Genomic DNA, 48,255 nt, shown 5'->3' with positions numbered 1-48,255 from the left:
GAGTAGGACGTCGCCAAGCAACTAAAAACACAAGTCTTTTGACTTGTGTTTTTTTGTATTGTTAAACAGTGCATAAAAGAAGTAATGGTAATACAAACACGTTGCCCAAGAGTAAATCATATTATATAAGAGATGGATGTATATTTTTCTGTAAATTGTTAAGGAATAGAGGTATCAAATATGTTTATTTAAATACAGGGAGGGAAGGTTATGAAATTACAAAGTGAAATTTGCATTGTTTGTGAGACAGAAAGAGAAGAAGGTATATATGTTTATAATAATTTGATATGTCATGAATGTGAAAAAGATATGGTGAATACTGAGACAGATGATCCAAAATATATACATTATTTAAAACAACTTCGAAAGTTAGAAGTATCATATTTATAAATAGGCATCTGCCTATTATTTTTTTTGTCTTAATATCTGTATAATAGATACAGAATGAATAATAAGGAAGAGATAGATATGAATCAAAAGCGTATGCCTTTATATGAGGCGTTAATAGAGTTTAAAGAAAGAGAACCACTGTCCTTTCATGTTCCAGGTCATAAGAATGGTGTAAACTTCCCTCAGGAAGCTACAGGAGGGTTTAAGGACATATTATCGATAGATGTAACGGAGTTAACAGGATTAGATGATTTACATAGTCCGTTTGAATGTATAGATGAAGCACAGCGATTATTAGCTGAAGTATATGGTGTGCAAAAAAGTTATTTTTTAATTAATGGTTCAACAGTTGGAAATTTAGCGATGATTTTGTCTTGCTGCGGCGAACATGATATTGTCCTCGTGCAAAGAAATTGTCATAAATCAATTATTAATGCTTTGAAATTAGCAGGGGCTAACCCGGTCTTTTTAAATCCATGGATTGATGAAGTACATAACGTACCAGTAGGTGTTCATGATGAAGCTATCAAGGAGGCAATTACAAAGTATCCGAATGCTAAAGCACTTATTTTAACACATCCTAATTACTATGGTATGGGGATTGATTTAGAGGCAAGTATTGCTTACGCACATGAACATAAAATTCCTGTTCTAGTAGATGAAGCACATGGGGCACATTTTTGTATAGGGGATCCATTCCCAAAGTCAGCATTAGCTTATGGTGCGGATATTGTGGTTCATTCCGCACATAAAACATTACCTGCAATGACAATGGGATCTTATTTACATATAAATAGCCGTTTGGTGAGTAAAGAAAAAGTGTCTTCCTATTTAAGTATGCTACAATCTAGTAGCCCATCGTATCCAATTATGGCATCCCTTGATATAGCCCGTTTTGCAATAGCGGTTATAAAGGAAAAAGGTCATGATGATATTGTTGAGTTTTTACGCCGATTTAAAGAAGAATTGCGATCAATCCCACAAATAGCTATTTTACAATATCCGTTGCAAGATGAATTAAAGGTTACGGTGCAAACTCGCTGTCAGTTATCGGGGTATGAATTACAGTCTGTATTTGAAAAGGTCGGTATATATACGGAAATGGCAGATCCATATAACGTCCTATTTATATTACCGTTACAATTGAATGAGGGGTATATGAAAGCTATAGAGATAATTCGAGTAGCTTTGCAGCAATATAAGGTAAAAGACAAGACAGCATCAATTCGTTATACTTATAAAGGGGAGATTTCCCCTTTACCGTATACGTATAAACAATTAGAGGGATACGAAACGAAGTTAGTATCTATAGAAGAAGCCGTTGGTATGATAGCTGCAGAAATGGTGATTCCGTATCCACCTGGAATTCCATTGATCATGTATGGAGAGAGAATTACTCAAGAACATACAAAGCAAATTACTCATTTAGAGAAAACAGGGGCTCGTTTTCAAGGTAGTACGAAATATATGAACGTGTATGATATAGAAAGTAGGTTTTAGGATGAAGGGATTATTTGTAACAATTGAAGGGCCAGAAGGTTCGGGTAAAACAACATTAATTAAAAGTTTATTACCATATTTTGAGCAAAAGGAACAAAAGGTAATGGCGACCAGGGAACCGGGTGGTATTGCAATTTCTGAAGATATTAGAACAATTTTACATAAACAAGAATATACGATGATGGAAGCACGTACAGAGGCGCTTCTGTATGCTGCTGCACGTAGACAACATTTAGTGGAAAAAGTTATGCCAGCACTTGAGGAAAACTATCTTGTACTATGTGATCGTTTTATAGATAGCTCTTTAGCGTATCAAGGATATGCAAGAGGCTTAGGTATGGATAAAGTATTTGAAATTAATCGTTTTGCAACGGAAGATTGTATGCCTAGTTTAACAATTTATTTAGACATTGAGCCAGAGGTTGGATTAGCACGAATTGAAAAGGATGCAGGACGCGAAGTAAATCGACTAGATATGGAAGACATCGCTTTCCATAAACGCGTGCGTGAAGGGTATTTACAAGTTGTAGAGCGCTTCTCTGATCGTATTGTAGTAGTAGATGCTGATCAACCAATGGAAAAACTTATAGAAGAAGTTATTCAGATTGTAGAAGATAAATTGTTATAATAGAAGGAAAGAATGAAATAAGTGAGGTATGCATTATGATAAAGACGTGGGAGCAGCTTTCTGCTATACAGCCCATCGGTGTCAAAATGTTGATGAATAGCATTGCAAAAGAGCGTATATCCCACGCTTACTTGTTAGAGGGGGGGAAAGGGACTGGGAAGTTCGCAACAGCAATTCAAATGGCAAAAAGTTTTCTCTGCTTACAAAGAAATGGTGTAGAGCCTTGTCATGTATGTACGAATTGTCGCCGAATTGATTCAGGTAACCACCCAAACTTACATATTGTAAAACCCGATGGATTATCTATTAAAAAACAGCAAATCCAAGATTTACAAGAAGAGTTTTCAAAAACAGGATTAGAAGCAAATAAAAAAGTATATATTATTGAGCATGCAGATCGTATGACAGCAAATGCAGCGAATACACTCTTAAAGTTTTTAGAAGAACCAAGTAGTGATACAACAGCCATTTTACTTACTGAACAAAGTCATCAGATTTTAAATACAATCTTATCTCGTTGTCAAGTTGTTACATTTAGGCCGTTACCTACAGAATCCTTAATTAAGAGATTAGAGGAAGAAGGTATTACAGTTTCTTTATCTACACTGGCTGCACAGCTTACAAATAGTTTTGAAGAAGCTTTATTAATGTGTAATGATGAATGGTTTGCACAAGCGAGAGCTTTAGTGATAAAATTATGTGAAGCGCTCGAAAAAGATAAGGCCTCTATTTTTTTTGTACAAGAAAAATGGGGGAAGCACTTTGGAGAGAAAGAACAATTACAGCAAGGCTTAGATATGTTGCTCCTTATTTATAAGGATTTATTATATGTTCAACTTGGAGAAGAAGATCGTCTTGTTTTTCATGAGCAGAAAGAGATGTTTGAATCCTTTTCTTATGCTCAGAAGCGCATTGTATCAGCTCTCTTTCATATATTAGAGGCAAAAAATAGAATCAACGCTAATGTAAATGCGCAGCTTGTGTTCGAACAGTTAGTGTTGCGGTTGCAGGAGGGATGACCGTTTTGTATGATGTAGTAGGTGTTCGCTTTAAGAAGGCCGGGAAGGTATATTACTTTGATCCAAATCAGTTCGATATCTCAGAAAATGAGTTCGTAATTGTAGAAACGGTAAGGGGTATTGAATACGGAAAAGTAGTTATTACCAAAAAGCAAGTTGATGAAAACGACGTTGTATTACCGCTTAAAAAGGTTATTCGTATTGCAAATGAAAATGATCGTACCCTTGTTGAAGAGAATAGGCATGCTGCGAAAGAAGCATATCAAGTTTGTCAACAAAAGGTAGGAGAACATAATCTTGATATGAAGCTTGTAGATGTAGAGTATACGTTCGATCGTAATAAGATTATTTTTTACTTTACTGCGGATGGTCGGATTGATTTCCGGGAACTAGTGAAAGACTTAGCGGCAATTTTTAGGACAAGAATTGAGCTGAGACAGATCGGTGTTCGTGACGAAGCAAAAATGCTTGGTGGTATTGGTCCATGTGGTCGTATGCTTTGTTGTTCTACTTTTTTAGGAGATTTTGAACCTGTATCCATTAAAATGGCAAAGGATCAAAATTTATCATTAAATCCTGCAAAAATCTCTGGTTTATGTGGTCGCTTAATGTGTTGCTTAAAATATGAGAATGATGAATATGAGGCAGCAAAGGAACAACTTCCTGATTTAGATCAACGTATACAAACCCCGCATGGTACTGGCCGTGTTATCGGATTAAATATTTTAGAAAGATTAATTCAAGTGGAACTAGTAGACAAGGAACGGATAGTAGAATATACGTTAGATGAATTAATTAATAAAGGGGTCGTTTCGAGTCAAACCACAGATTAATGAGGTGGGTGCTTGTGGAGAAAAAGGATATTTTTGCATCGGTTTCTAGTATGGAAGAGCAAATTGGACATTTATACAAACAGTTGGGAGAATTAAAACAACATCTTGCAGAATTATTGGAAGAAAACCAACATATAAAAATGGAAAATGAAAATTTGCGACATCGTTTTGAAGAAGTGCAGAATAAGGAAAAACAAAAAACTCAAAAACGCAAAGAAATGAAGCCAAAAACAGATATCGGTGAGGGCTACGATAACTTAGCGAGACTGTATCAGGAAGGTTTTCATATTTGCAATCTACATTATGGAAGTGTACGTAAAGAGGGAGATTGTTTATTCTGTCTGTCATTTTTAAATAAAAAGTGAGATTACCTTTCCAATATAATTGGAAAGGTAATTTTTTATACATGAGAGTAGAATGAAATTTATTTTTACATTAATAGAGGATGAAATAGGGTAGGTTAAGTGTAAGAAAGGGAGCAATATATGAATTTATATGAAGATGAGCGTTTAGATTACTTATTAGCACAAGATATGAAGATTGTACAAAGCCCATCAGTATTTAATTTCTCTTTAGATGCTGTGTTACTTGCAGATTTTGCTTGGGTACCAATTCAAAAAGGTAATTTACTTGATTTGTGTACGGGGAATGCGGTTGTACCTCTTTTATTGAGTACAAGGACAAAAGGGACAATTACAGGTGTAGAGATTCAAGAGCGCTTATATGATATGGGAATAAGAAGCGTTCAATACAATAATTTAGAAGAAAGAATTCATTTAATCCATGGAGATTTGAAAGATATGCCGGAGAAACTTGGGCGCCATCAATATGATGTTGTAACGTGTAATCCTCCTTATTTTCAAACACCGCAAACTTCTGAGAAAAACATGAATGAACATTTAGCGATAGCTCGTCACGAAATTATGTGTACATTAGAAGATGTTGTATATGCAAGTAGCCAGTTGGTAAAACAGGGTGGGAAAGTTGTATTTGTACATCGTCCAGGTCGTTTTCTCGATATCGTTACATTGATGCGTAAATACAAAATTGAACCGAAACGTGTGCGATTTGTTTATCCTAAGGCTGGTAAAGAAGCGAATACATTGTTAATTGAAGGAATTAAGGATGGAAATGCAGATTTAAAAATTTTGCCACCTCTTTTTGTATATGAAGAGAATAACGAATATACAGAGGAGATTCGTTCAATTTTATATGGAGACGAATAAGCATTGTTTTTATGTGGTGGAGTGTTCTGATGGAAGTTATTATGCTGGATATACAAATCATATAGAAAAGCGGATTCAGACTCATAATAATGGAAAAGGTGCTAGATATACACGTGCTAGACTTCCGGTTGTTTTAAAATATGTAGAGGGTCATGAGGATAAACGAACGGCTATGCAAGCTGAATATCATTTTAAGCAGTTAACGAGGAAACAAAAAGAAGAATACATGCAAAAAGGAGAACGCTATGTGGCAGCAAAAAAGCTTTCAGCAAAATGAAAAGGGAGTTTTATATTTAGTACCAACTCCAATCGGAAATTTAGAGGATATGACATTTCGTGCAATCCGAATTTTAAAAGAAGCAGATATTATTGCTGCTGAAGATACAAGACAAACGAAGAAGCTTTGTAATTATTTTGAAATTGAAACACCAGTTATGAGTTATCACGAGCATAACAAAGAAGTAAGTGGACGAAAAATTTTGGGTAAGTTAGAAGATGGTAAGACTGTAGCCATTGTGAGCGATGCGGGTATGCCGTGTATTTCTGACCCTGGTTACGATATTGTTGTAGAAGCTGTAGCGGAACAATATCATGTTATCCCGCTTCCTGGAGCGAATGCGGCTCTTACAGCATTAATTGCATCAGGACTTGAAACAAAGCAGTTTTATTTCTATGGATTTTTGCAAAGAAATAAAAAGGAAAGAAGAATGGAATTAGAGAAGATTCGTTACGTACAAACTACAATGATGTTTTATGAAGCACCTCATCGTCTAGATGATACTTTAATCTCAATGCAAGAAGTTTTAGGAAATAGGGAAATCGTATTATGTCGCGAGCTAACGAAAAAATTTGAAGAATTTATTCGTGGAACAATTGAGGAAGCGATTGAGTGGACGAAGCAAAATGAAGTCCGTGGTGAGTTTTGTATTTTAGTAGCTGGTTCAACGGAAGAACCTGCTCCGGAAGAACAATGGTGGGAATCTGTTTCAGTATATGATCATATTGAACATTATATAAATGAAAAAGGCATGAATTCAAAAGAAGCGATTAAAACAGTCGCTAAAGATCGAGATTTGTCGAAAAGGGATGTATATCAAATCTATCATGTCGATAAAAAATAAGCTTCTCATAATTGAGAAGCTTATTTTGCTGTTTCGATATAATCTTGAAGTTCGTTTAAAACTTGCTCAGCGCCTTCTTTGCTTAAGATAATTTTACCTTCAGCTAAAGATAGGTTACCATCAGATACTTCACCAGTTACTTGGCAAGTCATGTTTGGTTTATATTTTTTTAAGATGATTTTCTCGTCATCAACGTAGATTTCAAGAGCATCCTTTTCTGCAATACCTAAAGTACGGCGTAATTCGATTGGAATTACCACACGACCTAATTCATCAACTTTACGAACGATACCAGTAGATTTCATAATTCTTTTCCTCCTAAATAAATAGTTTATAAGTTACGAGTCTATTTTTTTGATTCGTCATTTTTCGACAAAATACCCTATGGACATATGATACCAATCATTTACATTTCCGTCAATTCTTAAATTCTATATTTTTTAAAAAGATTTATAGATTTCTTACTTCTTATATATAATAGAATGTGGGTAATTACTATAATTATTTCGTTTTATTTTCTGAAAAATATATATATTTCAGAGAAGGGTTGTATAATTTTTAAAAATATGAGTAATAGATGATAAAGATATCGAGCATTAACTCGTTTTTATATGTGAGTTTTTGATATACTGTTTATAAATACATATGAGGTCATCCGGGAGGTCCAAAACAATGACAGAGGAAAATAAGTCCTTTTATATTACTACCCCAATTTATTATCCAAGTGGAAAGTTACACATTGGACATGCTTATACGACAGTAGCAGGAGATGCAATGGCACGATATAAGCGTATGCAAGGATACAATGTTCATTATTTAACAGGAACTGATGAGCATGGACAGAAGATCCAAAAGAAAGCAGAAGAACTAAATGTTACACCACAAGCATATGTGGACAACATTGTATCAGGGATTAAAGAACTTTGGGAGAAGATGGATATCTCTTATGACGATTTTATTCGTACAACTGAAGATCGTCATAAAGATGTCGTTGAGAAAATCTTCAAGCAGCTAGTAGATCAAGGTGATATTTATCTTGATGAATATGAAGGTTGGTATTCTGTACAAGATGAAACATTCTATACAGCGCATCAATTAGTAGATCCAATTATGGAAGGCGACAAAGTAGTTGGTGGAAAAAGCCCAGATAGTGGTCATGATGTAGAGCTTGTTCGCGAAGAGTCTTATTTCTTTAGAATGGGTAAATATGTAGACCGACTATTAAAGTTCTATGAAGAGAATCCTCATTTCATTCAACCAGAGTCTCGTAAAAATGAAATGATTAATAATTTTATTAAGCCAGGATTAGAAGATTTGGCTGTTTCTCGTACTTCATTTGACTGGGGAGTTCGTGTTCCAGGGAACCCAAAACACGTTATTTATGTGTGGGTAGATGCTTTGTCTAATTACATTACTGCATTAGGATATGGAACAGAAAATGAAGAGAAATATAAAAAATTCTGGCCAGCAGATGTTCATTTAGTTGGAAAAGAAATCGTTCGTTTCCATACAATTTATTGGCCAATTATTTTAATGGCTTTAGATTTACCACTTCCGAAGAAAGTCTTTGCTCATGGCTGGATTTTAATGAAGGATGGAAAAATGAGTAAGTCAAAAGGAAACGTAGTAGATCCAGTTACACTAATTGATCGTTACGGATTAGATGCATTACGTTACTACTTACTTCGCGAAGTTCCATTTGGATCTGATGGCGTATTCACACCAGAGGGATTTGTTGAACGAATTAACTTTGATTTAGCGAATGACTTAGGAAACTTATTAAATCGTACAGTAGCTATGATTGATAAATACTTTAACGGGGAAATCCCTGCATTTAAAGCGAATGTAACTGAGTTCGATGAAACGCTAGTTACATTTGCGAAGGATACATTGAAAAAAGTAGAAGAGGCAATGGAGAATATGGAGTTCTCTGTAGCACTAAGTTCTATTTGGCAGTTAGTTAGCCGTACGAATAAATATATTGATGAAACACAGCCGTGGGTATTAGCGAAGGATGAGAATGATCGTGAAAAACTTGCGTCTGTAATGGCGCACTTAGCAGAGATACTTCGTCAAACGGGTATTATGCTTATGCCATTCCTAACAGTAGCACCAAGTAAGATGTTTGCTCAACTTGGACTTACTGAAGAGGCACATAAATCTTGGGAAAGCCTATCTACAATTGGCTGTATTCCAGCTGGAACAAAAGTAGAAAAAGGAAACCCAATTTTCCCTCGTTTGGAAATGGAAGTAGAAGTAGAGTATATTAAAGAAAAAATGCAAGCCTCTGCTCCTAAAGTAGAAGAGAAAAAAGAAGAAGAACCGAAGGCAGAAGAAATTACAATTGATGATTTCTTTAAAGTAGAATTACGAGTAGCTGAAGTAATATCGGCTGAACCTGTGAAAAAAGCAGATAAGTTGTTAAAAATTCAGCTTGATTTAGGAGCAGAAAAGCGTCAAGTTGTTTCGGGAATTGCAAAATTCTACTCACCAGAAGATCTAAAAGGCAAAAAGGTAATTTGTGTAACAAACTTAAAACCTGTAAAATTACGTGGTGAATTATCGCAAGGTATGATTTTAGCAGGTGAAGAAAATGGCGTATTGTCATTAGCAACAATCGACCAAAATTTACCGAATGGTACAAAAATCAAGTAATTGAGACAAGAAAAGAGATGTTTCACGTGTAACATGTGTGAAGCATCTTTTTTCTTTTTAAATTCCCTTTTTTTGCATTAAAATTGTAGTATTGTTATCGTTAAGTTAGAAAAGGCTTAATTTTTTTCTAGGATAGAATTGATTTCAATATAAAAGGAGTTATGTATTATGTTGTTTGATACACATTCACATTTAAATGCAGAGCAGTTTGAAGAAGATTTACAAGAAGTTATTGCAAGGATGAAAGAAGCGGGAGTTACATATACAGTTGTTGTTGGATTCGATGAAGTAACAATAAAAAAAGCGATTGAACTAGCTGAAGCCTATGATTTTATTTACGCTGCGGTTGGATGGCATCCCGTTGATGCAATCGACATGACAGAAGAACATTTAGCTTGGTTAGAAGAACTTGCTTCTCATCCTAAAGTAGTTGCACTTGGAGAAATGGGCCTAGATTATCACTGGGATAAGTCTCCAAAAGAAACACAGAAGGAAGTATTCCGTAAACAAATTGCATTAGCCAAAAAGGTAAAATTGCCGATTATTATACATAACCGCGATGCAACGCAAGATATTGTTGATATTCTAGAGGAAGAGAATGCAGCCGAAGTGGGAGGCATTATGCATTGTTTTAGCGGTAGTGTAGAAGTAGCACAGCGATGTGTCGATATGAACTTTTTAATTTCATTAGGTGGGCCTGTTACATTTAAAAATGCGAAGAAACCGAAAGAAGTTGCTATGGAGATTCCATTAGAAAAATTATTGATAGAGACAGATTGTCCATATTTAACACCACATCCATTTCGAGGGAAACGAAATGAACCTAGTTATGTAAAACTAGTAGCAGAAGAAATTGCGAATTTAAAAGGAATTTCTTATGACGAGGTAGCACAAATAACAACAAAGAATGCAAAAGCTTTATTTGGTGTCGAATAAAAAGAGTGGGGGAGTCCCATTCTTTTTTTATTTTTTAGAAGAGAGACAGTAGAAATGCTAAGAGCCCATTATTTACTTATAACATAAGTGTAGAAATATTGCGGATAAATTAGGATGGAGATAGAAGTGTTACAATAAGAATAGTGAACAAAGATTTTTCTCTTCTACTTTTTAAAATGTACGATTAGGAAAATAATAATGGAAAAGTCGTCATTTTTTTGTTTTACTAAGTAGAGACGAAACGAGTGTGGAGGCAAGCATGAAAATTAAAGAGATTATCGTTGTAGAAGGTAAAGATGATACAGTTGCGATTAAACGTGCTGTTGATGCGGATACAATCGAAACGAACGGTTCAGCAATCGGTGATCATGTTATTGAGCAAGTTAAATTAGCGCTGCAAAAACGAGGCGTTATTATTTTCACAGATCCGGATTATCCTGGAGAGCGTATTCGAAAAATTATTTCTGATAAGGTTCCTGGATGTAAACATGCTTTTTTACCGAAGGAAGAAGCACTTGCTAAAAGGAAAAAAGGTGTCGGAATTGAGCATGCTTCTAATGAGTCAATTCGCCGTGCTTTAGAGAATATACATGAAGAAATGGAAGCTTATACAAGTGAAATTAGTTGGAGCGATCTAGTCGATGCAGGCTTAGTGGGCGGAGAAATGGCAAAGAGTCGCAGAGAAAGAATGGGTAAGCTATTAAAGATTGGTTATACAAACGCAAAACAGTTACATAAACGTTTACAAATGTTTCAAGTTTCAAAAGAATCGTTTGCAGAAGCTTATAAACAAGTAATACAGGAGGAAAAGAAATGAAAGATATCGCAACGCCAAATCGTACAAAAGACATTGTTGAAAAGTATGGATTTTCATTCAAAAAAAGCTTAGGACAAAATTTTTTAATTGATACGAATGTATTAAATCGTATCGTTGATCACGCGGAAATTGGTTCGGAAAGTGGTGCAATTGAAATTGGACCAGGTATCGGTGCGTTAACAGAACAATTAGCGAAGCGTGCTAAAAAAGTAGTGGCTTTTGAAATTGATCAGAGATTATTACCGATTTTAGATGAGACGTTAGCTCCATATAGCAACGTTACAGTTATAAATAAAGATGTACTAAAAGCAGATGTACATGAAGTGTTTAGTGAGCAATTCGAAGAAGGACAAGATGTAATGGTAGTAGCTAACTTACCATACTATATTACAACGCCAATTTTATTTAAATTGCTTGAAGAAAAATTACCGGTTCGTGGATTTGTTGTTATGATGCAAAAAGAAGTTGGAGATCGTTTAGCTGCTAAACCTGGAACGAAAGAATATGGTTCTTTATCAATTGCCATTCAGTATTATACAGAGGTAGAAACAGTTATGACTGTACCGCGTACAGTGTTTGTACCACAACCAAATGTTGATTCTGCGATTATCCGTCTTCTAAAGCGTCCTAAACCAGTTGTAGAAGTGAAAGATGAAACATTCTTCTTTGAAGTAGTACGAGCGAGTTTTGCACAGCGTCGTAAAACGTTAATGAATAATTTATCAAATAATTTAAATGGTTTCCCGAAAGATAAAGAGTTGTTAGACCGAATTTTAACAGAAGTAGGAATTGATCCGAAGCGAAGAGGCGAAACGCTATCTATCGAAGAGTTTGCAACATTAAGTAATGCATTAGTTCTTCATAAATTATCATAAGAATATGAAAGGGACAGTTCAACTTGAGCTGTCCCTTTTGTCACCTTTCCTTTCCTAAATTCATACTTTAAAAGCAGGTAAGATGGCCTAACGAGTTTGGAGGTAGGAGAATGGCTTTACATGTTGGAGAATTAGTGGAACGATATTCTCATAATAGGGATATTCTTTTTCGTGTTATAGAAATAAAAGGCGAGATCGCGATATTGTTTGGGGAAGAAATTAGACTTGTGGCGGATGCGCCACTTGCAGATTTAATTAGTATAGATCAACGAGAACATAAAAAAAGAGTGAAGCGTGAAAAAGAAACAATGGAGCGTACGTACCGTTTATTTCAACAAGATTATGTATTAATGAAACAAAGACATGAACACACTTCAACAGGTGGATATACAAGTGAAGTGAATTATTTTCAAATGCCAGGGCGTGTATTGCATATAGATGGAGATCCTTTATATTTGCGCAAGTGTTTAGATTTATATAATAAAATAGGCGTTCCTGTACAAGGTATTCATTGTAAGGAAACGGAGATGCATGAAAAGGTAGTAGACTTAATCGATCATTTTCGTCCAGATATTTTAGTTATTACAGGACATGATGCATATACAAAGTCAAAAGGAGTCATGGGAGATTTAGCAGCATATAGACATTCTAGACATTTTGTACAGGCTGTTCGAGAAGTGCGAAAAAAATATCCATCATTAGATCAACTCGTTATTTTTGCTGGAGCTTGTCAATCACACTTTGAGGCGCTGATTCGAGCAGGTGCTAATTTTGCTAGTTCGCCATCTAGAATTAATATTCATGCTCTAGATCCTGTATATGTAGTTGGCAAAGTTAGTTTCACTTCATTTATGGAAAGAGTCAATGTATGGGATGTTGTGCGTAATACAATTACTGGTGAAAAAGGACTAGGCGGAATTGAAACGAGAGGGATTTTACGAACTGGATTACCCTTTCAACATTATGATGAATGAGCAAGGTACATACGTATCTTGCTTTTTTATGTGGAAATGATGTAAATGAGTTTGGATAAAAAGTTTCAAGAACGTGCAGACTATACAATGATACTTGTACAATATAGTATTTCTTCTATCTATTCAAACGCATGATGTTTTTATAATGATATTGTCTGTAAATTGCGGTTAATAATTGGGATAGATATGTCGTGTTTTAAGTGTTCAATCTAAATTACAGCGAGGTGTAGCAAGGGATATGTCAAAACGTTTAGATGATATTAAAAACGAATTAGATCACCATCTTGGACAGCGACTTATGTTAAAGGCGAATAGTGGAAGAAGAAAAACTGTAGAGCAATCGGGTGTGCTTGCAGAAACATATCGTTCTGTGTTTGTTGTACAGTTAGACCAACAAGAAGATGCATTGCAACGTGTATCTTATAGTTATGCAGATGTTTTAACAGAGACAGTAGAGTTAACATTTTACGATGAACCTCATAATGAAGCATTTTATAATTAACATGTTAGTTGTTACATATATTCCCACAAATGAAAATCTATATTATTTTGCATACTAATTATACCGTAGCAAAATAAGGAGGGACTCTGCATTGAGTAGACGAAGAGGAGTCATGTCAAATCAATTTAAAGAAGAGCTTGCAAAAGAGCTTGGCTTTTATGATGTTGTTCAGAAAGAAGGATGGGGCGGAATTCGTGCGAAAGATGCTGGTAATATGGTGAAACGTGCTATAGAAATTGCGGAACAGCAATTAATGAAACGAAACCAGTAGTTGTAAGATACTTTCTATGCTACGGTAGCCGAGGAGAGATTCCTCGGCTTTTTGCACGCTAAAAGGTGCCATCATTCGATATAAGTAGTTTCATTCTGAATGCTTTTCGTTATAATTAGGGAAGTGTCATCGTCTTACTATAAATTTATGGTAAAATAAACGATAAAAGATTGAGTACATAGAGTGGGTGAATAGATTGAAGCTACTAGTGAAAGCGCCAGCAAAGATTAATCTGTCGTTAGATGTACTGGGAAAAAGACAAGACGGATATCATGAAGTGAAAATGATTATGACAACAATTGATTTAGCAGATCGTTTAGAGCTAACGGAATTAGCAGAAGACCGTATTGAAATTTTGTCCCATAATCGGTATGTCCCAGACGACCAACGCAACTTAGCTTATCAAGCAGCGAAATTATTAAAAGAGAAGTTTAATGTAAAAAAAGGTGTATCTATTACTATTGAAAAAACGATTCCAGTAGCCGCTGGATTAGCAGGTGGAAGTAGTGATGCAGCAGCGACATTACGTGGCCTTAATAAGTTATGGAATTTAGGAATTACAATCGATGAGTTAGCGGAGCTTGGCGCAGAAATTGGGTCAGATGTGTCGTTTTGTGTATACGGCGGAACTGCGATCGCCACTGGAAGAGGAGAAAAAATTGAACACATAAAGACTCCACCTTCTTGTTGGGTTATTTTAGCAAAGCCTCACATTGGTGTATCGACTGCTGACGTATATGGAAATTTAAAATTGAATTGTGTTACACATCCAAATGTAGATAAAATGGTTGAAGTCATTAATGGCGGGGACTATAAAGGAATTTGTGATACTGTTGGTAACGTTTTAGAAGATGTGACATTTGCGATGCATCCTGAAGTTGCGCGTATTAAGGCACAGATGAAACGATTCGGTGCGGATGCTGTATTAATGAGTGGAAGTGGCCCAACTGTATTTGGTCTTGTACACCATGATTCGCGAATGCATCGTATATATAACGGATTAAAGGGATTTTGTGAACAAGTATATGCAGTACGTTTATTAGGAGAGCGAGAAACGCTTGAATAAAGACGTATAATACGTTATGATTTGTTTAGAATATTCGTGATTTGAGGTGAGAGTATGAAAATTAGACGAAGTACAAGATTGGTCGATATGACTTATTACTTGCTACAAAATCCTCGTCAGCTAGTTTCTCTCACTTTTTTTGCTGAAAGGTATCAATCGGCTAAATCATCCATTAGTGAAGATTTAGTTATTATTAAGCAAACGTTTGAACAACAAGGGGTCGGCACATTGCAAACGATACCAGGAGCAGCAGGAGGAGTGAAATATATTCCCTATATAAGTGAAGAAGAGGCAAATCTGATTATTAATGAGCTTTGTAGCTTATTTGAAAATCCAGATCGTATTTTGCCTGGCGGTTACTTATATATGACGGATCTTTTAAGTAATCCTCGCCAGATTAATGGTGCGGGTCGTTTATTTGCTTCCGTTTTTGCTAGACAACCAATTGATGCGGTTATGACCGTAGCGACAAAAGGAATTCCACTTGCTTATGCAGTGGCGAATTACTTAGATGTACCGGTGGTAATTGCGAGAAAAGATAATAAGGTAACAGAAGGACCCACTGTTAGTATTAACTATGTATCAGGTTCCTCTAAGCGAATCCAAACGATGACTTTAGCAAAGCGTAGCCTTCCAGAAGGATCTAATGTTTTAATTATTGATGATTTCATGAAAGCTGGCGGAACCATTCAAGGTATGATGAGCATGCTAGAAGAGTTTAAAGCTAACGTTGTTGGAATTGGTGTATTAGTAGAATCTACGGATATCGAAGAAAGACTTATTAATAACTTTGTATCATTAATTCGTCTGTCAGAAGTTGATGTGAAAGAAAAAGCGATTCAAGTGGAGAAGGGGAATTATTCGCTTGCGCCATTTAAAGAAGGAATTGTAGAGGCTGAGTAAAAAGGGTAAAGCAGATAGCTTTATCTTTTTTTATTCTATTTATAAATTATAAAATAGGTGGACAAACTGCTTTTCGTGCACTATTTTTAAAGAGTAAAAATAAATAATAAAAGGGTGAAAAGTATGAAAGTTGTTCAAACAAGCAAAGCGCCACAAGCAATCGGACCATATTCACAAGGGATTATTGTAAATAATATGTTCTATAGTTCGGGACAAATCCCGTTAACAGCAAGTGGAGAACTTGTAACGGGGGATGTAACAGTACAAACAGAGCAAGTATTTGAAAATTTACAAGCAGTATTAGCAGAAGCTGGTGCTTCATTTGATACAGTGGTAAAAACAACAGTATTCTTAAAGGATATGGATGATTTTAATGCGGTTAATGAAGTATATGGTTCTTATTTCTCTACTCATAAACCAGCGCGTTCTTGTGTACAAGTAGCAAAATTACCGAAAGATGTTTCTGTTGAAATCGAAGTAATCGCCCTAGTTAAGTAACACTTTGTAAGCGATAACCTCTACTAATCTCTATATTCAACTACAATAAAAATTTTTATCTTAAAAATTTTTAAAAAATTAAAGGGAAAATAGAAATTTTGTGGAATTTATACAAATATATCGCTTATTTAGAAAAGGGTGGTGAACACAAGATGGAAGTGACTGACGTAAGATTACGCCGCGTAAACACAGAAGGCCGCATGAGAGCAATTGCCTCTATTACTCTAGACCATGAATTTGTTGTTCATGATATTCGTGTAATTGATGGTAATAATGGATTATTTGTAGCAATGCCAAGTAAACGTACTCCAGATGGAGAATTCCGTGACATTGCACATCCAATTAATTCTAATACACGCTCTAAAATTCAAGATGCGGTTTTAACAGAGTATCATCGTTTAGGCGAGTTAGAAGAGGTTGAGTTTGAAGAAGCAGGCGCTTCGTAAAATTCGAATGAAAAGGGCTTTTGAGAGAAAGCCTTATAATTTTGTAGCAAACTCCTGTAAGCATTTACAGGAGTTTGTTTTTTTGTGGTTATATATATTTCTCATTTGGAAAATTCTAAATTTATTAAAATGAAGAGAAAAACTTCTAATTTTTTCAAAATCATTTTAAATAGTATAGCTTATTTCTTGAAAAAGATACTAAAGAGTAAAACATCGTATAAGAATTATGGTAAAATTTAATAGTTATAATGTGTTTCTTGAAATATATGATGATTTAGGATAATATCGTTAATGGATAAATAGGTTGCGATGGAGGGTCTATATGTCAAACAGATTTGCAGTGATTCTAGCTGCGGGTAAAGGCACACGTATGAAGTCCAAGCTATACAAAGTGCTACATCCTGTATGTGGAAAACCAATGGTACAACATGTAGTCGATCAAGTATCTCAATTAGGGATGCAGAAACTTGTAACAGTCGTTGGACATGGTGCTGAAATGGTACAAGAACAGCTAGGAAACGTAAGTGAGTTTGCATTACAAGCAGAACAACTTGGTACAGCACATGCTGTCGATCAAGCTGCAAATGTACTTGCAAATGAAGAAGGAACAACTTTAGTTATTTGTGGTGATACACCTCTAATAACTGCTGAAACGATGGAAGCATTGCTTCAGCAACACGAGGAAGCGGGAGCAATGGCAACGGTACTAACAGCGTACATAGAAGAGCCTGCTGGATATGGCCGTATCGTTCGTAATGAGAATGGTCATGTTGAAAAGATTGTTGAGCATAAGGATGCAAATGAAAAAGAATTAGCTATTAAAGAAATTAATACGGGTACGTATTGTTTTGATAATAAAGCTCTATTTGCTTCACTTTCTAAAGTTTCAAATGATAATGTACAGGGCGAATATTACCTTCCGGACGTTATTGAAATTTTAAAAAATGAAGGTCATATTGTATCAGCTTATCAAACAGAGCACTTCGATGAAACGTTAGGTGTTAACGACAGAGTCGCTCTATCGCAAGCGGAAATTATTATGAAAAACCGTATTAACCGAAAGAACATGGTAAATGGTGTTACAATTATTGATCCAAGTAACACATACATTTCTGCTGATGCGATTATTGGCAGTGATACAGTTCTTCACCCAGGAACAATTATTGAGGGTAACACTGTAATTGGTTCTGATTGTGAAATTGGACCACATACAGTAATTCGCGACAGTGAAATTGGAGAGCGTACGGTAATTCGTCAATCTACTGTACATGACAGCAAACTTGGTACAGAAGTATCAGTTGGTCCATTTGCACATATTCGCCCAGATTCAGTTATTGGAGATGAAGTGCGCGTTGGAAACTTCGTAGAAATCAAAAAAACTGTTTTTGGTAATAGAAGTAAAGCTTCACACTTAAGCTATATCGGGGATGCACAAATTGGAGAAGACGTGAATCTTGGTTGTGGTTCAATTACGGTGAACTACGACGGAAAGAATAAATTTAAAACTGTGATTGGTAATGGGGTATTTATTGGATGTAATTCAAATCTTGTTGCTCCTGTAACAGTTGAAGATGGTGCTTATGTGGCAGCAGGCTCTACAATTACAGAGAATGTTCCATCAAAAGCATTATCAGTAGCACGTGCACGTCAAGTTAACAAAGAAGACTATGTTGATCAATTGCTGAATAAGAAAAAATCATAATGTGGAGGGTTAATCTAGATGTCGACTCAATATCTAAATTCTAATTTGAAAGTATTCTCTTTAAACTCTAATAAGGAACTTGCTGAGCAAATCGCAAAGCATATTGGAGTAGGACTAGGAAAATGTTCTGTTGATCGTTTTAGTGATGGAGAAGTTCAAATTAACATTGAAGAAAGTATTCGTGGTTGCGATGTATTCATTATTCAATCTACAAGCTTCCCAGTAAACGAACATATCATGGAATTACTTATTATGATTGATGCATTAAAACGTGCATCTGCAAAAACAATTAATATTGTTATTCCTTACTATGGTTATGCGCGTCAAGACCGTAAAGCGCGTTCTCGTGAACCAATTACATCGAAACTTGTAGCAAACTTGCTTGAAACAGCAGGTGCAACTCGTGTAATCACTCTAGATTTACATGCTCCACAAATTCAAGGATTCTTTGATATCCCAATCGACCACTTAATGGGTGTACCGATTCTTTCAGATTACTTTGAAACAAAAGGTCTTAAAGATATCGTAATCGTATCTCCTGATCACGGTGGCGTAACTCGTGCTAGAAAAATGGCAGACCGCCTAAAAGCGCCAATCGCTATTATTGATAAGCGTCGTCCTCGTCCGAATGTATCGGAAGTAATGAACATTATCGGTAACATCGAAGGCAAAACAGCAATTTTAATTGATGACATCATTGATACAGCTGGTACAATTACATTAGCGGCAAACGCTCTTGTTGAGAACGGTGCTTCTGAAGTATATGCTTGCTGTACACACCCAGTATTATCTGGCCCGGCAATTGAGCGTATTCAAAATTCGAATATTAAAGAGTTAGTTGTAACGAACTCTATCGTATTACCAGAAGAAAAGAAAATTGATAAAGTACATGAACTTTCAGTTGCTCCATTAATCGGAGAAGCAATCATTCGTGTATACGAAGAAGAATCAGTAAGTGTATTATTCAATTAATTGGATAGAATGAGACGTAACCAAGATTGGTTACGTCTTTTCGTATCGAAAAAAGAAAGTAGTGGTACAAAGAATGAAATTAATAGTAGGACTTGGGAACCCAGGTAGAGAATATGAATTAACAAGGCATAATATTGGGTTTATGGCGATTGATGAACTTGCCAAGCGTTGGAATATTTCTTTGAATGAACAAAAATTCAAAGGGCTATTTGGTGCAGGCTTTGTTAATGGGGAAAAGGTAATCTTATTAAAGCCACTTACATATATGAATTTATCTGGGGAAAGTATCCGTCCACTCATGGATTATTATAAAATTGATGTCGAGGACTTCATCGTCATGTATGATGATTTAGATATTCCTGTAGGTAAATTACGCCTTCGCATGAAAGGAAGTGCAGGTGGACATAATGGTGTGAAATCAACAATTTCACATTTAGGAACACAAGAATTTCAACGCATCCGCATGGGAATCGATCGTCCGAAAAATGGGATGAAAGTAGTGGATTATGTATTAGGACGTTTTACGTCTGAAGAACTTCCTGGTGTCAATCAATCCATTGAAAAGACAGCAGATGCATGTGAAGAGTGGTTAAATAAACCATTTCTCCAAATCATGAATACTTTTAATAGTTAAGCGTATAATCTGGAATATTTTATTTTGCTTTAACCCATACTAGTAGTAACTGGATATTTAGGAGGCTAGTATGGAAGGGTATTATTACTGCAGACATTGCGAGAGTAATGTAGGCTCCGTTACCGTAGAAAAAGTATATAGCGACGTTTTGCTTCAACTAACAGAGCAAGAAGTAGTGGATATGATTCATTTTCATGAGAATGGAAATATATATATAAAAACGATTTGTGAATCGTGTCAAGAAACGCTCGCATCTTATCCTGAGTATTATGAATATGAAAAATTTCTGCAATAAAATGTTGTCGCTTTGGCATGTCCAAAGCATTTTTCTGTTTTCTTTTTCCAAAATATTTGCATAAAATATAGTAACTTGCTCTTTATGTTGAGAGGAGTTTTGATAATGATAGGTTTATTAGAGCAGTTTTATAAAAATGAAGAGATACAATCGGTTATTAATGGGCTAGAAGATGGGTTGAAAGAGCAACTTATATCGGGTATGGCAACATCTTCTCGTTCATTATTAATGGCAGCTTTATATAAAAAAACAAAAAAATCGCAACTAATTGTGACGCACAATTTATACCAAGCACAAAAAGTACATGAAGATTTAGTGGCTTTACTTGGTGAAAAAGATGTGTGGTTATACCCCGTAAATGAATTGATAGCATCGGAAATCGGTGTTGCAAGTCCAGAATTGAAGGCGCAGCGTATTGAAGTGTTAAATCGCTTGGCGGCGGGAGAGAATGGGATTATTGTAGCGCCAGTTGCAGGGCTACGTAGATTTTTACCAATAAAAGAATTATGGAAGCAAAGGCAAATTGAAATCAATCTAGGGCAAGAGATTGATTTAGATGCACTTTTGCATACTTTACATCATATTGGCTACGAGCGTAAGTCAATGGTAGAAGCTCCAGGAGAGTTCAGTTTACGCGGGGGAATATTAGATATTTACCCATTAACGGAAGAATTACCATTTCGTATTGAATTCTTCGATACAGAAGTCGATTCTATTCGATTGTTTGATGTGGATGAACAGCGCTCTCAAGATAAAAAGGAAAGTGTTAAGTTCGGTCCAGCAACAGAGTTTTTATTTTCACAGGAAGAATTGAAATCGGGAATTAAGCATCTTGAAGAAGGTTTGACTAAGACGATGCAAAAGCTTTCCGATGATAAATTAAAGACTACAGTACTTGAGACGGTAAGTCATGAAATTGAGATGTTGAAAAACGGGCAAAGTATAGAACAAATGTTTAAATATTTATCTATTTTCTATAAAGAACCTGCTAGTCTGATAGATTATTTACCAGAAGATGGTGTTGTGATTTTAGATGAAATTTCCCGTATTCAAGAAACGGCATCACATCTCGAAACAGAAGAAGCGGAATGGTATATATCACTTCTTGGTGAAGGAACAATTATTCAGGACTTATCTTTCTCCCACTCATTTGAGGAGTTTCTTCATCATAAAAAAAGAAGTTTTGTATATTTAACGTTATTCTTGCGCCATATAGCACATACACATCCACAAAATATTGTGAATGTGACATGTAAAACAATGCAAGATTTCCACGGACAGATGCAGTTGTTAAAAACTGAAATTGATAGATGGAATGAAGGGCATTTTACGACCGTTGTGCTCGGAACAGATGATGAACGTGTAAAAAAACTACAACATATTTTAAGTGATTATGATATTGAGGCAGACATTGTAGAGGCGACAGATATTTTATTGCCTGGAAGGTTACAAATTGCTGTGGGTGATTTACATGCAGGGTTTGAAATGCCGATGCAAAAGCTTGTTGTTATTACTGAAAAGGAGCTTTTTCATAAGAAGGTTAAAAAATCACAACGTAAGCAAAAGTTATCTAACGCTGAACGTATTAAAAGTTATTCGGAATTAAAAGTTGGAGACTATGTAGTTCATGTAAATCATGGTATAGGTAAATTTTTAGGTATTGAGACATTAGAGATTAATGGTGTTCATAAAGATTATTTAAATATTAAATATCAAGGTAATGATAAGTTATATGTTCCGATTGAACAAATTGATCAAGTGCAAAAATATGTAGGATCTGAAGGTAAGGATCCGAAAGTTTATAAATTAGGCGGGAATGATTGGAAGAAGGTTAAAACGAAAGTTGAAAAATCTGTACAAGACATTGCAGATGACCTAATTAAATTGTATGCCGAGCGCGAAGCTTCAAAAGGTTATGCATATACACCAGATACGGCAGAACAACAAGAATTTGAATCTTCTTTCCCATATCAAGAGACAGAGGATCAATTACGTTCTATTGACGAAATTAAGAAAGATATGGAACGTGGACGTCCGATGGATAGGCTTCTTTGTGGTGACGTAGGGTATGGAAAGACTGAAGTAGCCATTCGTGCGGCATTTAAAGCAATTATGGATGAAAAACAAGTTGCGATTTTAGTACCGACAACCATTCTTGCACAACAACACTATGAAACAATTCGAGAGCGTTTTCAAGATTACCCGATTAATATAGGGTTGCTAAGTAGATTCCGTACGCGGAAACAACAAAATGAAACGATTAAGGGTTTAAAAGATGGAACGGTAGATATTGTAATCGGAACACATCGTATTTTATCCAAAGATGTTACTTATAAAGATTTAGGACTTCTTATTATTGATGAGGAACAAAGATTCGGTGTTACGCATAAAGAAAAAATTAAACAATTGAAAGCAAATGTTGACGTTTTAACGTTAACGGCAACTCCGATTCCACGTACACTTCATATGTCTATGCTTGGTGTGCGTGATTTATCTGTAATTGAGACACCGCCAGAGAATAGGTTCCCAGTACAAACATATGTAGTGGAGTATAATCCAGCATTAATGCGAGAAGCGATAGAGCGAGAGCTTGCAAGAGGAGGTCAAATTTACTTCTTATATAACCGTGTGGAGGATATTGAAAGAAAAGCAGATGAAATTTCGATGTTAGTTCCAGACGCTCGTGTAACATACGCACACGGGAAAATGAATGAAAGTGAATTAGAGTCTGTTATGCTATCGTTTTTAGAGGGGCAGCATGATGTTCTTGTAAGTACAACAATTATTGAGACGGGTGTAGATATTCCGAATGTAAATACATTAATTGTATTTGATGCAGATCGTATGGGATTATCACAGTTGTATCAGCTTCGTGGTCGTGTTGGACGTTCTAATCGCGTCGCGTATGCATACTTTGCATACAAACGCGATAAAGTGTTATCGGAAGTTGCAGAGAGGCGTCTGCAGGCAATTAAAGAGTTTACAGAGCTTGGATCTGGTTTCAAAATTGCGATGAGAGATTTATCAATTCGTGGTGCAGGTAACTTGTTAGGAGCAGAACAACATGGATTTATTGATTCTGTCGGATTTGATCTATATTCTCAAATGCTAAAAGATGCAATTGAACAGCGCAGGGGAACAGACGGAGTTGAAAATACAGTTAATGTTGAAATTGATTTAGAAGTAGATGCATATTTACCAGATGCTTATATTTCAGATAGTAAACAAAAAATTATGATGTATAAACAATTTAGAGGTGTTTCTGCAATTGAGGATATTGAAGAGCTGCAGGAAGAGATGATAGATAGATTTGGTGATTATCCACAAGAAGTTGGTTATTTATTACAAATCGCAAATATTAAAGTGTTAGCAATGAAAGAACAAATTGAGTTAATTAAGCAAAATAAATTTGAAGTAACGTTCCTGTTTTCTGAACAAGCAAGCCAAAATATCGATGGTGGGAAATTATTTATGCTAGGGAATAGTTTTGGTCGTATGATTGGTCTTGGTATGGAAGGGTCACAATTGAAAATTGTTATGAAAACGAATGGATTAGAGACATCGAAATGGTTAACAATTGCTGAAAATTTATTAAAAGGCTTACCAGATGTAAAAAAAGAAGTAATAAATGCCTAATTTAAGATAAAAAATACAATTCGACGTGCATAGAAGAACTAATGTGTAAAATACTATGTTTAACAGTTGGTGATTTTTACATGAACAGGTAAATTCACCACTTTTGATCATCAGTAGAAAGTGAGGCAGCATTAGAATGAAAGCAACTGGAATCGTACGTCGAATTGATGATTTAGGCAGGGTAGTAATCCCGAAGGAAATTCGTAGAACTTTACGTATTCGAGAAGGAGACCCACTAGAAATATTTGTTGATCGCGATGGAGAAGTGATTTTGAAAAAATATTCTCCAATTAGTGAGCTAGGTAATTTTGCAAAAGAATATACGGAAGCTTTATACGATAGCTTAGGACATAATGTGCTTGTATGTGATCGTGATTCTATTATCGCAGTAGCAGGCATATCTAAAAAAGAATACTTAAATAAAAGTGTTGGCGATTTAATCGAGAAGACAATGGAAGAGCGTAAGTCTGTAATTATGACAGATGAAAGCGAAATTTCAATTATTGATGGAGTAACAGAAAAAGTGAGCTCCTATACAATTGGCCCGATTGTTGCGAATGGGGATCCAATTGGAGCTGTTGTTATCTTCTCTAAAGAGGCCATTATAAGTGAAGTAGAGCATAAGTCAGTAAATACAGCTGCAAGCTTTTTAGCGAAACAAATGGAGCAGTAGTGAAGTGTAATTTCTATAAGTAGCAATCTTTCCTAATTATGATATTTCTATTTGAGAAATTAACTATTTGGAGATATAAGTATATTGAACGAAGGTAGCGCTTTGCTACCTTTTTTCGTTGAACATTTTCAATGTTGCACGAACATATTATTACTCGTGGAGGCAAGGGAGCCTGTTCTTTTCTTTATGATATAATACGAGGGGTGAGAATAGAAAAAGGAGTTTTCTTGTATGGAAGCGAAGAAGTATCAAGCCTTTTGGCGTGGGGCTATTATATTAACAATCGCAAGTTTTGTTACGAAAGTATTAAGCGCTTTTTACCGTATTCCATATCAAAATATAGCGGGTGATATTGGTTTTTATATTTACCAACAAATTTATCCGTTTTATGGATTTTGTTTAATTTTAGCTACTTATGGGTTTCCCATTATTATTTCAAAAATGGTCGCAGAAAGATTAGAACAAGGAAAACAAAAAGAAGCGGAAGAAATTATTTGTGTATCTTTTTGGTTTTTATTAGGAATTGGATTTGTGGGGTTTTTCACATTGTTCTTCGGTGCCGAAACAATTGCATCGGCTATGGGCGATATACATTTAGATAAATTATTACGTGTTATTTCGTTTTCATTCCTACTAATGCCATTTTTATCTGTAGCGAGAGGATATTTTCAAGGATTCAATAATATGATGCCGACGGCTGTTTCGCAAGTAATTGAACAAACGATTCGTGTTTCTATTATTGTGTTTTTATCACTATTCCTTATTGCTCATGGATTTGATTTATATACAGTTGGTGCGGGTGCTATGTTAGGTTCAATTGCAGGTGGGCTTATTGGGATTATCGTACTTTTACTTTATATGCGTCATGATTTCCGGTCTATTTTCTTTAAAAGTTGGAAGAGAGTTGGAGATAAAAAAAGGATTATTAGAATCCTTTTTTGGCAGGGATTAGCGATTTGTGTTAGTAATTTAGTCCTTATTTTTATACAAATGGCGGATTCTATTTCCTTTTATACCTTGCTTATTCGCGCGGGGGAGCAAGTTGAAAATGCAAAGGTACTAAAAGGCGTTTATGATAGAAGTATCCCGCTTATGCAATTGGGTACTGTTGTGACAACTTCTTTCTCATTGTCACTTATACCTATTATTACAGCGGCGAAAGAAAGAGGAGATTTTTCCTTTATTCAAGAAAAGGTAAAGTTAGCAATGAAAATAACATTCGTTATTGGATTTGCAGCTGCTATTGGATTAACTTGTATTATTCAACCTACAAATATTATGTTGTTTGAAAATAGTGATGGATCAGATGTGTTATCGATTTTATCTTTATCTATTTTATTTAGTTCATTGTCAATTACAACTGCTTCTATCTTGCAAGGGTTGGGACAAACATTAAAACCAGCAATATTCGTTGTATTTGGAGGTTGTTTGAAGCTAGCTTTAAACTATATATTAATGCCGTATTTTGGTGTAAAGGGAGCTGCAATTGCAACTTTAGTTGCGCTTATTGTAATTGCCTTGCTAAATAGTGTGTTACTTATGCGAGCTGTATCAGATCCGCTTATTGATAAGCGGAACATGTTAGGTGTAGTTATTAGTGGTATTGGTATGGGGTTTGTATTAATAAGCTTTATGCGTGTGTTGCGAATGTCTGGATTAGTAATTGATACAGGACATAGAGGAATTGCGACGCTTGAAGCGCTGTTAGGTGTAGCTATCGGCGGATTAGCATATATGTTTTTAATTTTAAAATTACGTGTATTTACAAAAGAAGAATTAGGAACCGTTATGAAACAAGAGAAAAAAGAAGGTTCATTGAAGAAGAGTGGATAGAGGTGACTGGTTGTGAGTGGAATTATTACTATTTTAGGATTAGGTGCTGGTGAGTTAGATCAGTTAACGATGGGTGTATATCGAAAGATAAAAGAAGCGGACCATATGTTTGTTAGAACGAAGGAACATCCAGTTATAGAAGAATTGGAGAAAGAAGGCATAAAATATACTGCTTTTGACGATGTATACGAAGCGCATGATACATTTGAAATCGTATATGAAACAATCGCGAATACGTTGTTAGAACAAGCTAAAGGTACAGAAATTATTTATGCCGTTCCTGGTCATCCGCTTGTAGCAGAAAGAACAGTTCAGCTACTTTTAGAAAAAGGAGAGGTAGCAAATATTGAAGTGCGACTTGAAGGTGGACAAAGTTTCCTTGATCCGATGTTTGCGAGCCTAAAAATTGATCCGATTGAAGGATTTCAATTAATTGATGCTACATCATTTGAAAGAGGGCAATTAGAATTACGTCAACATTTAATCTTTTGCCAAGTGTATGATGCGTTTGTTGCTTCAGATGTGAAACTACCGTTAATGGAGATGTTGCCAGATGATTACGAAGTGTATATCGTAACAGCTGCAGGAACTTCATTTGAGCAAGTAAAAAAAGTGCCATTATACATGTTAGATCATGAAACGGAATTAAATAATTTAACGAGTGTATATGTACCGCCAGTTAAGGAACGTGCATCCTTGTATCAGCAGTTTGATGTGCTTAGAGCAATTATTGCTGATCTTCGTGGACCGAATGGTTGCCCGTGGGATAAAAAGCAAACTCATCAATCTTTAAAGAAATACTTAATTGAAGAAGCATATGAGGTGCTAGAAGCCATTGATGAAGAGGATGATGATCATTTAGTAGAAGAACTGGGTGATATATTATTACAAGTTATGCTTCATGCCCAAATTGGAGAGGATGAAGGTTGGTTCTCTATAGACGATATTATCCGAACTTTATCTGAGAAAATGGTTCGTCGTCACCCACATGTGTTTGGGAATACGGATGTAAATAATGCTGATGAAGTAATTGCGAATTGGGAAGAGATTAAAAAACAAGAAAAGGGATTCGTGAAAGAATCTGTTTTAACGGGTATTCCAAAAAGCTTACCGCAGCTAATGCGTGCTTATGAAATTCAGAAGAAAGCTGGAAAGGTTGGATTTGATTGGGTTGATGTGCAGCCAATGATAGAGAAAGCCTTAGAAGAATGGCAAGAATTCCAGCAAGAAGTTGTAAACATGGATGAGGAAAAGATGCTAGGTGAATTTGGTGATTTACTATTTGCATTTGTTAATATAGCTCGTCATTATAAAATAGATCCAGAAGAAGCGTTGCATTCAACTAATGAGAAATTTACCGGTCGTTTTTTATACATGGAAGCAAAAGTAGCAGAAATGAATAAAGAAATGCAAGATTTATCATTAGAACAGTTAGATGTTTTATGGGAAGAGGCCAAACAAACAGAGCGTTAATAGGGGGACTTGATATGCGTTTAGATAAGTTTTTGAAAGTGTCACGTTTAATTAAAAGAAGAACATTAGCAAAAGAAGTATCTGATCAAGGAAGAATATCCATTAATGGTCAAGTGGCAAAAGCGAGTTCAGATGTAAAGGTAGATGATGAATTAACAATTCGTTTTGGTCAAAAAATAGTAACTGTGAAAGTAAATGAATTGAAAGAAACGACTAAAAAAGAAGATGCAGCAAACATGTATAGTATAGTTCGCGAAGAAAAAGTAAAAGCGGAAGAAGGCTTGTTCTAAAATGGGTCACCCCTTCATACATTATTATTAGCTAGTATAAAGCTATGGGGGGATTTTCGTGAATAATGGTTACTCACCTATGTCTTCTAATCAACAAAATGTTTCTGTAGAGCATGATATTATCATGCGTGGCAGGCGTGTAATCGATATTACCGGTGTAAAGCAAGTGGAGAGTTTTGATAGCGAAGAGTTTTTACTGGAGACTGTAATGGGTTTTTTAACAATTCGTGGTCAAAATTTACAGATGAAGAATTTAGATGTAGAAAAGGGTGTTGTATCGATTAAAGGGAAAATTCATGAGATGCTGTATATTGATGAGAACCAAGGGGAGAAAACTAAAGGTTTCTTTAGTAAGTTGTTTAAATGAGCCTAACAATTCAGTTGTATACAATGCTTTCAATGATTGGAATGGGTGCTTGGATTGGTGCATCTTTAGATACGTATCAACGATTCTTAAAACGCCAAGAGCGTAAACGTTGGCTTGTATTTATACATGATATACTATTTTGGATTGTCCAAGCCTTATTCGTTTTTTATGTATTGCTGCTCGTGAATGAAGCTGAATTACGTATATATGTATTTTTGGCATTATTATGCGGTTTTGCGGCATATCAAAGTTTATTGAAAGCATTATACATGAAGATGTTAAATTTTCTCATCCATATTTTTGTGCAAACAATACAATTTTTTGTTCGAATTATACAGCTACTCATGATAAAACCTGTTATTATTATAGCGCAGCTATTTATTGCATTTATATTATTCTTATTTCGTGTACTGCTTTCAATTGGACGTGTGTTATGGAAAATGGCGATTTGGATATTACTTTTCATGTGGAAAGTTTTTTTCTGGCCTGTTCGATTTATTGCTTCACTCATATGGAAACTTCTCCCTAATCGTGTTAAACTTTTTATAACGAAGCATGTAGGGTTCCTGCAATATATAGCAAAGTTGAAGGGACATACCTTCCAATTATGGGAGCGTATAAAAAAGAAGTTAGGGGGACCTCGGAAATGAGGGAACTGAGACAAAGAACAATCGAAAAACAGAGTCCAAATCCTGTTAAAGAACATATAATACAAACGGATGAGAACAGGAAGCGACTTTATCGCCGTTTAGCGGTTTTTCTTGTCTTTGCTTTTACAATTATTGCGAGTATTAGTGTAACGTTTTATCAACAAAACAGTTCCATTAAAGCAAAAGAGGCAAAAGTTAAGGACATGAAAAAAGAACTGGATTCATTAACGAAAAAGGAAAAAAGTCTAAAAGACGAAGTTCAAAAGTTAAATGATGAAGAGTATGTTTTAAAGATTGCTAGAAGGGATTATTTCTTCTCCGGAAAAGGGGAGATAATTTTTCCTGTTTCTAAGTAGAGTATGTCTTATTGACACTATATTTTAGGATTATATATAATAAAGTAAAATTTGACTTTTTAACCACTAAGGAGGAGCATTTTTTTTATGTCAATCGAGGTAGGCAGCAAGTTACAGGGTAAAGTAACAGGTATTACAAATTTTGGCGCTTTTGTGGAGCTGCCAGAAGGCTTAACGGGTCTTGTTCATATTAGTGAAGTTGCTGATAATTATGTGAAAGATATTAACGATCACTTAAAAGTGGGCGACCAAGTAGAAGTAAAAGTTATTAATGTTGAAAAAGATGGAAAGATTGGTCTATCTATTAAAAAAGCGAAAGAACGCGAAAAAACAGAAGGAGATCGTCCACGTGGTGAATACCAACAACGCGGTGGTGATCAACAACGTTCTGGACGTCCACAACGTAATAATCGTTCTTTCAACAGAGATAACCGCGGTGGCGGTAACGACCGAGCTCCAAAAGAAACATTTGAGCAAAAGATGGCACGCTTTTTAAAAGATAGTGAAGATCGTTTAACTTCTTTAAAGCGTAACACAGAATCTAAACGTGGTGGCCGTGGCGCACGTCGCGGATAATAAGTCCGTTTAATTCTTAGCATATAGAGAGGTACCCAGAGTGATTACTCGGGTACTTTTTTATGTGAGAGAATATATTTTAAAAAAGTTTTTGAGATGTGTTGACTTTAAAACATATCTGATGTAAGATACTAATTGTCCGTTAAATACGACGACATGGCGGTGTAGCTCAGCTGGCTAGAGCGTACGGTTCATACCCGTGAGGTCGGGGGTTCGATCCCCTCCGCCGCTATATTTAATTTAACGGCCCGTTGGTCAAGTGGTTAAGACACCGCCCTTTCACGGCGGTAACACGGGTTCGAATCCCGTACGGGTCATCTAAAAAGATCATGCAAATTGCATGATCTTTTTTTGTTAAGTAAATTAAGACATACAACACTTCTACAAAATCACCCTATATTTTCTGAATATTCCATCGACTGCAAATAGATAAATTAAATACTGTGTATATATGTAGACTTATTTCGAATAAAACGTCGAACGATTATAAAAGTGAAAACTGTTGTTTTGACAAAAATCCCAATAATCATCTTTTATAATTACAGTAATTAAACTATGCAGGTGGTGTTAAAAATATGCCTAAAGCAGGAAGGAATACTATGAATACAAGTGCATTGGCGATGAATGAAAGTCAGCTTGGAACAATGAAGTGGACAAGTAAGTTGCGAATGAAATTTGAACAAGTTTTCTTTAGATGGGGATTCATAATTGTTGTTATTGGTTTTCTTTTGGGACGAGCATATATATTAACGAACATCTTACCTTTTGCATTGCCGTTTTTTGCTGCTGTTTATGTTATGAAGCGAGATAAAATGCCGCTCGCATTTTTAGCTCTGATGGGAGGAGCACTTTCAGTTTCGATAGATAATTTATTTTTTACTTTTGCATCTATTTTTACTTTCTTCATTTTTAATATCTTCTTTAGTCGATTTACACGTAAAACTGTTGGACTTGTACCATTCCAAGTATTTATCTCCGCATTAACCGCACATTTAGTTGTTGTATATTTTGCACAACAGACCGTCACCATGTATGACTTACTCGTTAGTACGATCGAAGCAGGACTTAGTTTCGTATTAACGATGATATTTCTGCAAAGTGTTCCACTCTTGGTGGAAAGGAAAGGGAAACAACAAGCGTTAGAAACAGAAGAAATTGTTTGTTTAATTATATTACTAGCATCTGTCTTAACAGGTACAACAGATTGGTTCGTTTATGATGCTTCTATTCAACATATTTTCACTAGATACTTAGTATTAGTATTTGCATTTATTGCTGGTGCGGCTACAGGGTCCACGGTGGGAGTCGTCACTGGATTGATATTAAGTTTAGCGAATGTGTCTAGTTTGTCTCAACTTAGCCTCCTTGCCTTTTCAGGATTGCTTGGGGGATTGTTGAAAGAAGGAAAGCGTATAGGAGTTAGTTTAGGATTATTAATTGGTACAAGTTTAATTACGTTATATGTAGACAAGCAAACAAGTATTGTAACAACCTTAATTGAATCTGGTGTGGCAATTGTGTTCTTTTTATTAACACCGAAACTTGTTATGGATCGTATTGCTAAATTTATGCCAGGTACACAAGAACACTCACAAGATCAACAACAATATTTACGAAGAATGCGCGATGTTACAGCGAATAAAATCAATCAATTTGCTAATGTATTTGCTGCTTTGTCTAATAGTTTTTCTGTATATGGGTACGTGGAAGAGGAAGATAAAGAAACAGAAGCGGATTTATTTTTAAGTACAATTACTGCAAAAACATGCCAAACGTGCTTTAAGAAGGATCAATGTTGGGTAGTTAATTTTGATAAAACGTACGATTATATGAAACAAATAATGAATGAGACAGAAGAAGGAACGCTGCAGCATAATCGGAAGTTAGTTCGTGAATGGGACAAGCATTGTGTGAGAGGGAAGAAAGTAACGGATTTAGTAGCGGGTGAACTAGATCACTTCTATGAGGGGCAGAAATTAAGAAAACAAATGAAGGAAAATCGTAGAATTGTAGCCGAGCAATTACTAGGTGTATCAAAAGTAATGGAAGACTTCGCTAAGGAGATACAACGAGAAAGAGAGAACCATCAAGCACAGGAGGAGCAGATTTTACAAGCATTTCGTGATTTTGGTGTCGAAGTGGAGCATGTTGATATTTATTGTTTAGACAGAGGAAGTATTGATATTGAAATGTTGATTCCAGCTGCATCTAATGAGCATGGAGAATGTGAGAAGTTGGTTGCGCCGATGCTTTCGGATATTTTAAAAGAAAATATCGTTGTTAAGCATGAAGAGAAATCCTCTTATCCAAATGGTCACAGTTTAATATCATTTGGTTCAGCGAAGACCTATTCTCTTGATACAGGATTGGCTACGGCTGCAAAAGGTGGTGGGTTCGTTTCAGGTGATTCCTACGCGATGATGGATTTAAGTGTTGGAAAATATGCACTTGCGATTAGTGATGGTATGGGAAATGGGCAAAGGGCTCATATGGAGAGTAGGGAAACGGTAAAATTATTACAAAAGATACTTCAATCAGGTATTGATGAGGAAATAGCGATTAAGTCCATCAATTCAATTCTTTCTTTAAGAACGACAGAGGAGATGTATACCACGCTTGACTTGGCTATGGTAGATTTACGGGATGCGAGTGCGAAGTTTTTAAAGGTTGGATCGACGCCGAGTTTTGTTAAACGCGGCAATAGTATTTTGAAAATTGAGGCAAGTAATTTACCGATAGGAATTATTGAAGATGTTGAAGTTGATGTGGTTGGTGAGCAATTAAAAACGGGCGACATTCTTATTATGATGAGCGATGGCATTTTTGAGGGAGCGCAACATGTGGAGAATCACGAGTTATGGATAAAACGTAAAATTAAAGAACTACAAACAGAGGATCCACAAGAAATAGCTGATATTATTATGGAAGAAGTAATTAGGTCTGGTGATGGCTATATAAATGATGATATGACTATTGTTGTGGCGAAAGTAAAGAAAAATATGCCGAAGTGGGCTACGATTCCGATAGTGGGAATGCAGGCGCAATAAAATAATCAAAAAAACCTAGGTATTTACCTAGGTTTTTTTGATTAAAAAGGTAATGTAATTACTTTGTTGAATCTACAGGAGGAATGTAAGATAAAAATGTGAGTTTTGTACATCTTTTTTTTGCACAATGTTTGTAAAAGTTGTACCATTATATACAGGGTAACTAATGTTGCTGTTCTTGTTTAATGAAAGGTGATTGCGAAGTTGAAAGATGCATTTGTTGGAAAAGTAGATGACTTTGTAAAGCAGCATGATGTATTAAAGAAACATTCAACAATTGTTGTAGGGGTTTCTGGCGGTCCTGACTCTTTAGCTCTTCTATATTATTTGTTAGAAAAAAGGGCAGAAAAGCAACTCGAAATTGTAGTAGCACATGTGGATCATATGTTTAGAGGTAATGAATCTCATGAGGACCTACAGTTTGTACAGGGTCTTTGCAAAGAGCTGGGAGTTATTTGTGAGACGATAAGGATTAATGTGTCACAATATCAACAGCAATATGGAATGAATGCACAAGTTGCTGCTAGAGAATGCAGATATGCATTTTTGGAAACAATAATGAAGAAATATGATGCGAGATATGTAGCTCTTGGTCACCATGGAGATGATCAAGTAGAGACAATTTTAATGCGCCTTGTACGAGGGAGTACTCCGAAAGGATACGCAGGAATTGCAGTGAAGCGTCCTTTTCATAATGGATATTTAATTAGGCCGTTACTTGGAGTAACTAAGGAAGAGATTGTTGATTACTGTAATAAGTTAAAAGTTATTCCACGTATAGATCCGAGTAATAAAAAGGAAGTATATACAAGGAATCGATTACGTAAATATGTCCTTCCTTATTTGAAAGAGGAAAATCCACAAGTGCATGAGAAATTCCAAAAATTTAGCGTGCAAATGCAAGAGGATGAGGCTTATTTGCAGGAATTAGCTTTTGAGAAAATGAATAAAGTAATTACAAAAAAAAGCGATAAACAAATTAGCTTATCAATTCCTGCCTTTGAATCCATGTCTATGCCTTTACAAAGGAGAGGGATTCAACTAATATTAAACTATCTTTATGAATATAAGGTTCCATCTTCGCTTTCTTCTATACATATTGACAAGGTGATTGAATTTTTTAAGCGGATACAACCTTCAGGTTCATTGGATTTTCCAGGTGGCTTGAAAATTATTCGTACATACGAAGAATGTAGCTTTGGATTTAAACAAGAAATTGTTTCTCCTTTTTTGCAAGATTTATCAGTACCCGGGACAATTATATTACCGAACGGAGATAAATTTGTAACAGAGGTGAGCGAGGATATACCAAGTAACATGAATGAAACAGTGTTTGTTGCTAAGTATAATGATATATCGTATCCACTTCGTATTCGTTCTAGGGAAAATGGAGATCGCATGTCAATACAAGGTATGGATGGTACAAAAAAGATAAAAGCTATTTTTATCGAATCGAAAGTACCGAAAGAAAAAAGAGAAGAATGGCCGATCGTTTGTGACGCAAGTGAAAATATTATTTGGGTACCCTTGTTGAAACGATCTGCATTTGCTATTTCGAAAGAGGTAGCAAAGAAGGATAAATATATTATTATTCACTACAAAAGCAAGGAGTCTTCCGGGAGGATAATGAAATGATGAATCAAGATATCGAAAAAGTATTAATTTCTGAGGAACAAATACAGGAAAAGGTGCTCGAATTAGGTGCAGTTATTGCAGAGGATTACAAAAATACAGTACCGCTTGCAATTGGTGTACTAAAGGGTGCAATGCCATTTATGGCAGATTTATTAAAGAGAACAGATACATATCTTGAAATGGATTTTATGGCTGTATCTAGCTACGGTCACTCTACTGTTTCAACAGGCGAAGTGAAAATCTTAAAAGATCTTGATACTTCTGTAGAAGGTCGCGATATTTTAATCGTTGAAGATATTATTGATAGCGGTCTTACACTAAGCTATTTAGTAGACCTGTTTAAATATCGTAAAGCGAAATCTGTAAAAATTGTTACATTATTAGATAAACCAACAGGTCGTAAGGTTGATCTGAAAGCGGATTATGTTGGATTTACTGTCCCTCATGAATTCGTTGTAGGGTATGGATTAGATTATAAAGAGCAATACCGTAATCTTCCGTATGTGGGAGTATTAAAACCAAGTGTTTACTCAAATTAATTAAATACAGGCGTTACAATTGTATAGGAAAGTTTTTCTATGTTACGATTTACTATAGTGTTTATGCCGTGAGAGGAGGTTAGGAATGAATCGTATCTTCCGTAATACCATCTTTTATTTACTGATATTCTTAGTAGTAATTGGGATCGTAAGCTATTTTAATGGTTCGACGCAAAAAACGACATCAGTTAGCTACGATAAATTCATTACTAAACTTGAAAAAGGTGAAGTGCGCAATGTGCAACTTCAACCAAAAAATGGTGTATTTGAAGTAAAAGGACAATTCAATACTTCTAACCAAGGAGAACAATTTGTTACTTATGCACCAAATACTGAGGAATTACAAAAGAAAATTAATGATAAAGCGCAAGGGGCCGAGGTTAAGTATCAACCAGCAGAAGAAACAAGTGCTTGGGTAACATTCTTTACTTCTATCATTCCGTTTGTCATTATCTTCATTTTATTCTTCTTCTTATTAAATCAAGCTCAGGGCGGCGGTAGCCGTGTTATGAACTTCGGGAAAAGTAAGGCGAAGCTATACAATGATGAAAAGAAAAAAATTCGTTTCAGAGATGTTGCTGGAGCGGATGAAGAGAAACAAGAACTTGTTGAGGTAGTTGAATTCTTGAAAGACCCTCGTAAGTTCGCTGAAGTTGGTGCCCGTATTCCGAAGGGTGTTCTATTAGTGGGACCTCCAGGTACAGGTAAAACTTTACTAGCACGTGCTGTTGCAGGTGAAGCAGGCGTTCCGTTCTTCTCTATTAGTGGTTCTGACTTCGTAGAGATGTTCGTCGGTGTCGGTGCATCCCGTGTACGTGATCTATTTGAAAATGCAAAGAAAAATGCTCCTTGTATCATTTTCATTGATGAAATTGATGCAGTAGGACGTCAACGTGGCGCAGGTCTTGGCGGTGGTCATGATGAGCGTGAACAAACGTTGAACCAATTGCTTGTTGAAATGGATGGATTCGGTGCAAACGAAGGTATTATTATCATCGCTGCGACAAACCGTCCTGATATTCTTGATCCAGCATTATTACGTCCAGGTCGTTTTGACCGTCAAATTACAGTAGATCGTCCAGATGTAAATGGTCGTGAAGCTGTACTTAAAGTACACGCTCGTAATAAACCGCTTGATGAGAATGTCAACTTAAGAGCAATTGCAACTCGTACACCAGGATTCTCTGGTGCCGATCTTGAAAACTTATTAAATGAAGCTGCTCTAGTAGCTGCACGTCAAGATAAGAAGAAAATTGATATGAGCGACATCGATGAAGCGACGGATCGTGTTATTGCAGGTCCTGCTAAGAAAAGTCGTGTTATCTCTGAAAAAGAACGTAATATCGTTGCATTCCATGAAGCTGGCCATACTGTAATTGGTGTTGTCCTTGATGAAGCCGATATCGTTCATAAAGTAACAATTGTCCCTCGTGGTCAAGCTGGTGGATATGCAGTAATGCTTCCGAAAGAAGATCGTTACTTCATGACAAAACCAGAGTTACTTGATAAAATCACTGGTTTACTTGGTGGTCGAGTAGCTGAGGAGATTGTATTTGGTGAAGTAAGTACAGGTGCTCACAACGACTTCCAACGTGCGACTGGGATTGCAAGACGTATGGTTACGGAATTCGGTATGAGTGATAAGCTTGGACCTATGCAATTCGGTAGCTCACAAGGTGGTCAGGTATTCTTAGGAAGAGACTTCCACTCAGAGCAAAACTACAGTGATGCAATTGCACATGAAATCGATGTGGAAATGCAAACTATTATGAAAGACTGTTACGCTCGTGCGAAACAAATTCTTACTGAAAAACGTGATAAGCTAGATATTATTGCGAAAACGTTACTTGAAGTAGAAACGTTAGATGCAGAGCAAATTAATCATTTATATGATTATGGCAGATTACCAGAGCGTCCAACATCTTCAGATGATGTGAAAGTAAACATCAACATGAAGAAAGATGATGAAGACGCAGACGTAGAAGATAAGTAAGAGATAAAGGAGTGACAATAGTCACTCCTTTTTTATTTGTGGAATGAATGTAAGTGGCAAAAGAATTTAAATAAAACTATTATTAAAAATTGAAATAGAGAGTAATCTTTTTGTACAATGATGAGTATAGAAAAACTGATTATATAAGTATGTGTGATATGATGTTTTTATAAGTTTTATACATACTGCACAAATATAGATTAAATAAGATAAGTGGTGAGAATATGATTTTTGTATTGGATGTAGGGAACACAAATGCGGTACTAGGTGTGTTTGAAGAGGGGAAACTTCGTCAGCATTGGCGCATGGAAACAGATCGTCATAAAACAGAAGATGAGTATGGGATGCTTGTAAAGCAGTTACTTGAGCATGAGGGTCTTTCTTTTGAAGATGTGAAAGGTATTATTGTGTCTTCAGTCGTACCGCCAATTATGTTCGCTTTAGAGCGTATGTGTGAAAAGTATTTTAAAATTAAACCGCTTGTAGTAGGGCCTGGGATAAAAACTGGCTTGAATATTAAATATGAAAATCCACGTGAAGTAGGCGCGGACCGAATTGTAAATGCAGTAGCAGGAATCCACTTATATGGAAGTCCACTTATTATTGTTGATTTTGGTACGGCTACTACATATTGTTATATTAACGAAGAGAAGCATTATATGGGTGGCGTTATTACGCCGGGAATTATGATTTCGGCAGAGGCGTTATATAGTAGAGCAGCAAAGCTTCCTCGTATTGAAATTACAAAACCGAGTAGTGTTATCGGGAAGAATACAGTAAGTGCGATGCAATCAGGTATTCTTTATGGGTACGTTGGACAAGTGGAAGGTATTGTTAAGCGTATGAAAGAAGAAGCTAAACAAGAACCGAAAGTTATTGCAACGGGTGGATTAGCAAAATTAATTTCAGAGGAATCAAATGTAATTGATATTGTAGATCCATTTTTAACGTTAAAAGGTTTGTATATGTTATATGAACGTAATGCAAATTTACAATATGAGAAAGGTGAATAAATAAGTATGAAAGATTATTTAGTAAAAGCGTTAGCGTTTGATGGAGAAGTGCGTGCGTATGGTGTACGTACGACAAACACAGTAAGTGAGGCGCAAAAACGTCACGATACATGGAGAACAGCTTCAGCGGCACTTGGTCGTTCTTTAACTGCGGGTACAATGATGGGTGCTATGCTAAAAGGCGAGCAGAAGCTAACGATTAAAGTAGAGGGTAACGGTCCGATTGGTCCTATCTTAGTAGATGCCCATGCAAATGGAGATGTACGTGGTTATGTAACGAATCCACATGTTGATTTTGAAGGGACAGAACAAGGGAAATTACGTGTATATCAAGCGGTAGGTACAGAAGGATTTGTAACGGTAATTAAAGATATCGGTATGCGTGAGCCGTTTATCGGTCAATCTCCTATCGTTTCAGGAGAACTAGGGGAAGACTTCACATATTATTTCGCAGTTTCTGAGCAGACGCCTTCTTCTGTGGGTGTCGGTGTTCTTGTAAATGGAGATGACAGCGTATTGGCGGCGGGTGGATTTATCCTTCAAATTATGCCGGGCGCACAGGAAGAAACAATTTCATTCATTGAAGATCGTTTACAAAAAATCCCTCCTGTATCAACATTGATCGAACAAGGTCTTTCTCCAGAAGAGCTACTATATGCAGTCCTTGGAGAAGATAAAGTAAAAGTATTAGAAACTATGGATGTTCAATTTAATTGCACGTGCTCACGCGAACGTATTGAGAGTGTGTTAATTAGTTTAGGTAAAACAGAGTTAGAGCAAATTCGTGAAGAAGAAGAAGAGACGGAAGTTCACTGTCACTTCTGTAATGAACGATATAAATTCGCTAAAGAAGATATTACAAGCCTGATTGAGAGTCTGTAATAAAGAAGTTTAGGCGGAGAAGCAGCTGCCCAAATAGATTGACAAACAGGGAATTTTCTGACAAAATCTAAATATAGATAAAACCAATAAAAATACTCGGTGTTAGGAGTGACAGGAATGCGAGTGGCACAATCAGTTTCAGAATTAATCGGGAAAACGCCGATCGTTAAGTTGAACCGCATCGTAGAATCAGACAGCGCAGATGTATACTTAAAATTAGAATTTATGAATCCGGGGAGCAGTGTTAAAGATCGTATCGCGTTAGCTATGATTGAAGATGCTGAAAATAAAGGATTATTAAAAGAGGGCGATACAATCATTGAGCCGACAAGTGGTAACACAGGTATTGGCTTAGCGATGGTAGCGGCTGCTAAAGGATATAAGGCAATTTTAGTAATGCCAGAAACAATGAGTATTGAGCGTCGTAATTTATTACGCGCTTACGGTGCCGAATTAGTATTGACTCCAGGACCTGAAGGAATGGGTGGAGCAATTCGTAAGGCAACTGAATTAGCAAAAGAACATGGATACTTTATACCACAACAGTTCCAAAATCAAGCGAATCCAGAAATCCACCGTTTAACAACAGGTCCAGAAATTGTTGAACAGATGGGTGATCAATTAGATGCGTTTATCGCGGGTATTGGTACAGGTGGAACAATTACAGGTGCTGGTGAAGTGCTGAAGGAAGCGTATAAAGATATTAAAATTTATGCGGTAGAACCTGCGGATTCGCCAGTATTATCTGGTGGGAAACCAGGACCGCATAAAATCCAAGGAATTGGAGCGGGATTTGTTCCAGAGACATTGGATGTAGCGGTATATGATGAAATTATCCAAGTGAAAACAGAGCAAGCATTCGAATATGCAAGAAGAGTTGCTCGAGAAGAAGGTATTTTAGTAGGTATCTCTTCAGGAGCGGTCATCTATGCAGCGAAAGAAGTTGCGAAGAAATTAGGTAAAGGGAAAAAGGTACTTGTTATTATTCCGAGTAACGGTGAACGTTATTTAAGTACACCACTTTATCAATTTGAATCATAATTGAATGCAATTGAAAAAGCATCCTTGAAAGAGGATGCTTTTTCTTTTTGGATTGGAAAAAGGAAAAGAGTGAATGACTAGAAAACTTCATGTAAAATAAGAGGTAGTATAATTAATTTATTTTCACTAGCCCTTGAGTATAATCATTCTCTGTATACATAACTTATGTAGTTGGAGCTGGTTAGTCTTAGAGGGTGGGATAAAAGAAGACGGGGTGTTGATATGCAACGAAGAAAATCTTTAGCGCTTTCTATTCCATATCAGTTAGATTTCTTTAAGCAATATAAATTTCTTTCCAAAAATAAGCCACAACATATTTTGTTAGAAAGTGGACGTGGTGGTCGTTATAACATTGTGGGACTGGATCCAGTAGCGGTAATTCAAGGGAAGAATGAGACGTTACATATAAGGGAAAGTGGTAAGGAAACAATAAAGCGAGGGAATCCATTAGATTTAATGCAAGAATATATGGAGAAATGGAAAACGGACTATAATCCGGAGTACCCGCCTTTTCAAGGTGGTGCAATTGGTTACTTTAGTTATGATTGTATCCGTTATATCGAAAAACTTCCTTCTCTTGCAGAGGATGATCTGAATATACCTGATATATTCTTTTTATTATTTGATGACGTGTTTGTATACGATCAAAAAGAACAAGTATTATGGATTATTACGCATTATGTAGATGAACATGAAAAGGCAGGAGAACGATTAAATGCATGGAAGGATCTTTGGGTGAAAGAAGCGCCTAAATTGACTATGCCGTTTGAATGTCCTGAAAAGAAAAATGAAACAGTTGCTTTTACGGAAGAGGGCTTTATAAAGGCCGTTGAACGTATTCAAGAATATATTGGAGCGGGTGATGTGTTTCAAGTAAACTTGTCGACAAGGCAAGAAAGAACTTTACAAACACATCCGCTAGAAATTTATACAAGTCTTCGTGAAATTAATCCATCTCCATATATGGGTTACTTGGAGCTTGGGGATTTTCAAATTGTTAGTGCTTCGCCTGAATTGCTAATTAAAAAACAAGGGCCAGAAGTAAGTACAAGACCAATTGCTGGTACAAGATCCCGTGGTGCGAATGAACAAGAGGATGAAGAATTAGCAAGGGAATTAATTGAGAACGAAAAGGAAAGAGCAGAGCACGTAATGCTTGTGGATTTAGAACGAAACGATTTAGGCCGGATTTGTAAATATGGAACGGTTGAAGTAGATGAATTTATGGTAATTGAAAAGTACTCGCACGTTATGCATATTGTTTCTAATGTGCGCGGTGAAGTGGAAGAAGATAAGGATGCGTTCGATTTAGTAAAGGCCGTATTTCCTGGCGGGACAATTACTGGTGCCCCGAAAATACGTACGATGGAGATTATTGAAGAATTAGAGCCTGTTCGCCGAGGAATTTATACAGGTTCAATTGGTTGGATTGGTTATTCCGGAGATACGGAATTGAATATTGTAATTAGAACGCTGCTTGCTAAAGATGGGCAAGCACATGTACAAGCTGGAGCTGGAATTGTAATTGATTCGAATCCAAAAAATGAATATAAAGAGTCGTTAAAAAAGGCAATCGCTTTATGGCGTGCGAAAGAAAGTAGCGAAGAAACGGTTAGGTGAGAGAAATGATATTGATGATTGATAATTATGATTCTTTTACATTTAATTTAGTGCAGTTTCTTGGAGAACTTGGACAAGAGCTTGTTGTTAAGCGTAATGATGAGGTGACTATTTCGGATATTGAGAATATGAAGCCAGACTTTTTAATGATTTCGCCAGGTCCATGTAGTCCTAATGAAGCGGGTATTAGTATGGAGGTTATTCAATACTTCGCTGGAAAGATTCCGATTTTTGGAGTTTGTCTTGGGCATCAATCAATTGCGCAAGTGTTTGGTGGAGAGGTTGTTCGTGCAGAACGATTAATGCATGGGAAAACGTCGCCTATGCATCATGACGGAAAGACGATTTTCTCGGATATTCCTAATCCGTTTACTGCAACGCGTTATCATTCACTGATTGTAAAGAAAGAGACGTTACCAGAATGTTTAGAGATCACATCTTGGACGGAAGAGGGAGAGATTATGGCGCTTCGTCATAAAACGTTGCCGATTGAAGGTGTACAGTTCCATCCAGAATCTATTATGACTTCTCATGGGAAAGAGTTGTTGCATAATTTTATTCGTAAATATAGTCCAAGTGTGACGTTATGTTAATTTACGTAAATGGCGCGTATGTAGAAGCGAGTGAAGCGAAAATTTCTCCTTATGATCATGGTTATTTATATGGGCTTGGAGTTTTTGAGACGTTTCGTATTTATAATGGTCATCCTTTCTTGTTGGATGATCATTATGAACGTTTAATGGATGCGCTGGATACATTGCAAATCAAATGGACAATGAAGAAAGACGACGTAATACTTATTTTGGAGAATTTACTCGTTAAGAATGGATTGAAGCATGCGTATATACGCTTTAATGTATCGGCGGGTATAGATGAAATAGGATTGCAAACGAATGTGTATGAAGAACCATCCGTTATTGTTTTTATAAAACCTTTGGCAATTCCAGGAGATGTAGTGGAGAAAGAAGGGGTTATTTTAAAACAAGTACGAAACACACCAGAGGGTGCGTTTCGCTTGAAGTCCCATCATTATTTAAATAATATTTTAGGGAAACGCGAAATTGGAAATGGTGTGAATAAGGAAGGGATTTTCCTTACTGAAACAGGTTATGTTGCAGAGGGGATTGTTTCGAATCTCTTTTTTGTTAAAGGAGGTAATTTGTATACTCCTTCATTAGAAACAGGGATTTTAAACGGTATCACTCGTGCATTTATTATAAAGGTTGCTGAAGAGCTGGGTATAGAAGTAAAGGAAGGTTTCTTTACAAAAGATGAATTGCTTTCAGCGGATGAAGTGTTCGTAACGAACTCTATTCAAGAAATTGTTCCTCTTTATCGTATAGAGGGGGAAGATTTCCCGGGCAAAGTGGGAATAGTTACAAAAAGATTTATGGATCTTTATGAAGTGCAGAGAGAGAAATTGTGGAGCAGAAATGAATTGCGAAGAGGAGATGTGTAATTTGAAGTGGGATTATGATTTACGCTGCGGCGAATATACATTGAACTTAAATGAAAAGACATTAATTATGGGGATTTTAAATGTAACACCAGATTCGTTTTCTGATGGTGGGAGTTACAACGAGGTAGATGCTGCAGTGCGTCACGCGAAAGAAATGAAAAATGAAGGTGCTCATATTATTGATATCGGTGGTGAATCTACCCGCCCGGGTTTTGCTAAAGTTTCGGTAGAAGAAGAAATAAAGCGAGTCGTTCCGATGATTCAGGCGGTTTCGAAAGAAGTGAAATTACCTATTTCTATTGATACGTATAAAGCTGAAGTTGCAAAACAAGCGATTGAAGCTGGTGCTCATATTATTAATGATATTTGGGGAGCGAAGGCGGAACCGAAGATTGCTGAAGTTGCAGCCTATTATGATGTACCCATTATCTTAATGCATAACCGAGATAATATGAACTATCGCAACTTAATGGCTGATATGATTGCTGATTTGTATGAAAGTATTAAAATTGCTAAAGATGCTGGTGTGCGAGATGAGAATATTATTTTAGACCCAGGTATCGGTTTTGCGAAAACGCCTGAACAAAATTTAGAAGCGATGCGTAAATTAGAACAGTTAAATGTACTGGGTTATCCAGTCCTATTAGGTACTTCAAGAAAGTCCTTTATTGGCCATGTATTAGATTTACCAGTGGAGGAACGTCTTGAAGGGACGGGCGCTACTGTTTGTCTTGGTATTGAAAAGGGCTGTGAGTTTATCCGTGTTCATGATGTGAAAGAAATGGCGCGCATGGCTAAGATGATGGATGCGATGATTGGTAAGGGGGCGAAATAATTGGATAAAATTTATATCCATGATATGGAGTTTTACGGTTATCATGGTGTATTCCCAGAAGAGAATAAATTAGGTCAGAGATTTAAAGTAGATTTAACGGTGGAGTTGGATTTAAAACGCGCAGGAGAAAGTGACGACTTAGAGCATTCTGTCAATTACGGGGAACTTTTTGAGCTATGTAGAAAAGTTGTTGAAGATAGAACGTATAAGCTTGTAGAGAGTATCGCTGAAAATATCGCTACAGATATATTGAAACAATATGAGAGTATTTCACGGTGTACAATTAAGGTAATTAAACCGGATCCGCCGATACCAGGACATTATCGTGCTGTAGCTGTGGAAATTACGAGAGAGCGTCCATGAATAATATAGCGTACATTGCATTAGGTTCAAATATTGGAGAGCGTTATACGTATTTAACTGAAGCGATTAAGTTTTTAAATAAAAACCCTTATATCCATGTTGATGATGTTTCGTCTGTATATGAAACGGAACCAGTTGGCTATACTGACCAAAGTTGCTTTTTAAATTTAGTTATAAAAATTTCTACCAATTTATCACCGCAAGAATTATTGAAAGTAACGCAAAAGGTAGAGAATGGTTTAGGAAGAAAAAGGGAAATCAGATGGGGTCCGAGGACCATCGACCTTGACATTTTACTATATAATCAAGAAAATATTGAAGCAGAGAATCTTATTGTTCCGCATCCGCGGATGTTCGAAAGAGCTTTTGTTATCGTTCCGTTGTTAGAAATCAATCAAGATATAAAACAAGACATTTCACGTTCACAAGTAGAAGAAATGAAAAGGCGAGAGGGAGTAACGGTATGGAAGCAGAAAAATGGGGAAGACGCATTCGTGCTTTTCGAAAGCTAAAAGGCTATACACAAGAAGGTTTTGCTAAAGAATTAGGAGTATCTGTATCTGTTTTAGGTGAAGTTGAGAGAGGGAATCGATCGCCTTCCCAAGATTTTGTAGTAGAAGTTGCTAAAGCATTAAAGGTCTCGATAGATGAACTAATGCCGAAGTGACTATGAAGGAAGGAGTAAATCGAGTGTTAAAGATTGCAAATATTGAGATGAAAAATCCGGTTGTATTAGCACCGATGGCGGGAGTGTGTAACTCTGCATTCCGTTTGACAGTAAAAGAATTTGGTGCAGGTTTAGTTTGTGCCGAAATGGTAAGTGATAAGGCAATATTACTTAATAACAAAAGAACATTAGATATGCTATATATCGATGAAAGAGAAAAGCCATTAAGTTTACAAATTTTTGGTGGAGAGAAAGAGACTCTTGTGGATGCTGCGAAATACGTGGATAAATATACGACAGCAGACATTATTGATATTAATATGGGGTGCCCAGTACCGAAAATCACTAAGTGTGATGCAGGAGCAAAGTGGCTTTTAGACCCAAATAAAATATATGAGATGGTAGCGGCAGTTGTAGACGCTGTTGAAAAGCCAGTTACGGTTAAAATGCGTATTGGTTGGGATGAAGATCATATTTTCGCAATAGAAAATGCTAGAGCTGTTGAGCGTGCTGGTGGACAAGCGGTAGCGGTTCATGGGCGTACACGAGTGCAAATGTATGAAGGTAAAGCGGATTGGAATATTATTAAACAAGTAAAGCAGGCTGTAAATATTCCGGTTATCGGAAATGGTGATGTCGAAACACCACAAGATGCAAAGCGTATGCTTGATGAAATTGGTGTAGATGGTGTTATGATTGGTCGCGCTGCTCTTGGAGATCCGTGGATGATTTATCGTACGGTAAAGTATTTAGAGACAGGTGAGTTAATGCCGGAACCGACAGTGCGTGAGAAAATTGATGTATGCATGTTGCATCTAGATCGTCTTATCGATTTAAAGAATGAAAATGTTGCCGTAAGAGAGATGAGAAAGCATGCAGCTTGGTATTTAAAAGGTGTTCGTGGTAATGCGAGTGTACGTAATGGTATCAATACTTGCAACACACGTGAAGACCTTGCGAATGTATTAGGTGCATTTGTAGAAGAAGTAGAAGCGAAACAACAAACAATTTACGTTGGTTAATAAGAGGATGTAGAAGATTGACATTCTTCTATACACTTCCTATAATTACGTGAAAGAAAGAAGAACTGCCAGTTAGTTGCTGGCAGTTTTTCTAGTTGAGTAGAAAATGCTATACTGTATATATTATAAAAATTAATAGAGCTGGAGTGATATTAATATCATGGATAACATGAACCACGAAGAATTAAACGACCAATTGCTTGTTCGTCGTGAAAAGCTACATAATTTACGTGAGCAAGGAATCGATCCGTTCGGTAAACGATTTGAACGCACAAATTCAACAACTGACTTAGTAAGTCTATATGGAGAATTCTCTAAAGAAGAATTAGAAGAGAAAGAAATCACTGTTTCTATCGCTGGTCGTATTATGACAAAACGCGGTAAAGGAAAAGCGGGATTTGCGCACATTCAAGATTTACAGGGGCAAGTTCAAATTTATGTTCGTAAAGATACTGTTGGAGATGAAGAGTACGAGTTATTCACGACAGCAGATTTAGGTGACTTAGTAGGTATTGAAGGTAAAGTGTTCAAAACAAACGTTGGAGAACTTTCAGTAAAAGCAACAGGATTTACACTTTTAACGAAATCTCTTCGTCCATTACCGGATAAATATCATGGATTAAAAGATGTTGAACAACGCTATCGTCAACGTTACTTGGACTTAATTACAAGTATGGAAAGCCGTGAAACGTTCGTTACCCGTAGTAAAATCATTCGTGAAATGAGAAGATATTTAGATGACAACGGTTATCTTGAAGTAGAAACGCCTATGATGCACGCGATTGCAGGTGGAGCGTCTGCTCGTCCTTTCACTACACACCATAATGCGTTAGATATGGAATTATATATGCGTATCGCAATTGAACTTCATTTAAAACGTCTTATTGTGGGCGGATTAGAAAAGGTTTATGAGATCGGCCGTGTATTCCGTAATGAGGGTGTATCAACTCGTCACAACCCTGAGTTTACGATGATTGAATTATATGAAGCGTACGCTGATTATAATGATATTATGAAACTAACAGAAAATATGGTTGCTCATATCGCGAAAAAAGTATTGGGTACAACAACAATCCAATATGGTGATTATGAAATTAATCTAGAGCCAGAATGGACACGTCTTCATATGGTAGATGCAATTAAGCAACACTCTGGAGCAGATTTCTGGAATCCAATGAGTGTAGAAGAAGCGCGTGAACTTGCAAAAGAACATAATGTAGAAATTAAAGATACAATGGAAGTTGGTCATATTATTAATGAGTTCTTCGAACAAAAAGTAGAAGATAAATTAATCCAACCAACATTTATTTACGGTCATCCGGTAGAAATTTCGCCACTTGCGAAAAAGAATGACCAAGATCCAAGATTCACAGATCGTTTCGAGTTATTTATCGTTGCACGTGAACATGCAAATGCATTCACTGAGTTAAATGATCCAATCGATCAAAAAGAACGTTTTGAAGCGCAATTAAAAGAGCGCGAGCAAGGTAATGACGAAGCTCACATGATGGATGATGATTATATCGAAGCTCTTGAGTACGGCATGCCTCCTACAGGCGGATTAGGAATCGGTATTGATCGTTTAGTTATGTTATTAACAAATGCACCATCTATTCGCGATGTACTATTATTCCCTGCTATGCGTCATAAACAAGACTAAGCTTTGGAGATTTCTCCAAAGCTTTTTTTATTTTACTATGAGTGACATGAAGGGAGTGGATCTTGATAGGGTAGACAATGCGTTTAGAAATTATATTTATATAGAAGAAACATGCTATTTTTATACTTTTTTACTAGGTTGAAAATTTTATTAGAAAAACTATTGCATTTTAATAATCAAACTGGTATATTTATATTCGTTGCCACGAAAGGTAACAAGAGAAACAAACGAAAAACAACTTATTGAAAAAAGTTGTTGACGAAAATATAACGAAATGTTATATTAATAAAGTCGCTTCTGGGCGACGAAGTAGTTCTTTGAAAACTGAACGAAACAAACAACGTGAACGTCAATTTTTATTT

50 protein-coding genes and 2 tRNA genes are annotated in these 48,255 nt (G+C 36.2%); 51 read left to right on the top strand and 1 reads right to left on the bottom strand.

The window, feature by feature from the left end:
• Positions 1–210 precede the first annotated feature (210 nt).
• The 9 genes from MRBLBA3_RS14135 (at position 211) to rsmI (ending at position 6,717) form a co-directional block, all read left to right on the top strand.
• Positions 211–390: a sigma factor G inhibitor Gin gene (locus MRBLBA3_RS14135; protein ID WP_000776273.1), complete on the top strand. Its 180-nt coding sequence runs from the start codon at positions 211–213 to the stop codon at positions 388–390.
• Positions 391–468: 78 nt separating this feature from the next.
• Positions 469–1,890, top strand: coding sequence for an aminotransferase class I/II-fold pyridoxal phosphate-dependent enzyme (locus tag MRBLBA3_RS14130; RefSeq protein ID WP_044740331.1), 1,422 nt, complete (start codon positions 469–471; stop codon positions 1,888–1,890).
• Position 1,891: 1 nt separating this feature from the next.
• Entirely contained in the window at positions 1,892–2,518 is a 627-nt protein-coding gene (gene tmk / locus MRBLBA3_RS14125) for a dTMP kinase (RefSeq protein ID WP_000677223.1), read from the top strand.
• Positions 2,519–2,553: 35 nt separating this feature from the next.
• The gene (gene holB, locus MRBLBA3_RS14120; protein WP_000598358.1) at positions 2,554–3,537 is read left to right on the top strand and encodes a DNA polymerase III subunit delta'; all 984 of its coding nucleotides are present in this window, start codon (positions 2,554–2,556) and stop codon (positions 3,535–3,537) included.
• A 5-nt stretch (positions 3,538–3,542) separates the two neighbouring features.
• Positions 3,543–4,370 carry a PSP1 domain-containing protein gene (locus MRBLBA3_RS14115; protein WP_000272430.1) on the top strand — a complete coding sequence of 276 codons (828 nt, stop codon included), beginning with the start codon at positions 3,543–3,545 and terminating at the stop codon, positions 4,368–4,370.
• A gap of 14 nt (positions 4,371–4,384) precedes the next feature.
• A complete protein-coding gene (gene yabA / locus MRBLBA3_RS14110; RefSeq protein WP_000412059.1) occupies positions 4,385–4,735 on the top strand; it encodes a DNA replication initiation control protein YabA in 351 nt (116 codons plus the stop codon).
• 120 nt (positions 4,736–4,855) lie between these two features.
• On the top strand, positions 4,856–5,596 hold the full coding sequence (locus tag MRBLBA3_RS14105) for a tRNA1(Val) (adenine(37)-N6)-methyltransferase (RefSeq protein ID WP_044740330.1): 741 nt from the start codon (positions 4,856–4,858) through the stop codon (positions 5,594–5,596).
• Entirely contained in the window at positions 5,583–5,873 is a 291-nt protein-coding gene (locus MRBLBA3_RS14100; protein ID WP_000449646.1) for a GIY-YIG nuclease family protein, read from the top strand. The genes MRBLBA3_RS14105 and MRBLBA3_RS14100 overlap by 14 nt, the downstream gene beginning before the upstream one ends.
• Positions 5,842–6,717, top strand: a complete 876-nt coding sequence (rsmI, locus tag MRBLBA3_RS14095; protein ID WP_000267803.1) for a 16S rRNA (cytidine(1402)-2'-O)-methyltransferase — start codon at positions 5,842–5,844, stop codon at positions 6,715–6,717. Before MRBLBA3_RS14100 ends, rsmI begins: the two co-directional genes overlap by 32 nt.
• A 20-nt stretch (positions 6,718–6,737) precedes the next feature.
• On the opposite strand, the gene MRBLBA3_RS14090 is transcribed toward rsmI, so the two are convergent.
• Positions 6,738–7,022, bottom strand: a complete 285-nt coding sequence (locus tag MRBLBA3_RS14090) for an AbrB/MazE/SpoVT family DNA-binding domain-containing protein (protein WP_000843037.1) — start codon at positions 7,020–7,022, stop codon at positions 6,738–6,740.
• A 367-nt stretch (positions 7,023–7,389) separates the two neighbouring features.
• Between MRBLBA3_RS14090 and metG the strand changes: the two genes are divergently transcribed.
• From metG to lysS, 42 genes are all read left to right on the top strand, one after another.
• Positions 7,390–9,372: a methionine--tRNA ligase gene (metG, locus tag MRBLBA3_RS14085; protein WP_363381760.1), complete on the top strand. Its 1,983-nt coding sequence runs from the start codon at positions 7,390–7,392 to the stop codon at positions 9,370–9,372.
• A gap of 168 nt (positions 9,373–9,540) precedes the next feature.
• Positions 9,541–10,308, top strand: coding sequence for a TatD family hydrolase (locus MRBLBA3_RS14080; RefSeq protein ID WP_044740329.1), 768 nt, complete (start codon positions 9,541–9,543; stop codon positions 10,306–10,308).
• A 259-nt stretch (positions 10,309–10,567) separates the two neighbouring features.
• Positions 10,568–11,125 carry a ribonuclease M5 gene (rnmV, locus tag MRBLBA3_RS14075; protein WP_000692829.1) on the top strand — a complete coding sequence of 186 codons (558 nt, stop codon included), beginning with the start codon at positions 10,568–10,570 and terminating at the stop codon, positions 11,123–11,125.
• Complete coding sequence (rsmA, locus tag MRBLBA3_RS14070) at positions 11,122–12,000, top strand: 16S rRNA (adenine(1518)-N(6)/adenine(1519)-N(6))-dimethyltransferase RsmA (protein ID WP_000651554.1); 879 nt, start codon at positions 11,122–11,124, stop codon at positions 11,998–12,000. The genes rnmV and rsmA overlap by 4 nt, the downstream gene beginning before the upstream one ends.
• A gap of 110 nt (positions 12,001–12,110) precedes the next feature.
• The gene (gene yabG, locus MRBLBA3_RS14065; protein WP_044740328.1) at positions 12,111–12,974 is read left to right on the top strand and encodes a sporulation peptidase YabG; all 864 of its coding nucleotides are present in this window, start codon (positions 12,111–12,113) and stop codon (positions 12,972–12,974) included.
• Positions 12,975–13,212: 238 nt separating this feature from the next.
• Entirely contained in the window at positions 13,213–13,476 is a 264-nt protein-coding gene (gene veg / locus MRBLBA3_RS14060) for a biofilm formation stimulator Veg (RefSeq protein ID WP_000044339.1), read from the top strand.
• A 91-nt stretch (positions 13,477–13,567) separates the two neighbouring features.
• Complete coding sequence (gene sspF / locus MRBLBA3_RS14055; RefSeq protein WP_002094215.1) at positions 13,568–13,747, top strand: acid-soluble spore protein SspF; 180 nt, start codon at positions 13,568–13,570, stop codon at positions 13,745–13,747.
• A 196-nt stretch (positions 13,748–13,943) separates the two neighbouring features.
• Positions 13,944–14,813, top strand: a complete 870-nt coding sequence (gene ispE, locus MRBLBA3_RS14050) for a 4-(cytidine 5'-diphospho)-2-C-methyl-D-erythritol kinase (RefSeq protein WP_000772102.1) — start codon at positions 13,944–13,946, stop codon at positions 14,811–14,813.
• A gap of 54 nt (positions 14,814–14,867) precedes the next feature.
• Positions 14,868–15,716 carry a pur operon repressor gene (gene purR, locus MRBLBA3_RS14045; RefSeq protein WP_000702477.1) on the top strand — a complete coding sequence of 283 codons (849 nt, stop codon included), beginning with the start codon at positions 14,868–14,870 and terminating at the stop codon, positions 15,714–15,716.
• 123 nt (positions 15,717–15,839) lie between these two features.
• Positions 15,840–16,214, top strand: a complete 375-nt coding sequence (locus MRBLBA3_RS14040; RefSeq protein WP_000869819.1) for a RidA family protein — start codon at positions 15,840–15,842, stop codon at positions 16,212–16,214.
• Positions 16,215–16,366: 152 nt separating this feature from the next.
• On the top strand, positions 16,367–16,660 hold the full coding sequence (spoVG, locus tag MRBLBA3_RS14035; protein ID WP_000454042.1) for a septation regulator SpoVG: 294 nt from the start codon (positions 16,367–16,369) through the stop codon (positions 16,658–16,660).
• Positions 16,661–16,982: 322 nt separating this feature from the next.
• Positions 16,983–18,362, top strand: a complete 1,380-nt coding sequence (glmU, locus tag MRBLBA3_RS14030; RefSeq protein ID WP_000071044.1) for a bifunctional UDP-N-acetylglucosamine diphosphorylase/glucosamine-1-phosphate N-acetyltransferase GlmU — start codon at positions 16,983–16,985, stop codon at positions 18,360–18,362.
• An 18-nt stretch (positions 18,363–18,380) separates the two neighbouring features.
• On the top strand, positions 18,381–19,334 hold the full coding sequence (locus tag MRBLBA3_RS14025) for a ribose-phosphate diphosphokinase (protein ID WP_000107420.1): 954 nt from the start codon (positions 18,381–18,383) through the stop codon (positions 19,332–19,334).
• A 73-nt stretch (positions 19,335–19,407) separates the two neighbouring features.
• Positions 19,408–19,968 (top strand): aminoacyl-tRNA hydrolase, encoded by a 561-nt coding sequence (gene pth / locus MRBLBA3_RS14020; RefSeq protein ID WP_000767700.1) that lies wholly within the window; start codon positions 19,408–19,410, stop codon positions 19,966–19,968.
• A gap of 70 nt (positions 19,969–20,038) precedes the next feature.
• Entirely contained in the window at positions 20,039–20,263 is a 225-nt protein-coding gene (locus MRBLBA3_RS14015) for an anti-sigma-F factor Fin (protein ID WP_000399437.1), read from the top strand.
• Positions 20,264–20,368: 105 nt separating this feature from the next.
• The gene (gene mfd / locus MRBLBA3_RS14010; RefSeq protein WP_000579694.1) at positions 20,369–23,899 is read left to right on the top strand and encodes a transcription-repair coupling factor; all 3,531 of its coding nucleotides are present in this window, start codon (positions 20,369–20,371) and stop codon (positions 23,897–23,899) included.
• Positions 23,900–24,035: 136 nt separating this feature from the next.
• Positions 24,036–24,572 (top strand): stage V sporulation protein T, encoded by a 537-nt coding sequence (gene spoVT, locus MRBLBA3_RS14005; protein ID WP_000648311.1) that lies wholly within the window; start codon positions 24,036–24,038, stop codon positions 24,570–24,572.
• Between the two features lie 231 nt (positions 24,573–24,803).
• The gene (locus tag MRBLBA3_RS14000) at positions 24,804–26,405 is read left to right on the top strand and encodes a putative polysaccharide biosynthesis protein (protein WP_363381755.1); all 1,602 of its coding nucleotides are present in this window, start codon (positions 24,804–24,806) and stop codon (positions 26,403–26,405) included.
• Between the two features lie 12 nt (positions 26,406–26,417).
• The gene (gene mazG, locus MRBLBA3_RS13995) at positions 26,418–27,878 is read left to right on the top strand and encodes a nucleoside triphosphate pyrophosphohydrolase (protein ID WP_000014249.1); all 1,461 of its coding nucleotides are present in this window, start codon (positions 26,418–26,420) and stop codon (positions 27,876–27,878) included.
• A 14-nt stretch (positions 27,879–27,892) separates the two neighbouring features.
• A complete protein-coding gene (locus tag MRBLBA3_RS13990) occupies positions 27,893–28,168 on the top strand; it encodes an RNA-binding S4 domain-containing protein (protein ID WP_001234880.1) in 276 nt (91 codons plus the stop codon).
• A gap of 58 nt (positions 28,169–28,226) precedes the next feature.
• Positions 28,227–28,535, top strand: a complete 309-nt coding sequence (yabP, locus tag MRBLBA3_RS13985; protein WP_001059100.1) for a sporulation protein YabP — start codon at positions 28,227–28,229, stop codon at positions 28,533–28,535.
• Entirely contained in the window at positions 28,532–29,185 is a 654-nt protein-coding gene (yabQ, locus tag MRBLBA3_RS13980) for a spore cortex biosynthesis protein YabQ (RefSeq protein WP_000059774.1), read from the top strand. Before yabP ends, yabQ begins: the two co-directional genes overlap by 4 nt.
• Positions 29,182–29,541 (top strand): cell division protein DivIC, encoded by a 360-nt coding sequence (divIC, locus tag MRBLBA3_RS13975; RefSeq protein ID WP_001208735.1) that lies wholly within the window; start codon positions 29,182–29,184, stop codon positions 29,539–29,541. The genes yabQ and divIC overlap by 4 nt, the downstream gene beginning before the upstream one ends.
• 87 nt (positions 29,542–29,628) lie before the next feature.
• Positions 29,629–30,117, top strand: a complete 489-nt coding sequence (locus tag MRBLBA3_RS13970; protein ID WP_000021449.1) for a S1 domain-containing RNA-binding protein — start codon at positions 29,629–29,631, stop codon at positions 30,115–30,117.
• A 158-nt stretch (positions 30,118–30,275) separates the two neighbouring features.
• Positions 30,276–30,349 (top strand) — tRNA-Met (locus MRBLBA3_RS13965).
• A gap of 13 nt (positions 30,350–30,362) precedes the next feature.
• Positions 30,363–30,434: transfer RNA gene (locus tag MRBLBA3_RS13960), tRNA-Glu, on the top strand.
• Between the two features lie 258 nt (positions 30,435–30,692).
• Positions 30,693–33,164 carry a stage II sporulation protein E gene (spoIIE, locus tag MRBLBA3_RS13955; protein WP_044740325.1) on the top strand — a complete coding sequence of 824 codons (2,472 nt, stop codon included), beginning with the start codon at positions 30,693–30,695 and terminating at the stop codon, positions 33,162–33,164.
• A gap of 204 nt (positions 33,165–33,368) precedes the next feature.
• Positions 33,369–34,799, top strand: a complete 1,431-nt coding sequence (gene tilS / locus MRBLBA3_RS13950) for a tRNA lysidine(34) synthetase TilS (protein WP_044740324.1) — start codon at positions 33,369–33,371, stop codon at positions 34,797–34,799.
• Positions 34,796–35,338 (top strand): hypoxanthine phosphoribosyltransferase, encoded by a 543-nt coding sequence (gene hpt / locus MRBLBA3_RS13945; protein WP_000981839.1) that lies wholly within the window; start codon positions 34,796–34,798, stop codon positions 35,336–35,338. Before tilS ends, hpt begins: the two co-directional genes overlap by 4 nt.
• Positions 35,339–35,423: 85 nt before the next feature.
• Positions 35,424–37,331 (top strand): ATP-dependent zinc metalloprotease FtsH, encoded by a 1,908-nt coding sequence (gene ftsH, locus MRBLBA3_RS13940; RefSeq protein WP_001079664.1) that lies wholly within the window; start codon positions 35,424–35,426, stop codon positions 37,329–37,331.
• 224 nt (positions 37,332–37,555) lie between these two features.
• Positions 37,556–38,344, top strand: a complete 789-nt coding sequence (locus MRBLBA3_RS13935; RefSeq protein WP_000578370.1) for a type III pantothenate kinase — start codon at positions 37,556–37,558, stop codon at positions 38,342–38,344.
• Positions 38,345–38,350: 6 nt separating this feature from the next.
• Positions 38,351–39,226, top strand: coding sequence for a redox-regulated molecular chaperone HslO (gene hslO / locus MRBLBA3_RS13930; protein ID WP_000656359.1), 876 nt, complete (start codon positions 38,351–38,353; stop codon positions 39,224–39,226).
• A 117-nt stretch (positions 39,227–39,343) separates the two neighbouring features.
• Positions 39,344–40,267 carry a cysteine synthase A gene (cysK, locus tag MRBLBA3_RS13925; RefSeq protein ID WP_001261724.1) on the top strand — a complete coding sequence of 308 codons (924 nt, stop codon included), beginning with the start codon at positions 39,344–39,346 and terminating at the stop codon, positions 40,265–40,267.
• Positions 40,268–40,489: 222 nt separating this feature from the next.
• A complete protein-coding gene (pabB, locus tag MRBLBA3_RS13920) occupies positions 40,490–41,887 on the top strand; it encodes an aminodeoxychorismate synthase, component I (RefSeq protein WP_363381749.1) in 1,398 nt (465 codons plus the stop codon).
• Between the two features lie 5 nt (positions 41,888–41,892).
• On the top strand, positions 41,893–42,480 hold the full coding sequence (gene pabA, locus MRBLBA3_RS13915) for an aminodeoxychorismate/anthranilate synthase component II (RefSeq protein WP_000602299.1): 588 nt from the start codon (positions 41,893–41,895) through the stop codon (positions 42,478–42,480).
• A complete protein-coding gene (gene pabC / locus MRBLBA3_RS13910) occupies positions 42,474–43,346 on the top strand; it encodes an aminodeoxychorismate lyase (RefSeq protein ID WP_242399560.1) in 873 nt (290 codons plus the stop codon). The genes pabA and pabC overlap by 7 nt, the downstream gene beginning before the upstream one ends.
• On the top strand, positions 43,321–44,181 hold the full coding sequence (folP, locus tag MRBLBA3_RS13905; protein ID WP_363381748.1) for a dihydropteroate synthase: 861 nt from the start codon (positions 43,321–43,323) through the stop codon (positions 44,179–44,181). The genes pabC and folP overlap by 26 nt, the downstream gene beginning before the upstream one ends.
• Positions 44,182–44,544: a dihydroneopterin aldolase gene (folB, locus tag MRBLBA3_RS13900; protein ID WP_000358063.1), complete on the top strand. Its 363-nt coding sequence runs from the start codon at positions 44,182–44,184 to the stop codon at positions 44,542–44,544.
• A complete protein-coding gene (gene folK, locus MRBLBA3_RS13895; protein ID WP_001059442.1) occupies positions 44,541–45,056 on the top strand; it encodes a 2-amino-4-hydroxy-6-hydroxymethyldihydropteridine diphosphokinase in 516 nt (171 codons plus the stop codon). Before folB ends, folK begins: the two co-directional genes overlap by 4 nt.
• Complete coding sequence (locus tag MRBLBA3_RS13890; RefSeq protein WP_000387027.1) at positions 45,008–45,211, top strand: helix-turn-helix domain-containing protein; 204 nt, start codon at positions 45,008–45,010, stop codon at positions 45,209–45,211. Before folK ends, MRBLBA3_RS13890 begins: the two co-directional genes overlap by 49 nt.
• Before the next feature lie 23 nt (positions 45,212–45,234).
• Complete coding sequence (gene dusB / locus MRBLBA3_RS13885; protein WP_000912239.1) at positions 45,235–46,233, top strand: tRNA dihydrouridine synthase DusB; 999 nt, start codon at positions 45,235–45,237, stop codon at positions 46,231–46,233.
• 160 nt (positions 46,234–46,393) lie between these two features.
• Positions 46,394–47,893, top strand: a complete 1,500-nt coding sequence (lysS, locus tag MRBLBA3_RS13880) for a lysine--tRNA ligase (RefSeq protein ID WP_000369687.1) — start codon at positions 46,394–46,396, stop codon at positions 47,891–47,893.
• Positions 47,894–48,255: the final 362 nt, after the last annotated feature.

It is taken from the genome of Bacillus sp. LBA3-1-1.1, assembly GCF_040676495.1.
Taxonomy (GTDB): domain Bacteria; phylum Bacillota; class Bacilli; order Bacillales; family Bacillaceae_G; genus Bacillus_A; species Bacillus_A nitratireducens.
This window is presented reverse-complemented; position numbering and strand designations above follow the sequence as displayed.

Bases quoted from the DNA above. Each gene is read 5' to 3' on its own strand.
- MRBLBA3_RS14135 (WP_000776273.1), top strand. From the start codon at position 211: ATGAAATTACAAAGTGAAATTTGCATTGTTTGTGAGACAGAAAGAGAA.
- MRBLBA3_RS14130 (WP_044740331.1), top strand. From the start codon at position 469: ATGAATCAAAAGCGTATGCCTTTATATGAGGCGTTAATAGAGTTTAAA.
- tmk (WP_000677223.1), top strand. From the start codon at position 1,892: ATGAAGGGATTATTTGTAACAATTGAAGGGCCAGAAGGTTCGGGTAAA.
- holB (WP_000598358.1), top strand. From the start codon at position 2,554: ATGATAAAGACGTGGGAGCAGCTTTCTGCTATACAGCCCATCGGTGTC.
- MRBLBA3_RS14105 (WP_044740330.1), top strand. From the start codon at position 4,856: ATGAATTTATATGAAGATGAGCGTTTAGATTACTTATTAGCACAAGAT.
- MRBLBA3_RS14100 (WP_000449646.1), top strand. From the start codon at position 5,583: ATGGAGACGAATAAGCATTGTTTTTATGTGGTGGAGTGTTCTGATGGA.
- rsmI (WP_000267803.1), top strand. From the start codon at position 5,842: ATGTGGCAGCAAAAAAGCTTTCAGCAAAATGAAAAGGGAGTTTTATAT.
- MRBLBA3_RS14090 (WP_000843037.1), bottom strand. From the start codon at position 7,022: ATGAAATCTACTGGTATCGTTCGTAAAGTTGATGAATTAGGTCGTGTG.
- metG (WP_363381760.1), top strand. From the start codon at position 7,390: ATGACAGAGGAAAATAAGTCCTTTTATATTACTACCCCAATTTATTAT.
- MRBLBA3_RS14080 (WP_044740329.1), top strand. From the start codon at position 9,541: ATGTTGTTTGATACACATTCACATTTAAATGCAGAGCAGTTTGAAGAA.
- rnmV (WP_000692829.1), top strand. From the start codon at position 10,568: ATGAAAATTAAAGAGATTATCGTTGTAGAAGGTAAAGATGATACAGTT.
- rsmA (WP_000651554.1), top strand. From the start codon at position 11,122: ATGAAAGATATCGCAACGCCAAATCGTACAAAAGACATTGTTGAAAAG.
- yabG (WP_044740328.1), top strand. From the start codon at position 12,111: ATGGCTTTACATGTTGGAGAATTAGTGGAACGATATTCTCATAATAGG.
- veg (WP_000044339.1), top strand. From the start codon at position 13,213: ATGTCAAAACGTTTAGATGATATTAAAAACGAATTAGATCACCATCTT.
- purR (WP_000702477.1), top strand. From the start codon at position 14,868: ATGAAAATTAGACGAAGTACAAGATTGGTCGATATGACTTATTACTTG.
- MRBLBA3_RS14040 (WP_000869819.1), top strand. From the start codon at position 15,840: ATGAAAGTTGTTCAAACAAGCAAAGCGCCACAAGCAATCGGACCATAT.
- spoVG (WP_000454042.1), top strand. From the start codon at position 16,367: ATGGAAGTGACTGACGTAAGATTACGCCGCGTAAACACAGAAGGCCGC.
- glmU (WP_000071044.1), top strand. From the start codon at position 16,983: ATGTCAAACAGATTTGCAGTGATTCTAGCTGCGGGTAAAGGCACACGT.
- MRBLBA3_RS14025 (WP_000107420.1), top strand. From the start codon at position 18,381: ATGTCGACTCAATATCTAAATTCTAATTTGAAAGTATTCTCTTTAAAC.
- pth (WP_000767700.1), top strand. From the start codon at position 19,408: ATGAAATTAATAGTAGGACTTGGGAACCCAGGTAGAGAATATGAATTA.
- MRBLBA3_RS14015 (WP_000399437.1), top strand. From the start codon at position 20,039: ATGGAAGGGTATTATTACTGCAGACATTGCGAGAGTAATGTAGGCTCC.
- mfd (WP_000579694.1), top strand. From the start codon at position 20,369: ATGATAGGTTTATTAGAGCAGTTTTATAAAAATGAAGAGATACAATCG.
- spoVT (WP_000648311.1), top strand. From the start codon at position 24,036: ATGAAAGCAACTGGAATCGTACGTCGAATTGATGATTTAGGCAGGGTA.
- MRBLBA3_RS14000 (WP_363381755.1), top strand. From the start codon at position 24,804: ATGGAAGCGAAGAAGTATCAAGCCTTTTGGCGTGGGGCTATTATATTA.
- MRBLBA3_RS13990 (WP_001234880.1), top strand. From the start codon at position 27,893: ATGCGTTTAGATAAGTTTTTGAAAGTGTCACGTTTAATTAAAAGAAGA.
- yabQ (WP_000059774.1), top strand. From the start codon at position 28,532: ATGAGCCTAACAATTCAGTTGTATACAATGCTTTCAATGATTGGAATG.
- divIC (WP_001208735.1), top strand. From the start codon at position 29,182: ATGAGGGAACTGAGACAAAGAACAATCGAAAAACAGAGTCCAAATCCT.
- MRBLBA3_RS13970 (WP_000021449.1), top strand. From the start codon at position 29,629: ATGTCAATCGAGGTAGGCAGCAAGTTACAGGGTAAAGTAACAGGTATT.
- spoIIE (WP_044740325.1), top strand. From the start codon at position 30,693: ATGCCTAAAGCAGGAAGGAATACTATGAATACAAGTGCATTGGCGATG.
- hpt (WP_000981839.1), top strand. From the start codon at position 34,796: ATGATGAATCAAGATATCGAAAAAGTATTAATTTCTGAGGAACAAATA.
- ftsH (WP_001079664.1), top strand. From the start codon at position 35,424: ATGAATCGTATCTTCCGTAATACCATCTTTTATTTACTGATATTCTTA.
- MRBLBA3_RS13935 (WP_000578370.1), top strand. From the start codon at position 37,556: ATGATTTTTGTATTGGATGTAGGGAACACAAATGCGGTACTAGGTGTG.
- hslO (WP_000656359.1), top strand. From the start codon at position 38,351: ATGAAAGATTATTTAGTAAAAGCGTTAGCGTTTGATGGAGAAGTGCGT.
- cysK (WP_001261724.1), top strand. From the start codon at position 39,344: ATGCGAGTGGCACAATCAGTTTCAGAATTAATCGGGAAAACGCCGATC.
- pabB (WP_363381749.1), top strand. From the start codon at position 40,490: ATGCAACGAAGAAAATCTTTAGCGCTTTCTATTCCATATCAGTTAGAT.
- pabA (WP_000602299.1), top strand. From the start codon at position 41,893: ATGATATTGATGATTGATAATTATGATTCTTTTACATTTAATTTAGTG.
- pabC (WP_242399560.1), top strand. From the start codon at position 42,474: ATGTTAATTTACGTAAATGGCGCGTATGTAGAAGCGAGTGAAGCGAAA.
- folP (WP_363381748.1), top strand. From the start codon at position 43,321: ATGAATTGCGAAGAGGAGATGTGTAATTTGAAGTGGGATTATGATTTA.
- folK (WP_001059442.1), top strand. From the start codon at position 44,541: ATGAATAATATAGCGTACATTGCATTAGGTTCAAATATTGGAGAGCGT.
- MRBLBA3_RS13890 (WP_000387027.1), top strand. From the start codon at position 45,008: ATGGAAGCAGAAAAATGGGGAAGACGCATTCGTGCTTTTCGAAAGCTA.
- lysS (WP_000369687.1), top strand. From the start codon at position 46,394: ATGGATAACATGAACCACGAAGAATTAAACGACCAATTGCTTGTTCGT.